Below are 56,037 nucleotides of genomic sequence, written 5' to 3'. Positions count from 1 at the left end.
TGGATTGGCGCGCGCGCCAGGCGTCGTTCAAAGGCAAGGTGTCGGCGCCTGTTCTCGTCGAGACGCAGGCCAAGCTAAAGGCCTTATTGGGATTGGGCGTGTAGCTGCCATCGCCGAGCGCGGCACCCATCACAGCCAACAGCTGTCCTTCACGCCCAGCGGCGGGGCCTCCGGCCTCCGGCAAGGGCATCGGCGGAGGGATCATAGTCCATCTCGGTCGGTTCGGGTTCGGCATTGCGGATGGCTCGGCGGCGCCGGGCAAAAAGGGCGGCGGCGATCGCGACGGTGCCGGGGGCGATGGCCAGCAGCAGGCCGGTGATGGCCTTGTTCTGGCCTTGTGCAATGAAGCCCCGGTTGATCATGGTCTTGCTCTCCGCGCTGCGATTGTCGCCATCTTGCCCACGCTATGTCCCGCGACTGTGACGAAGCGCACGCCATGGGAAAATACCGTGCGGCGAGTCTAACCGCGAGATCATTACGAAGGCGTTATCAGCGCCCGATCTTTCGGGCGGCACGACGAGGAAATGGTTGATCTGGTACGCAAAGCTACTCGTCACCGGGCCGGAAGGGCGATATGCAACCTGCCCACAGCCAGTGAATATACGGTGACAAGTCGCATCCGGTTGCGCCGAACCGGCAGAAAACTGCGCCGATCGCGATTTTTCGGTGACTATTCCGCCGAGCGCAGCGCATCCGCGAGCAGACGGAATTCCTTGTCGCGCGGGCTGCCCCGTCGCCACGCCAGCGCGATCCGGCGTGACGGGTGTTCGGCGTCGAGCGGCCGGGCGATGATATCGGTGTTGTTCAATATGCCCGCGTCGAGCGCCATCTGCGGCAACAGGGTGACGCCGAGGCCATTGTCGACCATCTGCACCAATGTGTGCAGCGAAGTGCCGAGCATGGCCGCTTCAGCGCGCAGCTCGGGCCGGTTGCAGGCGGAAAGGACATGATCCTTCAGGCAATGTCCGTCCTCGAGCAGCAGCAGCCGGCGCTCGTCGATCCCGTCGGCCGCGATTACCGCAGGAGGATCGACGAGGTCATCGCCGGGAAAGGCGACGAACAGCCGGTCGAGAAACAGATCGACCGATTCGATATCGCCGCAGTGATACGGCAAGGCCAGCAGCACGCAGTCGACATGGCCGCGGTGGAGCGAGTCGCAGGCCGCGCTGGTCGTTTCCTCGCGCAGATACAGTTTCAGATCGGGCCATGCGGTGCGTAGTTTCGGCAATATGCGCGGCAGCAGGAAGGGCGCGATCGTCGGAATCACGCCCATGCGCAGATCGCCAGACAGCGGCTTGCCGGCGGCGCGGGCCAGATCGCCAAGCTCCTCTGCCTCGCGCAGCACGCGCTGGGCCTTCTCGGCGATTCGCATGCCCAATGGCGTGAAGCGAACGACACGGCGGGTGCGTTCGACCAATGTGATCCCGATCAATGATTCGAGCTCGCGCAATCCGGCAGACAGGGTCGATTGGGTGACGAAGCAGGCCTCCGCCGCCCGGCCGAAATGCCCATGGTCCTTGAGCGCGACCAGATATTGTAACTGTTTCAGGGTAGGGAGATACGTCGCCATTCATTGCCTCGATCGATCAATCATCGTGGAATAATCAATTTGCGCACTTATATCCACCCTGCCAGAAGGCCGGCACCGATTTCTATAACCACCCCAAAGGAGATTCCTCATGGCGCTTACCGTAGGCGATAAATTCCCGGCTCTGGTCCTGCCCGTTCAGCAGGGCGTGGCCGCGCTTCCCGGCGGCGAGACGATCGATACCGGCAATACCGGTGGCAAGTGGAAGGTCGTCTTCTTCTGGCCGAAGGATTTCACCTTCATCTGCCCAACCGAAATCATCGGCTATGGCGAACTTAAGAAGGACCTTGAGGATCGCGACGCCGTGCTGATCGGCGCATCGACCGACACCGATTTCGTCCATTTCGCCTGGCGTAAGTCCGACGAGCGTCTGGCGGCGTGCGATTTCCCGTGGATTGCGGACAACAAGAAGGAACTGGCGAACGCGCTGGGCATCGTCCATGCGGATGCTGGCGTCGCGCTGCGCGCCACCTTCATCGTCGATCCGCACAACGTGATCCAGCATGTCACCGTGAACGGCCTGAACCAGGGCCGCAATCCGGCCGAAGCGATCCGCGTTCTCGACGCGCTGCAGACCGACGAACTGTGCCCGTGCAACTGGCATGCGGGCGAAGAAGTGCTGAAGCCGGCGGCCTGAGCCACCGCTTCAAGCATATCATCGCGCTGTCTCCCCCCGGTAGCGCGATAGATGCGGGGCGCGGAGGTCCCCCCCTTCGCGCCCCTTTTCTTGTCCACTCGAATTTCAGACCATAGGAGCCGATCATGTCGCTCAAGAGCTTTTCCGATGCGCTGCCCGACTATGCCAAGGACATCAGGCTCAACGTCGGATCGCTGCTGAACGATCAGACGCTTGGCGATCAGCGCAAATATGGTCTGCTGCTCGCCTGCGCCCATGGCACCGGCTACAAGCCGATTGTCGATGCGGCCGAGGCGGAGGCCGAAGGAAAATTGTCGCCGGAGGCCGCGAATGCGGCGCGCGCATCGGCGGCGGTGATGGCGATGAACAATGTCTATTATCGTTTCGTCCATCTCGCCTCGAACAAGGAATATGGGCAGTTGCCGGCAAAGCTGCGCATGAACGTGATTGGATCGCCTGGCATCGACAAGGTCGATTTCGAACTGTTCAGCCTGGCCGTATCGGCGATGAACGGCTGCGGCATGTGCATCGACAGTCATGAAAAGGTCTTGCGCCAACACGGTGTTGCCACCGAAATCATCCAGACTGCGGCGCGGGTCGCCGCCGTTATCAAGGCCGCCGCGACGGTGCATGCAACGGCGGTGTGAAGCCCGATCTACCCGGCCGTTCCGTACCGAAACATGTGCAATGACGGTCGGGAAAGGCGGACATCTTTAAACCGGCGGCTTTCCCATCTATATGATGGTCTCGGCACTGTGCTTTCGAAGGTCTCCCGATGCTGGACGGATTGATCGCTTATCTCGATTCGATCAAGGCGCGCGATCCGGCGCCGCGGTCGCGCTGGGAGATTCTGCTCTATCCCGGCGTGCTGGCGCTTGGCCTGCATCGGATCGCGCATTGGCTGTTTCAGGCCGAACTCTATTTCTGCGCGCGCTTCGTCAATCATCTGTCGCGGGCGCTGACCGCGATCGATATCCATCCTGGCGCGCAGATCGGGCGTAACTTCTTCATCGATCATGGCTTCGTCGTGATCGGCGAGACCGCGGTCATCGGCGATGACGTGACGATCTATCAGGGGGCGACCCTGGGTGGCACCAACCCGACCAACGGCCATGGCGGCAAGCGCCACCCGACAATCGGCGATGGCGCCATCATCAGCCTGGGCGCTGCCGTGCTCGGCCCGATCACCGTCGGCGCGCGCGCGCGCGTTGGCGCCAACGCCGTTGTGACCAAGGATGTCGCCGAAGGCCAGGTGGTGGTCGGGATTCCGGCCAAGCCGATGCTCGTCGATGCGCGCGAATATCAGCGCGGCTTCGTGCCTTATGGTACCCAATGCAGCGAGCGGTTCGATCCTCAGACGCAGCAGCTCGAAATATTGAAATGCGAACTCGAATCGATGCGGGGCCGTCTTGCCAGCCTGATTGAGGAGCGAGACGCCGAGAAGGCGAAAGTGCGGGCAGCAGGGGAGCGTGACTGCGCCTGATGGGCGTCGTTACCCATTTCCCGGGCGCGCGGCCGCTTCAGATCGGTTTCGATCGCCCGGAATTGTCCCGCATTCTCGATCTCTATGGTCGCATGGTGGCTGCAGGGCTGTGGCGCGACTATGCGATCGATCTTGGCCGGGATGCAGCCTGCTTTGCGGCGTTTCGCCGGACCGCCGAGCGCCCCGAATATCGGATCGAGAAAAGGCCGGCGCTGCGGCTCAAGCAAGGCATGTGGGCGCTGATCGGCGAGAACGGTATCGTGTTGAAGCGCGGGCACGATCTGGGCCCGGTGCTGGCGCCGGTCGAGCGGCGGCTGATGAAGCTCGTCGACGAATAAGATCGTTCAGGCCGACGCAGTTTCGGACGCAGCATTGGCCTGAATGTGAGCAATGGCTTGGCACATCTCGCTTAATGTCCCGGGAAGATAATGTCCGGTTGGAAGCGAGTCCGCCGCACCCTCAATCTCGTCGTCGAGAGTGCGCCGGACGCCCATGATCAGTTTGACCCTGGGCCAGGCCGCCTCGAGTTGCTGCCGGAGAGGCATGAACCGCTGCAGCATGCGTTCGTCGAGCAGCCCTGCGATGCAGAGAACATCGAACCCCGTCAAATCGAGATTGGCCAGATCGGGGCGACGCAGACCATCGCGATCGGCCTCGCGCACGTTGGCGCCGCGCTGTGTGAGCATTTGCACCAGCATCGCCGATATCGCGCGATCGAGCGGTCCGCGTGTCGGGATGCACAGGATGGAAAGCGGAATCGGGTCGGGGTGATGGGGATCTTTGGCCGTCGGCCCCGGCAAGGGACCAAGATCGGTGTCGCCGGCCAGGCTGTCCTTGTGATCGGCAAAGGCCGCAACCACTTCGATGGCGGTATCGCACACCGCGACCATCGCCGATCGGGATACGGCGCCACGATCGAGATCCTTCGCCGCCAGGCGGAGCGCCCCGAGCACCACCTCGTCGAAATAGCGCGTCAGCGAAATTTCTTCGAGCAGATCCTCACCCTGGTCGATCGCCTCCTCGGGATGTCCGGCAGTGGCGCGCTGGTAGAAGGTTTCGGTCGGCGATAAGGCCGGCCGATCGCCGAGCAGGACATCGAAGACGGAAAAGGCCGGCAGGTGGCGGCCCAGCACCACGAGCATCAGCGTGAGCGGCATCGCGAGGATCAGGCCAACCGGCCCCCATAACCATGTCCAGAAGATCGCCGCGACCACGACCGACACAGGCGAGAGCCCGGTCGAACGGCCGTACAAAAACGGTTCGACAACATAGCCGACCAGCGGCTCGACGATGATGAACAGCATGGCGACGCTAATTGTCATCGTCCAGGCGGGATCGATCGCGGTCGACAGCACCAAAGGTACCAGCGCACCGATCAGCGTCCCGACATAGGGCACGAAGCGCAGCAAGCCGGCCAGGATTCCCCACAGACCCGGAGAGGGGACGCCGATCAGGAACAGCCCCCCCCAGATGACGGCACCGAAGGCGCAGTTGACGGCGAATTGCGAAAGAAAATAGCGGCTCAGCCGCTTGCCGCCTTCATCGAGCGCGATTGTGGTGCGATGAAGATCGGCCGCGCCCATCAGCCGGATCAGGCGGTCACGCAGATCCTCTTTCTGCAGCAGAATGAAGACTGTCACGACCAGAACGATCAGCGCGGTTTCGATCGGCCCGAGCACGGGCACGACCACCGCCATGATCTCCTGGATCGCGGTTGGCGGCGGATTGTGGACCTCGACCGGAATTGCAACCGCGCGCGTGCTGGCGCGGGCGCCCTGCAGGCGGGAGCGCTGGGCCCGGCGATGTTCGCTGCCGCCGCTCTCCCGCGTCAGGAAAGCGAAGCGCCGCTCGAGCGAGTCGCGGACGCTGTTGGCCCGTTCCACGATCTTGACCACATAGCCCGGGGCATCATCGGCGATCGTCTGCGCCTGCGACGCGATCACCGTGCCGGTCACCGCGATCGCGCCGAGCGCAAGCGCGACTGCAAACAATACCGATGGCACCCGACCGAACCTGATCCTGCGAAGCCCCGCGACGATCGGGGCCAGCAGGAAGGACAGGAATATCGATAGCGTGATCGGAATCAGCACGCCGCGGGCAAACCATAATCCGGCCACGACGATCGCGGCCGTGGCCCAGTTGGTCAGTCGGCCGGGGGTGGCAGGGATCCCCGCCGCCAGCGGTGCCGGCGCTATTCGTAACCCGAGATCGTCCGGCCGTTGCAGCACATTCTATCTCCGGCGCGGAAAGGGCGTTGCCCGCGCAGCATCCAAATGATTGCGCGCGGCAATCGCTCCGCCGCTCGTATTTGATTCCGCGCAAAGGGTAAATGACACGCCGCGCTTATCAAGGCGTGATGCAGGATGGACAGGGTAAGGGCATGGGCGACGGGTATCGATATACTGACCGCAATCTGCAGTTTGCGGCATGAACAGGTTGGCATCCGATGGCATTGCCCCGGCCCTGGAACGACACCTTGAGGACTTGTTGGTGAGACTCGCCGGGATCGAGGAGGAGCGGCGGATGCCGGTCGATGACGATTCAGGCGAGCGCGCCACCGAGCTTGAAGGTGCGGAGGCGCTGGATGCGGTTGATACGGCCCTCGTGATCGAGATCGCGGATGTCAGGCGCGCGCTGGCGCGGCTGGAGGCGGGCACTTATGGTCTGTGTGTCGGCTGCGGCCAGCCGATCGGGGCCCGGCGGCTGGCGGCATCGCCTACGGCCGCGAAATGCATTGACTGCCAACGCGCCCTGATCTGACGATCGGCCACGATCAATCTGCAGGTTGGAGGCGGAACGACATTTTTGTGCGGCAAAGCGAGGTGTGTTCGCCGAGCGCCAAATATCCTTAAGATCACGCCTGTGGTTATGTATCCATTATGGACCATTTTCCATTGGGGGAACCATCAATTTCGGCTCAGCGTTGTGATCGGGGGCACACCCCGCATGCCGAATCGGCGTATGGCGCCTAAGGAATATGTAAGTTTATATGCTTAATGCTGAATCGTGTCGCTTTTACGACTGGGCGGCGTGAAGGTCGCGGTTGCTCCTTCCGGGAGCGAGTTTCGGGGCGGTGAGGTTGAGGATGAGTAGTGTGAAATTGGCGCGTCAGACGTCCTCAACGTGGCTGGAAGTGCCGAGAATGGCACCTCGCCTTTCCGTGCACCGTCGCTCCACGTCGGGAGGGCACATTTTCGGTGCGTAGTTCAGATCCGAATGCTGCGGAAATTATCGTAAGTAGCTCGGTAAACGATAGCGACCAGATCATTTCGTTCGAAGCCGGTGTCGATCGGCTTCCCGACATTATTTCCGGCGCGAAATTGACGTTCGCGATCGGCGACAGGCCATTTTTGCAGATTCCGGCGCTGCGGCCGGCAGGATTGATCCTTAGGGCCTCGCTATCGATCGAGGAATTGCGGCAACTCGACCGGTTCGATATCACGATCCGCGATGATAGCGGCACCGAGGTGTCAGACGGTCTGGAACATATGTTCACGGGCGCTTTCTTCGACGCGGTCAGCATCGATACGCCGCAGGACTTCTTTGCCAAGGTGCAGCTCAACCATTCCCGCTTTTCGTCCCCGGTCGTCCTGGAGATCGCAGCCCGAGCCGCGTTCGCCCGCTTTGCCGGCAATTATTGCGTAGAGGCCGCGGCGCTGACGATCGTTGCGCACCGGTTTCTGGAACGTCCGGTGGCATCGCTCAAGGGGCAGGATCAGCATATCAACTGGTTGCTCGATCGCAGTGCCGCGCTCCTCGAACGCGGCGAGGCTCGGCTCAACGGTGTCAAGACGCCCGACTGGGAGGTCGCCCGCTGGACGATCTCGCTGGCAACCGTTGCTGGTTATCTTGCGCTCATCGGCGATCGTTATGTTCGCGCGGAAGGTTTCTTTGCGATCCCAGTTCGATATGTGGATCTCGTGCGGCTCGCGCGGGTCAGCGCGCTCAACATCGTTACGGGTTGCTTCGTCCATGGATTGTTGTCGCACATCCAGGGACGGAACGATGCCGCAACGGCGAGTTTTACAACGGGCGTACAGTCCCTTCCGGCGCTTGTGGCCGCACAGGATCTGATGGAAAATGTCTGGGTGATCGGCGATCTGATGAACGTTATGCGGGCGGCCCGCCAATGTTATATCGCTCTGGTCAGACTGAAGTTGATCCCCGCCACCGGGACAGGGGGAGCAGCCTTGATGGACGCGAATACGCAAATATTGGTCTCGGATGTCACCGGCCCACTGCACGCCATTCTGCTCGCGGGACGATCGCCGCTTATGGCACGGGCGGTGGCCGCATCCGGCGGAAATATCTAGACGGACGATCCGCATTGCATCGGCGGATTGCCGGTTCGAGCAATACCGCTCGATTCGTTGCCGCGCGTCACGAGGCGTGATAGCTCCCGTGGCGGCTATTCCTGCGATGACCGGAACGATATTGCCCGATGGTGTCGAAACCGAATTGAAGCTTGCGTTGGATGCCAAGGCCTTGGCGGCTCTGCTCGCCGACGACGCGTTCTTCCCGCCCGATGCAAAGGTGCAGAAGCAGGTTTCCACATATTTCGACACACCGGGCGCCGCCCTGAAAAAGGCCGGGCTGACGCTGCGGGTGCGCCGGATCGGCGAGCGGCGGGTACAGACGCTCAAGGCCGCGTCTGGAAAGGCGGCCAGCCTGTTCGTCCGGACGGAATGGGAACACGAGATTTTGGGCGATGTGCCGGAGGTCGATGGGCTGGTCCGCATGTTCGGCAGTGCGCTGGACGGCACCGACATGGAGAGTTTGCACCCTGTCTTCGCAACGCATGTGAACCGGGTGCGCGCGGAGCACGTGCATGATGGTAGCAGGATCGAACTCGTTGCCGACAAGGGCATGATTCGCGCCGGAAGCCGACGGACGACGATTTGCGAGGTCGAACTCGAACTGCTCGAAGGCGATCGGCGCGCCTTGTTTGCCCTGGCCCGGACGATATCGGCGCGTGTTCCCGTCCGGCTCGGCGTGTCCAGCAAATCCGATCGCGGCCAGGCGCTGCTCGCGGAAGATGCGGAACGGATGTCCAAGGCGGATCCGATCTGGCTGAGCCGGGATATGTCGGCCGCCGATACCTTCGCGGCGATCGTTGCAGCGTGCATCCATCATTACCGGGTAAATGAGGATCTTCTGCTGGCCTCGGCCGATGTGGAGGCCGTCCATCAGTGTCGCGTCGCCTTGCGCCGGCTGCGATCGGCACTATCGATTTTTCAGCACTGCCTCGATCCGGCAAGCGATCATTTCCGGCGCGAGCTCGAGTGGATATCGGGGCAGCTGGGCGCGGTGCGCAATGTCGATGTCATGATCCCCCGCATCGACGGACAGCAGGCGCTCCGTACGTTGCGGCGCGCGCGCAAGCATCGTCAGGCGGCGTTGGTCGCCGCGCTCGATTCGGCCCGCATGCGCAACCTGCTGCTCGATCTCGTCGAATATAGCGTCGAGGGCGAGTGGCGCCGGGGCGAGATCGCGATGGAGCCGGCCGGGGATTTTGCCCGGCAGGCGCTCGACCGGCTGCGGCGACGCATGAAGCGCCGGGGACGGCATTTTCGCAAGATGGCCGAACAGGACCGCCACCGCCTGCGCATCGCCGGCAAGAAGCTGCGTTATGCAGCCGAGTTCTTCACCGCGCTATTTCGTGGGCGGAAGGCCGGTCGACGGCGCGAGGATCTGCTGTCCGCGCTCGAAGAGCTGCAGACCGGGCTCGGCGAGCTCAACGATATGGCGGTGGGCCGGGCGCTGCTCGTCGAACTGGGGATTGCCGATGCCGACACGCTGTTACCGTCGGCATCGTCCCGGCATGTCAAAAAATTGCTCGATCGGGCCGCAGATTGTCACGAAAGCCTAATCGACGCCAAACGCTTCTGGCGATAGACCGTTGATATCCGGGTGCGCCGGGCAGCGGGAGACGAGCGTGGCAACCATTGCGGTGTACAGTATGAAGGGGGGCGTCGGCAAAACCTCGCTGGCGGTCAATCTGGCCTGGGCGGCGGCCGCCCTGTCGAAGCGGCGCACCCTGTTATGGGATCTCGACGGGCAGGCCGCCGCCAGCTTCATCCTGGCCGACGGCCGTAAGGCCGGCGACGAGGCGCGCGCCGTGATCGAAAAGGATCTGGCGCCCGAACGGCTGATCGTGAAGACGCATATTCCGCTGCTCGACCTGCTGCCGGCGGACGCATCGCTGCACCAGCTCGATGCGCTGTTCAGCGAGCTAGACCGCAAGAAGCGCATCCTGCGGCTGACTGAGGGCCTGCAGCGCAGCTATGATCATATCATCCTCGATTGCCCGCCCGGGCTCGGCTCGACCAGCGAGCAGGTGATGCGCGGCGCCGCGTTGATCCTGATGCCGATGATCCCGTCGACCTTGTCGCAGCGCGCCTTCGCCGAGGTGCGTGATCATCTGACCCGGCATCATAAGGGCGGCCCGCCGATCATACCGGTGTTCAGCATGGTCGATCGGCGCCGGCTCGCGCACCGCAAGGCGATGGCGGAGGCGCCCGATTGTCCGGTGATCCCGATGGCCAGCGCCGTCGAGCAGATGGCGGACCGCCATGCCGCCCTTGGCGAATATGCGCCGAAATCGCCGGCAGCGATTGCTGTCGCAACCTTATGGCGGGCTATCGAGGAGCGGCTGGCGCGATAGCGCGATTGTCATGCGACGTGGCTATGAGCCCGGCATCGTTTGGAGGGACGGGCTACGATCGACAGAGCTGATTCATCGGCGGGCGCGGCGCCTCGGTTCACGATCGCCCGCCCCGGCTTGATCTGGGCGCTGGACTTTGGCCAGGAAAGCCCGCGTGCGATCGAGGATTGTGACCAAGGCGAGGGGTTCCGCTGGCTGCACCTCAGCCTGGCGCATCAGGGTACGATCGGCTGGATCGCGCGATCGGAAGAGTTGCCGCCGACCGTCAGGGAATTGCTGCTCGCCACCGACAATCACCAGCGCGCATTGGTCGATGATGGCGTTGTCGGCTGCGTGCTGCACGATTTCGAGCGCGATTTTGAAACGCTGGATGGAACGCGGGTCGGCGCGATGCGGTTTGCGCTGACGCCGACGATGATGATCACGGCGCGGCTCCATCCGATCCAATCGGGAGACATCGTGCGCCAGAAGCTGGAGCGCGGGCAAAGCGGGATGACAGCGGCGACCGCGCTCGACATGTTGGTCGGCACGATCAGCGAGACGCTGGCGGAGGTGGCCCGCGAGATGAGCGGCGCCGTGCAACGGGCCGAGGATGCATTTCTTGACGGCCATCACCCGCCGACTGCGCGCGACCTGATCGGCATCCGGCGGCGGCTCGCGCAGATCCATCGGATGCTGGACGGGATGCGGGCGGTTTTTCGCCGGCTGGAGGATGACGAAGATCTGCCTGCGACGTTGCTGGCGACGGTCGAGAAATTGTCGCAACGGCTGCAGGCGATCGATGCCGACAGCCAGAGCGTGCTCGGCCAGTTGCGGCTGCTGCGCGACGAGATCGATATCCAGGCGGCGCAGCGCACCAACCAGAATCTCTATCTGCTGTCGATCATGACCGCACTGATGCTGCCGGCAACGCTCGTCACCGGGATTTTCGGGATGAACACCGGCGGGCTGCTCTGGACGGCGAGCCCGGCGGGGTCGCTCTGGGCGACGGGGCTCGCGATCGGCACCGCCGGCGCGACCTATGTGCTGCTGCGATGGCTGGGTTTCATGCGGCGATAGGCGTGCTGCCTCTGAGCCATCTTAATCTTGTTACAAAAGAGTGATTCATAAGATATTGATAATATGATATTATCACGAATTTTGCTGCAAAAAATTATTCGCTACCGTCCCTCATCCGCGCCGGGCGGAAGGAGCTCTCGCATATACCCGGTTTGTTCTTCTTTTGATAGCCCCTATCGATCGGGATGGAGATCAGGCGAGGGTCAGGTAGATCTCAGCCTCGATCACCCAGTCCGCGCCGATCATGCGCCATTTGGCGGTGTAGCTGCCGGAGGCCAGTAGCTGGCCGGTGCCGGCGGTGACGCCGTGCCACTGCCCATGTTCGAGCGCGATCGGCTCGACGGGCGAGGTCAGAATGGTTTCGGACGTGCGGGTGTAGATCGTGCGCGCGGGCCCCGCGAATTCGCGTTTCCAGGCGATGAGCTGGGCCTTGCGGCCCGAGATGATCGCGCTGTCCGTGCCGGCGACGAGAATGACATTTGGCGCCAGCAACGGGCCGATGGCGTTGAGATCGGCTTCGGCCAGTGCGCGGTTGAAGGCGGCGCGGCGTAGCCGGATGGCGAGGTCGGGGGAAGCGGGCATGTTCGGGCTCTTCGGTGGACGGGGCGTGAAGGGCATAGCCTATGCGGCGCAGACATGGAGGGGAACAGGGTGGCTGGCAATGCTGGCCTCAGGCGTCTGCTACCGCCGTGATAAAGTCCGAAACATGGTGCTGCAAATCCTGCGCGCGTGCCGACAATGACGTTGCCAGATCGTGCATTTCGCTGGCGCCATCGGCCGCTGCCATGGCGTTCTGGCCGATCTTGCCGGCGCTGCCATGAATGCGATCGGTTGCGCCGGCAGCCTCCTCGATATGCCGGGCGACCGACAGGGTGAAAGCGGATTGGCGTTCGATGGCCTCCATGATCGATGCGGACATGTCTTCGACAGCGGCGACCGCGGCCTCCATGCTCTGATGGCCTCTGCCAACCTGGCTTATCGCCGATCGGATATTGGCAATTCTCAGCGCGATGTCGGCGGCGGCGCTGCGCGTCTGCCCGGCCAGCAGCTTGATTTCGGACGCGACGACCGCGAACCCGCGCCCCGCATCGCCGGCTCGCGCGGCCTCGACCGCCGCGTTGATCGAAAGCATATGCGTTGCGCGGGCAATGCCATCGATCAGCGCAGTTACGCCTTCGATCTCATCGGCGGCTTTGGTGAGCGTCCCTGTCTGCAGGCCTGATTTTGTGACGAGTTCGATGGCATTGTCCGTCGCCGATCTGACCTTGCCGCTCGTCTCGCTGGCCTGTTCCAGCGTGCCGGCCAGGTCGCGGCTGCGCTGGGCGACCTCGCCCATATTGGCCGCGACCTGGCGCGTCGTGTTGACCACGATCGCCGCCTCCCCGCCGTTCAGGGCGGCGCGCTCGGCCATGGCGGCGGCGGTGCCCGATAAATGATCGGCGGCGGTCTTCAGCTCCAGAATCAGGGCGACGGCAACCGCGTTGAAGTCCCTGCTCGCGCTGTCCACGCGTTCGAACCGGGCGGTGCGCCTCAGCACGGCCTGGGTTTCCCGCCGGGCCGCCAGCCGCAGGATGATGCGGTTGGGAATCATACCTTGGAATTGCCCGGCGCTCGTGACGATCAACCCTTCGCACCCTTCGCCTTCGGCGGCGTGTCGCTCGATCAGATCGTTCACCGAGATCCTCCTGTCCACGGCGGGGCAGGGACGGACATGGCGATCGAGACTGGCGCCGAAGCTGGGATTCTTGAGCAGCGCGTGCCCGAACGGATTGAACAATATGGCCCGGATATCGCGCTCGAACACCACGCCGACCGGGCGATTGCCATCATCGAGCACGGGCAGGATGCGAAGATCGGGGCTCTGCTGAAATATCTCGATCGCATCGACCAACTGGGCGTTCCGGTGGATGGTGACATGGCGGGAAATAATCCCGATCTCCAACGGGCGATCACAATCGTTGGCGGATATCGCAGGCGTTCTCACATCGTGAAACATGGACAAAGTCTCCCTCGCCGCGTGCGGTAAGGCGGAGGGGTAAACCGAAGGTAAGAATATCAAGACAGTTCAATGACAAAGCGAAAATATGGCGAAGTGGCGGGGGCGATGCCATTCTAGCCGCGCGGTTCTAAGCTTCCTCCGGTTCCGGCCCGACATAGCGTGCGCGGGGGCGGATCAACTGGCCGCTTTGGTTTTGCTCTATCGCATGCGCGATCCAGCCGGCGCAGCGCGCGTGGATGGTTGCACAGGCCGCGCTGACCGCGCATTCGTCGCTTGTCGTATCGATGCTCGCGCATGAGCCGCAGACGAACGAGGTACGGCGATCGGCTTGTCTGCTCGGGGGTTTCCTGACGATCGCAGAAGAGACCGGGCTTCCGCTGCGCCGCTTCGAACTGGGGGCGAGTGCGGGGCTGAACAGCCAGTGGGACAGGTTCCGCTATCAGATCGGCGACGAGAGTTGGGGGAATGGTAGCAGTCCGGTGGTTCTCCCTTGCCGATGGGAAGGGCCGGCGCCGCGGCTGGATCTCGACGCGGTCGTCGTGGAGCGCCGTGCGTGCGACCGCCGGCCCGTCGATATCCGCCGATCGGCTGACGCGACCCGCCTGCTTTCCTATTGCTGGGCCGAACAAGGCGAGCGGATGGCGCGGTTGCGTGCAGCCATGACGATGGCCCAGATCTCGCCGGTCGCGGTCGACGCCGAGGATGCATCGCGGTGGATCGGACGGGCCGGTCCGAAGGCGGGCGCGGCGACGGTCGTTTTCCATTCTGTCGTCTGGCAATATATGCCGCCCGCCGAGCAGACGGCCGTTCTCACGGCCTTACGGAGTCACGCGGCAAATGCGACCCGCGACGCACCGTTCTACTGGCTCAGGATGGAACTCAACGAGGCCGCCCGGCAATTCAAGCTGAGGCTTACGTCGTGGCAAGGTTGGGCCGACCGGTTGCTGGCCGTCGTTCACCCGCACGGAGAATTCGCATTGTGGCGTTAGGCGAAGGGGCAGTTTCGACGGTTCTGTAAGCGCGCGCTCAAAGTGGCTTCAATATAAATCCGGCACATACATCTCCGCCGGCACCGGATGGCGGATATAATCCTCATGCCGGACGCGATCGGGGAGGGTAACGGGGGCTTTGGGCACGTCCTGATAAGGGATTTGCGCCAGAAGGTGCGCGATGCAGTTGAGCCGGGCCTTCTTCTTGTCGACGGCCTCAACCACCCACCACGGCGCCTCGGCGATATGGGTGCGTTCGAGCATCGTTTCCTTGGCGCGCGTATAATCTTCCCAGCGGCGGCGGGATTCGACGTCCATCGGGCTGAGCTTCCACTGTTTCAGCGGATCATGGATCCGCATGTTGAAACGGAACTGCTGTTCCTCGTCGGTGATCGAGAACCAATATTTGAGCAGGATGATACCCGATCGCACCAGCATGCGTTCGAATTCGGGGACCGAGCGGAAGAATTCCTCGACATCGTCCTCGCCGCAGAAGCCCATCACCCGTTCGACCCCGGCGCGATTATACCAGCTGCGATCGAACAGGACGATTTCGCCGGCGGCCGGCAGGTGCGCGGCGTAGCGCTGGAAATACCATTGGCTGCGCTCGCGCTCATTCGGGGCTGGCAGGGCGGCTACCCGGCAGACGCGCGGATTGAGCCGCTGGGTGATGCGCTTGATCGCGCCGCCCTTGCCGGCGGAATCGCGTCCTTCGAAGATCACGACGACCTTCAATCCCTGATGCTGGACCCAGTCCTGCAGCCGGACGAGTTCGTGCTGGAGACGAAACAGCTCGCGGAAATAGGCGCGGCGATCGATCTGCTCGCGTTCGGGATGTTCACTGAGATCGGCGAACATGGCTTCGAGCCGGTTCTCGTCCATCTCCATCTCCAGCTCCTCATCGAAGCTGTCGGCGAGCTCGCGCTTGATCCGTTCGAGTTCGAAGGCGGAATCGGAAGATGTCTGCATGTGCGCTCCTGATCCAAAACGCTGCTGTGCCGATGCCGGATTACAGTGTCGTGACGGGACGGCTGGCCGCGGCTTGCGGCCAAGGGAAAAGAGGGCGATCGGGGATCGGGGCCCGCCCCGCGGCGGCGCCCCGCAGCGCGGCGATGAAGGCGGCGAGCCAGGCCGCGTCGCCGCCGGCGCGATGCCGCGCAAACGGGCGTTGGTCCGCCCGATTTCGGGCTCTGATGATCTCATCGTCGGTGCTCCCGAGCTCCACGATGATCTGTTCGATATGCGCGATCTGCGTGGGCGGTGCAGTGCGGGCGGCTTTGGCCAGTTCATACAGCCAATATTCGTCTAGCTCGCTGTCGGCCACCACCCGCCGCCCACGCAGCGCCGTCCCGAGCTCGGCCAGGACGGTGGGGGCGGGCAAGCCCTCGCGCCAGAGACGATCGAGCGACAGACCGTGGAGCTGCTGCGCCTCATCGGTCCAGCCCCAGCCGTTCCAGTCAGGATGCGGACGGATCAGCCAGGAACGCGCAGATTGTGCCCCTTCGCAAATGCCCACCTCGATCGGGTAGGACCGGCCGTGGCACGGCAGGCACGACGCTTCGAAATCGATGGCTATGATGTGCATGGAATACCTTGCCCGTTCATTCTGGTCGTCTCCTTCGAGTCTTCCGCCATACGATTTGTCTGACGTGGTTGAGCGACAATAAGGTGTCGGTCTCGCGACGATCGGGCATGCGCGTCGATTTACCGGTGAGGCGAGCGCGGCTGCGGTCCGGGTCGGCGCGATGGTCGATGGCATTTCGACCGATCCAGCTTCCCAAACCATGTGCCGTCGATATACAGCCATATATAGCGCGACCCCAAGCGGGGTGGGATTGGTAGCGTGCCGACGATCGAGGGGCCATGGTAGAACGAATATTGCCGCCGCATCGGGCCGACCCGAGCGTGAATCGCATCGACACGCGTTTCGCCTGATGGAGCTCGTGATCGCGACGACGATCGAGCTGGCTGTCGTTACGACCGTGTTGCTGCTGCTGATCGCGACGCCGCTCGCCTGGTGGCTCGCGCGTTCGAAGCGTTGGTGGCGCGAAATGGTCGGCGCCATATCGGCCCTGCCGCTGGTGCTGCCGCCGACGGTGATCGGCTTTTATGTGTTGATCGCTTTGGGGCCGGACAGCCCGCTAATGGCCCTGCTACATCCATTTGGCGTGCGCACGCTGGCCTTCACCTTCGAAGGGCTGGTGATCGGATCGATCTTCTATTCGCTGCCGTTCGCGGTGCAGCCGCTGCGGACGGCGTTCGAGGCGGTTGGGGACCGTCCGCTCGAGTTGGCGGCGACAATGGGGGCGGGGCCGATGGATCGATTTCTGACGGTGGCGCTCCCGCTGTCGCGGCGGGGGTTCCTTTCCGCCGGGATACTGGTGTTCGCGCACACCGTGGGAGAATTCGGCGTGGTGCTGATGATCGGCGGCGGCATTCCGGGCAAGACCGAGGTGCTCTCGACCCGGATCTACCAGCTCGTCGAGAGCCTGCAGTTCGAAGCGGCGCACAGGATCGCGGCAGGCCTGGTCCTGTTCGGCTTTCTGGCGCTGCTCGCCCTGCTGATGGTCGATCGGCGGATCGGTGCGATGCGGCCATGACGATCACGGTAGCACTGGCCGGCCGCATAAGCCCGGACTTCGCGGTCGACATTGCCTGCGACCTTCCTGCGCAGGGGGTAACGGCAGTGCTGGGGCCTTCCGGTTCGGGCAAGACCAGCCTGCTGCGTGCCTTGGCCGGCCTCGATCATGTTCCCGGCATGGTCCGCTTTGGGGATGAAATCTGGCAGGACGCGACCCGGTTCGTGCCCGCACACAAAAGGCGGATCGGCTATGTGTTCCAGGGGACGGGATTGCTGCCGCATCTGAGCGTGGGCGGCAATCTGGCTTTTGCGACGCGTAGGGCAGCCAGCGGTCGTTCCGGCTTCGATGACATCGTCGATCGCATCGGCATCGCCGGCCTGCTCGATCGGATGCCCGATCGCTTGTCGGGCGGCGAGGCGCAGCGCGCGGCGATCGCACGGGCTCTGGCGAGCCGACCGCGACTGCTGTTGATGGACGAACCCCTGTCCGCGCTCGATACCGACGCCCGAGCGGCGTTGGCGGAGGAGCTTGCAGGCATATTGGGCGCGATCGACGTGCCGGTTTTCTACGTCACCCATGATCTTGGCGAGGCGCGGCGCCTGGCCTCGCGCATGCTCAGGATGCGTGGAGGATCGGTTGAAAAGGTGGAGGAGGTGACGCTTTGAACCGTTCAGGCGATCATGCGTCGCTGCGCTGGAAGAGCTGATCGACTTCAGAACGTTGCAGCGGCCGCGAGAACAGGAAGCCCTGCTGCGAATCGCAGCCGATGCTGGTGAGGAAATGGCTTTGCTCCTCGGCCTCAACACCTTCCGCCGTCGTTCGCAGGCCGCGAGCGCGGGCGAGATCCACGATCGCCCGAATGACGGCACTACCGCCGGTGGTCAAATCGATTGCGTTGACGAAGCTGTGATCGATCTTGATGCGATCGATATCGAAGTCGTTAAGGTGTCGGAACGACGAATAGCCGGTCCCGAAATCGTCGAGCGCGAGCTTGACGCCGATGTCGCGCAGCCGCCCGAGATTGAAGCGGATCTGCTCGGTACTTTCGATGAAACTCGTTTCGGTGATTTCCAGCTCGAGCCGGGTCGCATCGAGATGGGTGCGCTTGAGGATTGGAAACACCCGTTGTGCGAAAGCCGGATTACGGAGCTGCACGGCCGAGACGTTGACCGAAACGGTTATTCCGGGCCAGTTGCCGACGGCGATGCACGCCTGTTCGAGAACCCATTCGCCAAGCTGTTCGATCAGGCCCGACTCTTCCGCGATCGGAATGAAGATGGTCGGGAGCAGCAAGCCATGGCGGGGATGGTTCCATCGAACCAGCGCCTCGATCCCGGCAATCTGCATCGTGGCGGACGCGAAGAATGGCTGGTACCAGACTTCGAGCTGTCCTTCCGCCACGGCAATCCGCAGATCGGTTTCGATGGCGTGGCGCTCGCGCAGCTGATCGTCCATTTTTTCGTCGAACAGGAGATATCGGCGTCGGCCGGCCTGCTTGGCGGCGTGAAGCGCGATATCGGCTTTGCGGAACAGCTCGATGCGTTCGACCGCGTGGTGCGGAGCAATCGCGATACCGATGCTCGCGCTGCTCGATATGGTCCGTCCTTCAATGTCGAAGGGATCATCGATCGCGGCCAGGATGCGGTCTGCCAGTCGCTCGGCGCCCGCGGCTGCATCGGGCCCGACATGGATGATGGCGAATTCGTCGCCACCGATGCGGGCCACAATGTCATCGGCGTCGACGGTGCGGACCAGCATCGTGCCGAAGGCCGCGATCAAGGCGTCGCCGGCGGGATGGCCGAGATTGTCGTTGGTCCGCTTGAAATGATCGAGGTCGAGCAGCAGGAGGGCCAGCGGCTGCTGTTCGCGACGCGTCCGGGCCAGATCGCGCGACAGGCGATCGTCGAACAGCGCGCGATTGGCAAGACCGGTCAACGTATCGTGAAAGGCCAGATGTTGCGCCCTGACATTGGCCGCGAACAATTGCAGCGCGCTCTTGTGGACCTTTCGCAACAACAACCCCACGCCGAGGAGTACCGCCAGCAGGGCGATCGCGAGCGCCGGCGCAATGCGCCACACCAGCAGCGTCCCCGGCTGAAAGGGCGTCCAGATGAAATAACCGACGGCGCGGCCCGCATGTGTGCGCAGGACAATGGCCTGTTGGTGAGAGAAGTCGGGTGCCTTGAGGGAAAAATGGGCATCGGCCACTTCGAAGCGCCGGGCAATCTCGCTGATAAAGGTGCCGTCGAGGTAGCGCACGCTGATATGCAGGAAGATCTGATCCGGCGTCTGGTGGATGCGGCCGGTGTCCGTCACGATCGGCTTGATGCTGATCACAGCCAGATGGCCATGGACATATGCAAGATCGACCGAACCCGGTGACATGGCATGGCGCGGAATATCGGCTTTGGAGGGATGCATGAGTTCGCGCCGCAATTCCTGGATCAGGGGCTTGGCGACGGGTTCGATGCCCTGGTCGTAAGAGCTTAGCTGTGTTCGGATCCCGCCCTGCATGGCATAGACCGGCCGATCGGTGGGATTGAGGATATAGGCCTCGTCATGGCCGTGATAGCTGGTCATCCATGTCCCGAGATTGGCGTCAAGCCAGACCATGTCCAGCACCGGCGCATGGATCTTTTCGACGGCGACGTCCCACACGGTCCCCGCTTCCTGCTGATGCGGGATGTTGACGATATTATAGTCTAGCATCGTCGTGAGAACCTGGCGTTGCCGCTCGATCGCAACCTTGTCGCCCTGGCTTCCGGTAAAGACCATGAAGGCGGTCAGCAGGCCGACCATCGCAACGATGACGACGACGCTGGGCACGATAATTTGCGCGACGAAATTGCGCTCCACGGCATCAGACGCCTGGCGCCTGCGAGGTGTCCTCCTGTTCAGCATGCGCGGCGCCGCTGCCCCGGATAGGGGGGCAGGGCCAGATCAGAGGATGTGCCGTTCACACTTTGCAAGCCTGCCCCCAGTTGCGACATCAATCCGGATCTTGTCTTTCAATGGCCTTCGGCCACCGGACGGATCGTGGCGGTATAGTCGGTCCACCGGTCCCCGATGATATCCTCATCGCTATCGCTTCCCAAGCGCCTGAGCCAGGGCTGGAAAGCCTGCCTGTCGGTCCACTGGCCGAGCGCGCTATCATTTCGGGTGGACATGTTCGCTCGCCCGCTTCGATCGATACCGATACGCGGATAAGTCGCGATCAGTATCGGTCGAGCGTGTCGCGCTGCCTAAGGCATAAGCGAACGGTAGCGCCGGAACGATGGTCCGGCGACAAGACAGGTCTAGCGGTTGCACACGCACACATTGGCGACGAACTGTGCATTGGTAAACAGAAAAAATGTCGTTAACTGCGATACTTGAGCCTGTTGCAGTGCGTCATCGTACAAACACTTATTGTCACGGGGGCGGGTGACGGGGGACCAGATGGCATGAAAAACTGGTTCCTAATCCTCGCCGTCGGATTTCTGGTCGCCGCGGCGGACGGCGAGACGCCGATACCGCATTGGCGCCCCGCGCAAGTCCAACGGTTGATCGACTGGCTCAATGATGCGCGCTTCGATGGCCTTGAGAAGTTGGCCAGCGAAGCGCCGGTGCTGGAGGCCGCGATCGCCACGCATGATTCCGCGACGATCGACACCGCTGCGACGGGCGCTGCGCTGCGCCTGCTGGAGGCGCACAGGATTGGCTGCTGCGGGGCATCGCTACGCACCGGATGGCATATCCAGGAGAATGTCGCCGTGCAGAATCCGATGCCAGCGCTTCGCGCCGCGATCGAGCAGGATCGGATCGACGCCCTGTTCATCGCCGCCCGGCCGGAGCACCCATTCTATCTGGCGCTGCGCCAGGCCTATACGACCGAAACGGACCGGGCGAAGCGGGCGACGCTCGCGGCCAATCTCGATCGCTGGCGCTGGATGCCGCGCAACCTTGGCGCGCGCTATCTGCTGGTCAACACGGCATCCTTCGAGGCGACCTTGTGGGACAACGGCCGCCAGACCGGCCGCTGGCAGGTGATCGTCGGCAAGACCAAATCACCGACGCCAATCTTTGCCGCGCGCGTGACCGGCGTGATCTTCAATCCCTGGTGGGAAATCCCGTCGAGCATCGTCACCGAGAGCGTCGGCGCGCTGATGCGCCGGCATCCCGGCGAGGCGGCGAAGAAGGGCTATGTCACCGACGGCACGCGCTATCGCCAGAAGCCCGGCCCCGACAATGCGCTGGGCCGGATGAAGCTGGTGATGCCCAATCCCTACAACATCTACCTGCACGATACGCCGGCGCAATCGCTGTTCGGCCGCGATGTCCGAGCGTTCAGCCATGGCTGCGTGCGGGTGGGCGACGCGTTGGGGCTGGCCACGGCCTTGCTGGCATCGTTGCCGGGTTGGGACCGCGAGCGGGTCGAGGCCGAGATCGCGACCGGGGAGACCAAGACGATCACGCTGGCCGCTTCGATTCCGGTCTATGTTGCGTATTTCACAGCGGAGTCGGACGGGCAGGGCGGTATTCGCTATCTGCCGGACATCTACAAACGCGACCAGGCGGCGACAGCACCGGGCGGCGACGGGGCGCAATGTGGGCGCTGAGGCGGACGCCATCGCTATCGTGAAGGGGCTTGGCTTCACCGATTTCGCAGCGCCTCTATGGATGCTCGGATTTGCGCTGGCACAGGGGCTGTTGATCGGCCTCGAGCGGGGCTGGACCGCGCGCGAAGATTCTCCCGGCACGCGCGTGGCCGGGCTCAGGACGTTCGGCATCATCGGGTTGTCCGGCGGCGTTGCCGGTCTGCTTCCGGTTTTGACCGGAGCCATGATGATGGCGGCCGTCTCGGCGCTGCTGATCGCGGGCTATATCCGGCAGAGCGCCAACCCCGCCACATTGAGCGCTACCAGCATGGCCGTCGGACTGCTCGTGCTGATGCTGGGCATGATGGCCACGACCGGCCATGGCCAGGCGGCGCTGGGGGCATCGGCGGTGGTGACGTTGATCCTGTCGATGCGCAAGAATTTGCATGGTTGGCTGCGCGGCATGAACGAGCCCGAAATGCGATCGGCGGCGCGGTTCGCGCTGATCAGCCTCGTCATCCTGCCGCTGTTGCCCGACCGCGCGATGGGGCCGTTCGATGCCTGGAATCCGCATCAATTGTGGTTGGTGGTGGTGATCGTCTGTGGCCTGTCCTTCGCCGGTTATGTCGCGGGCCGGCGGGTCGGTGCAGAGCGCGGATTGCTGGCGACGGCGTTGTTCGGCGCGATGGTGTCCTCGACGGCGGTGACGGCCAATTACGCGCGGCGCCTCCGGTCCGGCGACGGCCCGCCCGACATATTGACGGCCGGCATTGCGTTGGCGTCAGCGGTGATGTTCGCCCGCGTGCTGGTGCTGACCGGGCTGCTTGCCCCTTTCGCTTTGCCGATGTTGGCGAAATTGATGGTGCCGGCATTGCTCACCGCGACGGTTCTGGCTTTGATCGCAACCCGCGGCCGGGTGATGCCAAGCGGCATGGGCGCGGTGGAACTGGGCAATCCGCTGGAAATCAAGGCGGCACTCGGCCTGGCATTGCTGGTCGCCGTGCTGGGGGTGATCAGCCACTGGGCGATGCAGGCATTTGGCCATATCGGCGTCGCCGGGCTGCTCGCGCTGACCGGCCTGGCGGACGTGGATGCCGCGATCGTGACGATGGGCAATATCGCGCCTGGTACCCTCGATCCGGATCTGGCCGGTTTCATGCTGGCGCTGCCGGTGCTGCTCAACAGCCTGTTCAAAGCCGCAATAGCTATCGCCTTCGCGCCCGGCCGCCCCGGGCGGCAGGCGGCGCTGCCGATCCTGGCGAGCGTCGCGGTGTCGGCGATCGTGATGGTGGCGTTGTGGCGATATTAGCGCCGCTGCGATGATCGTCAGTCCCAGGCGGGCATTCCGCCGAATGCGTCGGCCAGGAAATCGACCATCAGCCGCACTTTGGCGCCCAGGTGCCGGCGGCTGGGATAGACCGCCAAAATGTCGATATCGGGCAGGCTGTAACCGGGCAGTAGCCGTATCAGCCGGCCGGCCCGCAGATCGTCGCCGATCAGGAAGGTCGGCTGCCAGATGATCGCCTGGCCGGCGAGCGCCGCCTCCCGTGCGGTATCGCCATTGTTGACCTGCATCGCCGCGCGTACGCGGGTGCTGTGCAGCTTGCCGGCATCGTCGGTGAAAGACCATTCCTCGGCCATCGCCGCATAGCTATAGACCACGCAGCGATGGTGCGAGAGGCCGGCGGGAACAGTGGGCGCGCCGTTGCGGGCGATATAATCGGGCGACGCGCAGACGATATTGTGCGAGACCGCCAGCTTGCGCGCGACATGCGTTTGCGATCCGCCGCGCGAGATGCGGATCGCCAGATCGAAACCCTCCTCGACGATATCGACCACACGGTCTCCGAGCACGATATCGAGTTCGATATCGGGCCAGGCGGTCATGAATCTTGGCCATAAGGGCGCGAGGTGGTGGATGCCGAAGCTGACCGGAGCGTTGATCCGCAGCCGTCCGCGCGGCCGCGCGGCGGTGGCGGTCGCCAGCGCTTCGGCTTCGGTGACATCCTCGATGATGGCGCGCGCGCGATCGTAAAGGGCCTCGCCTGCCTCGGTCAGCGAAAAGCGGCGCGACGTACGGTTGAGCAACCGCGTGCCGAGATGCGCCTCGAGTTCCGTGATATAGCGGGTGACGTTGGCCGGCGAGGTATCCAGCGCATCGGCGGCCCGCGCAAAGCCGCCGCGCGCGACGACGGCCGTGAAAACCTCATATGCCCGCAAGCGGTCCATAGCCAATCCTTCAGGAAAGCTGAATGAATAGATCATCTTTAGCCCATCGATCAAGAAATACTGCGGGCGTAGATCCTCTTCATCAGCCGGCGCACAGGGCGCCGGCCTTCGAAAAAGGAATAGTCCGATGCTCCGCCTCGCCAACAAAATCGCCCTCGTCACCGGTGCCACCAGTGGAATCGGCCTCGCCACCGCCCACCGCTTCGTCGAGGAAGGCGCGAAAGTCGTCATCACCGGCACCGACGCGGGCCGCCTCGAAGCCGCAAGCAAGGAACTGGGCGACGTGCTCGCGATCCGCGCCGACGCCGGCGACGTCGCAGACCAGCGCCGGATCGCCGATACGATCCGCGATACGTTCGGCCGCCTCGATGTGCTGTTCGTCAATGCCGGCGTCGCCGATTTCCGGCCGCTCGACGGTTGGGACGAGGCCGGGTTCGACCGCTCGATGGCGGTCAACGTGAAGGGGCCATTGTTCCTCGTGCAGGCTTTGCTGCCGATTCTGTCGAACCCCGCATCGATCATCCTCAACGGATCGGTCAATGCGCATCTCGGCAAGCCCGGTTCGATCGTCTATGCCGCGACCAAGGCAGCGTTGATCTCGTTGGCCCGCACCTTGTCCGGCGAACTGATCGGCCGCGGCATTCGCGCCAATGTCGTCAGCCCCGGCCCGGTGACGACGCCGCTCTACGGCAAGCTGGGCTTCGGCGACAGCGATCTGGCCGGCTTCAAGGATTATCTGATCGGCGTGCTGCCGATTGGCCGGTTCGGCGAAGCGAAGGAGATTGCCGATGCGATTGTCTATTTCGCGTCCGACGAGAGTCGCTTCACGGTGGGCAGCGAACTGGTGGTCGATGGCGGGATGATCAATATCTGAAGGTGAAGAAGCAGCCGGCGCTTGAACAGGGGCGCCGGCCGTGCTTCGGCGTCTTCATGGCTATCAAAACTCTTTTCGTCACCCGTCTCTATCAGGACGCGATCGACGATCCCGCGCTCGTCACCGAACTCGAACGATCCTGCCGCGCGCTGGCGCAGGATGACAAAGCGGGCCGGGCATGGTCGAAGGCGAATGGCTATCCGGGCTATACGTCCTACGCTTCGCTCAACGACCTGCCGATGCGCGACCCGGTGATCGCGGAGCTCAAGCGCATCCTCGATCGCCACGCGCAGCGCTTTGCCACGGAGTCCTTTCTGGACCTTGGCCGCCGCAAGCCGAAGCTCGACAGCCTGTGGGTCAATATCTTGAAGCCGGGTGGCGGCCATTCGGGGCATCTCCATCCGCACAGTATGATATCGGGGACTTTTTATGTCTGCGTGCCGCCGGGGGCCGGGACGCTCAAGCTCGAAGATCCCAGGCTGCCTATGATGATGGCGGCTCCGGGCCGAACCGCCGATGCGCCCGAGGATAGCCGACCCTTCGTCTATGCCGAGCCGGCGACCGGCACGATCCTGCTGTGGGAAAGCTGGTTGCGCCACGAGGTGATGGCCGGCGCGGCGAAAAGCGAGCGGATCAGCATCAGCTTCAATTACAGCTGAGCCTGTGCAACTATCGTCCCTGCACATATCCGGGAGCCGACATGCCGCATATGCCCGATTTCGAGGCGTGGGCGATTTTCGCGAAGGTGGTCGACAGGGGCTCGTTCGCGCAGGCCGCCGAAGATCTCGGCATTGCCAAGACGACGGTTTCGAAGGCCGTGACGCGGCTCGAGGAGCGGCTTCGCACGACGCTGCTGCACCGCACGACCCGCAAATTATCGCTCACCGAGAGCGGGCGGCTCGCGCTCGATCGGGCGCGGCGGATCCTGGCGGACGGCGCGACGATAGAAGCGGACATTCTCGATGAGGCGGCGGTGCCGCGCGGGCTTATCCGGCTGGCGGTGACGACGGCGTTCGGCGTCGTCGTGCTGTCGCCGATCCTGCCGGCCTTCCTGAAAGCATATCCGGATATACAGATAGATCTGTGCCTGATCGACAATCCGGTCGACGTCGTGATGGACGGGTTCGATTTCGTCCTGCAGATCGGTGCGGCCAGCGATTCCTCGCTGCGTATCAGCCGGCTATTGTCGTTCCGCCGGATATTGGTCGCATCGCCCGATTTTATCGCGATCCACGGATTGCCCGAGCATCCGCGCGATCTCGAACATATGCCGGCGGTGGTGCCGACCCATGTCGCGTGGGGCAGCCAGTGGAAGCTCGATCGGGCCGGCGAAAGCTGCACGATCCAGGTGCAAGGGGCGCTCAGGATCAATAATGCCAGCGCGATGGTGCCAGCTTTGGTAGCCGGGTTGGGCATGACGCTGATGCCCGAATATTTCGTGTGGCAGGAGGTGGCCGACGGCCGGCTGGTCGAATTGCTGCCCGATTGGAGCGCGCTGCCCGGCCCGCTTTATGTCGTGTCGCCACCGGGGCGGGCGCGGCCGGCACGGGTGCGGGTGCTGCTTGATTTCCTGCGGCAGCATTTTGCGGCGCATGCTTCGGGCTATGCGATCAATGGCTGAGCATCGGCTCGACCGGCCGGTGTGGAGCGCGCTGACCTCGCGACAATCCTGTCTGGCACAGGGCGACGGGCGGGCGCTGCGCTTCGTGGCCGATCATGGGGTGTTCGCGGCGAGCGCGGATGCGACACCGGAGAGTCTGGCCGCGCTGACGGCGTTGATTCCGGCGGATGGCGTCGTCTGGACGGTCGAGGGGGGCGAAATGCCGCAGCCTCCGGAGACGATTTTGCTCAAGGCAGCCTTATGTTGCCAGATGGTCTGCCCGACATTGCGCGGCGGCGAGCCGCCGGGATTTGCGGTCGAGGAACTGGGCGATGGGGACGCAGCCGAGATGCTCGCGCTGGCGACGCTGACCGAACCGGGCCCCTTTTTCGCGCGGACTCACCGCCTGGGCGGTTTCGTCGGCGTGAAGCAGGACGGGCGGCTCGTGGCGATGGCGGGCGAGCGGATGAAACCGGAGGGGTTTACCGAGGTGAGCGGGGTCTGCACGCATCCCGATTTTCGGGGACAGGGCTATGCGGCCGGGCTGATGCGAATTGTGATCGAGCGGATATTGGAGCGGGGCGAGATGCCGTTTCTGCATGTCTATGCGACGAATGCCGGGGCGATTGCACTGTACGAGACGCTGGGCTTTGCCGCGCGGACGACGGTTGGGGTGCGGGTGCTGGGGCGGATATGAATTCCTCCCCGGAACGGGGAGGGGGACCGCCCGCGTAGCGGGTGGTGGAGGGGCATGCGGAACCGTTCGTAGACCCCTCCGTCAGCGCTTTGCGCTGCCACCTCCCCGAGCCAAGCTCGGGGAGGAATTCAGAATTACGCCGCCGCCGCTGGTGTTGCGCGAAACGCGATCGCGAGGCGGTTGTAGCTGTTCATCAGGCCGATCGCGATCGTCAGGTCGGTGAGGGCCTTGTCGTTGAATATGGCGGACGCCGCCTGATAATCGGCGCCAGGGATGCCGGTCGAGGCCACCAAAGTCACCGTTTCGGCCCAGGCGAGTGCCGCGCGTTCGGTCGGGTCGAACAGTTCGCCGGCCTCGCGCCAGACGGGGACGAGCACCAGCCGGGATATGTCCATGCCGCGTTTGATCAAGTCGCGGCTGTGCATGTCGATGCAATAGGCGCAGCCATTGACCTGCGACACGCGCAGGAAGACGAGATCGATCAGCTGCGGATCGAGGCCGGACTGCATGACATAGCCATAAAGTTGGCCAAGCGCCTTCATGCCCGCCGGGCTGGAGACGTTATGATCAAGGCGTTTTGCCATTGGAGAGCTCCATAAAAGGGATCGGTAGCCGCCCGTCCGGCGGCGTCGAACAGCCGATTACGCCATAATCGCCGCTCCGATTAGGCCCGGATCGGCATCAGTCAGATGCCGTATTGGGTATTAATGTAACAGATCGGTACGCCCTATTAGGTTGTCATGCCAAAGACAGGGAAGAATGAAATGATCAAGTCCAGCTTCACGGTCGCAGTGATGGCGAGCCTGCTCGCCGGATGCGCCGCCGTTCCGCACGACAAACCCGCTTTCATGCCGCTCGCAGCGCCCACGATGGGGCTGGAGGGGCCGTCGGCATCGGTGGCATCCGACTGGTGGACCGAGATGAACGACCCGCAGCTCGATCGGATCATGGCCGACGCGCTGGCCGGTAATCCGTCGCTCGATGCGGCGATCGCCCGGCTGCGGGTAGCGACCGCGACGATCGATGCCGATCGCGCCGGATTGCAGCCGCAGATCGGCGCCGACGTCCAGGAGACAAGGACGCGGCTCAGTGAAAAATATATCATTCCGCCGCCTTATGGAGGGTCCACCCAATGGGTCGGTACGGCGCAGGCCAATCTGTCCTGGTCGCTCGACCTTGCCGGCAAGCAGAAGGCGTTGGTGGCCCAAGCGCGTGCCAATGCCGATGCCGCCGGCCTTGATGTCGCCGCCGCGCGGATCGCCTTGTCGAGCGCGGTCGCCTCCACCTATGTCAATCTGGCGCGGGCCGAGGCGCAGGCGAAGATCGCGGCCGATTTTGTCGCGTCGCGGCAGGAACAGCTCGGCATTGCCCACAGCCGGGTCCGCAACCAGCTTGCCAGCGATTTCGATCTGCGCGCGTCTGAAACGCTGCTCGCCGAGGCGCAGCAGGCAAAGGTGCGCGCGGATGGCGACCGGCTGCTGATGATCCACGCGCTGGCCGCGCTCGCCGGACGTGGCGCCGATTATTATGCGACGATCACGCCGGTCGCGCTGGCTTATGACCGGGCGCTGCCGCTGCCGGCGAAACTGCCCGCGGATCTGCTCGGCCGCCGCCCCGATATCCTCGCCGCCCGCGCGCGGATCGAAGGAGCCGAAGCGGGCCGCAAGATGGCCAAGGCCGAATTCTACCCCGACATCGACATCAAGGCGTTCGTCGGATCGTCGGCGCTCGGGCTCGGCGCGCTGTTTACCGGCGGGGCGCTGACCTATGGCGCCGGGCCGGCGTTGCATTTGCCGATCTTCGAGGGCGGCAGGCTCAAGGCGGATTATAAGGGCGCGGTCGCCGGCATCGACGTCGCGATTGCCGATTATAATGCGAAGGTCGTCCAGGCGGTGCGCGAAGCCGCCGATGCGCTGTCGGCGGTGCATACCAATGCCGCCGATGCCGCGCAACAGCGCCAGATCGTTGCGGGGCTCGGCGAGACCGTCCGGCTCGACGAGGTCCGGATCCGTACCGGGCTGGGCGCGCGGCTCGATGTGCTCGACGCCGGCGATCGGCTGCTCGCTGCCAAGCAGCACCAGGCCGATATCGAAGCCGACGGCGCCGTCCGCCGCATCCAGTTGCTGACCGCGATGGGCGGCGGCTTCACCCCCCTTTCCCATATCACTGCGTCGGTCGATGCCGTCGCCCACCAGAGGTAACAGCCATGCTCACCGAAAATCAGGATCCCGTCTCCGAAGATCGTTCGGAGGACATCCTTGCCAGCACGCCGGCCGCCGCGCCGGGAGAGGTCGCAGAACCGGAAGGCGCGCCCCGCGCTCGCAAGCGCGGGTTGTTCCTGCTCGGCGGAGCGCTGCTGATCGCCGCGGCGGGCTATGGCGGCTATGCCGAATTCCTGGCGCCCGCCGTCCAGACCACCGACGACGCCTATGTCGCCGGCGACGTCGTCGCGATAACCAGCCGCGAGGCTGGGACGATCCTTTCGCTTCACGCCGATAATACCGAAAGCGTGAAGCGCGGTCAGCCTTTGCTCGAACTCGATCCCGCCACCGCGGACGCCGCGATGGCATCGGCCGAGGCCGATCTGGCGCGGGCGGTGCGCGGAGTCCGCGCCAATTTCGCGAAGGTCGACGAGAGTCGCGCCGAGATCGTGCAGGCGCAGGCCGATCTCGCCAAGGCACGCAACGATCTGACCCGCCGCCAGGGTGCGGCCAAGGAAGGCGCGGTTTCGGGCGAGGAGGTGTCGCACGCCGCCGATGCGGTGCGCACCGCGCAGGCCGCGCTCGATCTCGCGCGCAGCCGGCAGGCACAGAGCCAGTCGACCGTGCAGGGCACCAATGTCGAAAATAATCCTGACGTGCTGGCGGCGATTGCCGGGGTGCGCCGCGCGGCGATCGTCCAGGGGCATATGCGCCTGACCGCGCCCGTTGATGGTGTGATTGCGCAGCGGACCGTCCAGCTCGGTCAGCAGGTGACGCCGGGCACGCCGCTGATGGCGGTGGTGCCGCTCGATCGCGTGTGGATCGACGCCAATTTCCGCGAGACACAGCTCGCCGATATCCGCGTCGGCCAGCCGGTGACGATCAGGAGCGATGCTTATGGCAGTGGCGTGACCTTCCATGGTCATGTCCTCGGGCTTGGCGCGGGCAGCGGCAGCGCGTTCGCCTTGCTGCCGCCGCAGAACGCATCGGGCAACTGGATCAAGATCGTCCAGCGCGTGCCGGTCCGGATTGGTGTCGATCCGACGGAGTTGAACAGCAATCCGCTGCGCATCGGCATGTCGGTGACGGTGAAGGTCGATACCAGCAAGCATGATGGGGCACCTGTCGCGCGCGCCGCAACCGGCACGCTCGACGCCCAGGCGAGCCAGAATGGCGGGCCGAACGTCGACAGCCTGATCAACCGCATCATTGCCGCCAATCGCGGCGGCGCGAGCGCACGGTGAGCGCGGCCGCGGGGGAGGGGCAGCCGGCCCCGCTTGCCGGTGTCGTGCTCGGCGCGGTGGCGCTCGCACTCGCGCTCGGCACCTTCATGCAGGTGCTCGACACCACGATCGCCAACGTCTCGCTGACGACGATCGCCGGCAATCTGGGCGTGAGTTCGGATAGCAGCACCTGGGTGATCACCGCCTTTGCGGTCGCCAACGGGATCTCGGTGCCGCTGACCGGCTGGCTGATGGGCCGGTTCGGCGTGGTCCGGACGTTCGTGGTTTCGGTGATCCTGTTCACGATCGCATCGCTGATGTGCGGCATCGCGTGGAGTCTGCCGTCGCTGATCGGCTTCCGTATCCTGCAGGGCGCGGTATCGGGGCCGATGATCCCCGGCAGCCAGGCCTTGCTGATCGCGATCTTCCCGTCGCACAAGCGCGCGACGGCGCTCGGCATCTGGTCGATGACGACGATGGTCGGGCCGGTCGCCGGGCCGATCCTCGGCGGCTATATTTCGGATAATTTCCACTGGGGCTGGATCTTCCTGATCAACGTGCCGGTGGGGCTGGCCGCCGCGTTCGTGAGCTGGCGCTTCCTGAAAAGCCGCGAGACACCGACGCGCAAAATCGCGATCGACACGGTCGGTCTCGCGCTGCTCGCCTTTTGGGTGGGATCGCTGCAGGTCGTGCTCGATCTCGGCAAGAATGCCGACTGGTTCCACTCGACGATGATCGTGGTGATGGCCTTGTGCGCGGCAGTCGGCTTTGTCGCATGGCTGATCTGGGAACTGACCGAAAAAAGACCGATCGTCGATCTCAGCCTGTTCAGAAGCCGCAATTTCGCCTTCGGGACGGCGGCGCTGGCGCTGGGTTATGCGCTGTTCTTCGGCAATTCGCTGCTGCTGCCTCTGTGGCTTCAGCAACAACTCGGCTATACCGCGACCTGGGCCGGGCTGGTGTCGGCGCCGAGCGGGATCGTCGCGGTTATCGCGACGCCGTTCCTCGCGCGCTTTTCGGGCAAGATCGATCCTCGGTGGCTGGCAACGGCGTCGTTCAGCCTGTTTGGCCTGTCCTACTTCATGCGTTCGGGCTACACGACCTATGCCGATTACTGGCACCTGATGGCGCCGATGGCGGTGCAGGGGCTGGCGATGAGCATCTTCTTCATGGCGCTGCTCAACATCTCGCTCGATGGCATTCCGGCCGAACGGCTGCCTTCAGCGGCGGGCCTCCAGAATTTCGTGCGGATCACCGCGGGTAGCTTCGCGGCGTCTCTGGTCACCACCATCTGGGATCGCCGCGAGGCGCTGCACCAGAGCCGGTTGGCCGAGAGCAGTTCGTCGTTCGCGACACCTTATGCAAATTCGATTTCGCAACTTCGCGAATTTGGTGCGACCGATCATCAGGCGGCGGGCATGATCTCGCGGCAGATGGTGGGCCAGGCCTATCTGCTGGGGGCGATCGACATCTTCTGGATCTGTGGCTGGATCGCGTTCGGGCTGATCCTGTTCGTGTGGATGGCACGGCGGCCGAAGGCGCTGGCGGGACCGGTGGCGGCGGATTGAGGCGCCCTCCTGAAGCCCTCTCCCGCTTGCGGGAGAGGGTTGGGTGAGGGTCTTCTTTCTTCTTACCTTCTCGGTATCGCACTGTAGAAGAAGAAAGAAGAAGACCCTCACCCAGCCTCTCCCGCAAGCGGGAGAGGGGCTTGAACAAGGGATGTGCGATGAACCGACGGACCTTTCTCGCCAGTAGTGCGGCCGGCCTCGCTCTTGCTGCGACCCGGCCCGCATGGAGCGCTGGCGGGCTGACCTCGATGACCACCGGCATCGTCCCGATCACCCCGGCCGAACGGCTCGCGCGGATCGCGAAGGTGCAGGGGCTGATGCGGGCGCAGGGATTGACTGCGCTGCTGATCGAGCCCGGCGCGTCGCTGGCTTACTTCACCGGTATCCAATGGCATCGCAGCGAGCGGCTGACCGCGGCGATTATCCCGGCCGAGGGCCGGATCGGTGTGGTGACGCCGTTCTTCGAGGAGCCCTCGGTGCGCGAGACGCTGAACGTATCGGCCGAGGTGCGGACCTGGCAGGAGGATGAGGATCCGCTGGCTTTGGTCGCGGGCTGGCTTACCGATCATAAGGCGGGCGCCATCGTCGCGATCGAGGAGACGTTGCGTTATTTCGCGGTCGACGGGCTGGCCAGGGCGTTGCCGCACGCCGCGATACGATCGGGCGCGGCGGTGGTGCGGGCGTGCCGGATGGTGAAATCCCCCGCCGAGATCGCGCTGATGCAGGCGGCGACCGACGTCACCATCGCCGCCTATCGTTATACCGCGCCGAAGATCGAACGTGGCATGACCTCCGCCGATATCGCGACGATCATGAACAAGGCGACGTCGGCCTTGGGCGGCGATCCCGAATTCGAACTGATCCTGCTCGGCGAGGCGAGCGCCTATCCGCACGGATCGCATCAGCCGCAGATCGTGCGCGAGGGCGCGGTGGTGTTGATGGATTGCGGCTGCACGGTGCAGGGCTATCAATCCGACGTGTCGCGGACATTCGTGTTCGGAGGGGCCGACAAGCATCAGCGCACCGTCTGGGATCAGGTCCATCGCGGCCAGCAGATCGCGTTCGAAGCCGCGCGGATCGGCGCGCCGGCGGGGGCGGTCGACGATGCGGTCCGGCTTTATTATGAGAGCCTGGGCTATGGGCCGCGCTACAAGTTGCCAGGACTATCGCACCGCACGGGGCATGGCATCGGCCTCGACGGCCATGAACCGGTTAATCTGGTGCATGGCGAAGCGATGAAGCTGAGCCCGGGCATGTGCTTCTCGGATGAGCCGGGCATCTATATTCCCGGCGCGTTCGGCGTTCGGCTGGAGGATTGCTTCCACATGACCGAGTCCGGCCCGCGTTGGTTTTCTTCGCCGCCACCGTCGATCGACCGAGCGTTCGATTGACGGGCGGCATCACCATTTCGATGTCGCGTTGCAAGAAAGGGCGCGCCTCTTCACCGTAACGCTCGACGGCGCGGTCGAGTGCAAGGCGAAACGATCAAAATTCGATCGTGAGGGGGGATTACGTACAGGCAGCACGAAACAATAGTGGTAAACACTCGCCATCGTCGGGCGCGTATCAGGTATTCCGACGGCTGAGAGACTCATTGCGCTCCCACTGTTCAGGGAACGTCCGATGATCGAAATCCATGATACTGAGTATTTCGCGCGCCGCGAGATTTGCGAACGATCGGCCGCTAATCTTGCGACAAACATGGTCGCGCGGAAAATCCACCTCGACCTTGCCGACCGATATGCCGAGAAGGCTGCGCGTTCCGTGGCGCATTCGACATGGCATGCGGGTTGAGCGCAGAGGCGCACAAGCCGCATGCCCTTTCGGGGGATCAGCCTCGCGGCAGGCCCAGTCCGCGTTCGGCGATCAGGTTGCGCTGGATCTCGTTGGAGCCGCCTGAAATGGTCATGCCGAAGGTATCGAGATACTCGTACATCGGTGCACGCCAAGTGCCGGGTGCGGGGAACTGGCTGGCCAGCCCCTGAGCCCGGACCCGGAAGGCGCCGAGGCGGTTGTTCAGCGATGTACGCGCCATTTTCACCAGCGACGGCGTCATGGAATAAGCGGTTCCCCCGTGCGGTTCGCGCAAGAGCGCGCGGATCTGCTGGCGCACCGACTGCATTTCGGAAAACAGCGTGATGAACTCGCGCCGCATCTCGGCATCGTCGAGCCATGCGGCATTTTCGGCGCGGGCCTGATTGTACACGTCGACCAGGAACATCATGTCGCGCTCGGCGCCATCGAAGCTCAAAACACCGCGCTCCGAGGTCAGCGTCGACTGCGACACCATCCAGCCGTTATTTTCCGCACCGATCAGATTTTCGACCGGAATGCGCACGTCGGTCATGAAAATCTCGCCGAAGTTCGAGCCGCCATTCGACTTGCGGATCGGCCGTACCTCGACGCCCGGCGCGTTCATGTCCATGATCAGGTAGCTGATGCCCTGATGCTTCTTCGCCGTCGGATCGGTCCGCACCAGCAGCAGGCACTGGCTCGCATACATCGAATTGGTCGACCAGATCTTCTGCCCGTTGACGATATAATGATCGCCGTCGCGGACGGCACGCGTCTTGAGACTCGCCAGATCGGATCCTGCGCCGGGCTCGGAGAAGCCCTGGCACCAAAGTTCTCCTTCCGCCACCGCAGGCAGATACCGCTTCTTCTGGGCTTCGGTTCCATGCGGAATCAGCGTTCCCGGCACGTGATTGAGGCTGATAACGAACATGTCGCTCCCCGGCGAGCGCGCGCGCGCAAACTCGTCGGCGATGATGATCTGGTGCGCCAGGCCCAGACCCGCTCCGCCATATTCTACCGGCCAGTGCGGAATGGCCAGGCCGACCTTGTGGAGCTCGGCCATCCACCAGCGCTGGATTTCGACCAGTTCGGGGCCTTTGGAACGGTGCCATTCATGTGCGCGCTCTATTGGCGCCGCTTCGCGCACCCAATTCCGCACCGCCTCGCGAAAGGCTTTCAGATCGTCCTTGTGTTCAAGAATCACGCGTCGATCTCCGTTGTCGTGCGGCCATGAAAATGTGGTCCGAAGCGTTCATTCGCGCCACGATTGTAGCTGCTATCGTTGGTGTTCGTCAGCGCCGCAATACCCATGCAGGTATTCGGCTTAAACATCGGGATGCCGTTAACCATCTGTGGATGCAAATGTCTTTTTGCCTGCCTAGGCATGGGAATAGGCCGAAAGCCGGATGCTGACCGCATTCCTCCGGTTGTAAACTTCACCTGAAAAACCGCGGGTGGGGCGATCGCTATTTTACGCGTCTGGCGGCGATAATCTTTACCGGTGCCGCCAGCATTTGCCCTTTCATGGCTCCGACTCCTTCGGTGGCCGAGACCGGCGCCGCGAGAATCTTGCGGACAACGTCCATGCCCTCGACGACATGGCCGAAGGCGGCATAGCCCGCGCCCTCTGCGCCGGGCTTGGCGGGATCGGCATCCATATAGGCCATCGCACCGATGGTGATGAAGAAATCCCCGGTCGCGCTGCCGGGCGCGTTGCGCGCCATCGAGATCGTGCCATCGCTGTGCAGCACGCCTGTCTTGCTAGTGGGTTCATGCGCGATCGGGGGGAACATCTTCTTCGGATCGAAGTGGACGCCGCCCTGTATCAGCCCGAAATCAGGCGCGCCTGGCACCTTGACCGCGCGATAGAAGCTCATTCCATCGAACCGCTTCAGATCAAGATAATGGAGGAAGTTCGCGGTCGTGATCGGCGCGCGATCCTTTTCCAGATCGAGAACGATCATGCCTTCGCTGGTCTGCAGGCTGATACGAACGAGCGCCGGCTGCGGAGCGACGGCGGGCGATGGGGACGCGACCGGCTGCGAAAAAGCGGGGCCGGCAAGCAATATGGCTAGCGTCATGCCGGCAAGCAAAGCGGAACGCCGCATGATGATCAGCAAACATCCTCTTCGGCAACGACCGGACGGCTTTCGCGGGTCGCACGCATCCGGCTGGTCAGATCTTCGGGATTCGAGGTCAGCACGACATGATCGTCATGCACTTCGAGCAGAATACCCATGAACGGAAAGCCGGTGAGCGAACCGGTTACCCGATAGCTCACCGAATCGCCGACCTTGAAGGTCTCCGGGTCAAAATTGAACTCGATCGGGCAAGTTTCGGGGTTCATCGGGCAATCCTCCTGCCACCTATGTAGGTGGCGGGCGGGGCCGGAATCAAGCCCGGTCGCGGATTAGTGCCGTCCGTCGCTGACCACGGCCCAGCCGGCGGCCACGGCCAGGAACACCAGATCCGCCGCGATCAGGCCGATCGCCAGCGATTCCATCGCCTCGGTTACTTCATAGCCGATCATGAACAGCGCGAGCGCGCCGATCGCGATGCTAGTGAACAAGCTTGCATAGCCATTGCTGGCGGGGGCCACCGGGGCGGCAGTTCGGGCCGCGGCGGTAGCCGCACGGGCCGGGACGCTGACTGGTGCCATCGACGGAACATGATCGAATTGCTGGAACGCCATGACCTTCACTCCTCTGCTGGGAGGTCGGCGCGGGTTGGATTGCGTCAGCCTCTGATGCTGTAATGCGTCAGGGCGGGTCGATCAGGTAGCTGAATAATATCGATCTAACTATTCTATATTTCTGTATAGTTGGCTTGCGCGGCGAAATGCGCGAGAAGCCAGGTCGCGGCCGGTCCGGGCGGGCTGTCGCTGCGATAGATGCCGTCGAACGCATATACCGCCACCGCCTGATCGGGCACGTCTAGCATGACAAGCCGGCCGGACGCGAGATCGTCCGCCACCATCGGCTTGGGCATATTGCCCCATCCGATCCCGTCGCGGAGCAGCGCATGCTTCACGCTGAGATCGGCGAGCCGCCACGTGCGCGGGCTCAACACCCTGAAATCGCGGCCCGCCGTTAGCGGCGATCGATCGGTGAGCACGAGCTGGAGATGATCGCGGGCCACGCCGGGCGTAATCGGGTGCAGACGGGCGAGCGGATGATCGGGCGCCGCCACCGGCACCATCGTGACGCGGCCCAGCGCGATCCGTTCGAGCCCCGCAACCTCGGCCGCGAGCGGCCCGGCCACGCCGACCGCCGCGCGCCCCTCGAGCACCATCCACGGCACGCCGCCGATTGCTTCGGCATGCAGCCGCAAGGTTACCGTGGGAAAAGCGGCCTGGAATGCTTTCAGCGCGCCCGAAAGCCGCGAGGAGGGCAACATGACGTCGACGGCCAGATGCACTTCGGCTTCCAGCCCCTGAAGCAGCCCCTTTACCTTGGAGCGCAGCCCGTCGATGCCGTGCGACACCGCGCGTGCCTCCGCCAGTACCGCTTGACCCGCGACGCTGAGCCGTGGCTTGCGGGTCGCCTGCCGATCGAAGAGCTGGACGCCGAGTTGCGCTTCGAGATTGGCGATCCCGTAGCTGATGACGGAGGTCGCGCGGTTCAGCCGGCGGCCGGCGGCGGCGAAACTGCCGGTTTCGACGATCGCCAAGAATACGCGCAATTGATCGAAGGTCGGCGTGCCGGGATCGGACATTGCAGCTGGCTCGAACAGTTGGAGGGAAGGCTGTTCAGATTAGCTGTTCGTACGCAGACGGCAACGCGGCATAAAAATTCCCCCCCGAGACGAACTCGGGGAGGAATTCCTGTTTACATCGCGGGGAGCAGGCGCTTTTCGCCGGCGATCCGCATCATCGCCTTTTGCAATTTATCGAACGCGCGGACCTCGATCTGGCGGACGCGCTCGCGGCTCACGCCATAGACCTGGCTGAGTTCCTCGAGCGTCTTGGGTTCGTCGACCAGCCGGCGCTCGACCAGAATATGCTTTTCGCGATCGTTGAGCGCGTTCATCGCCTCTTCGAGCATATTGTGGCGAACGCTGCGCTCCTCGATATCGGCGATCCGTTCGTCCTGCAGCGGATCGGTGTCGACCAGCCAATCCTGCCACTGGCCCTCGCCATCCTCGCGGACGGCGACGTTGAGCGACGTATCGCCGCCCATCGACATGCGGCGGTTCATGCTGGTCACCTCGGCCTCGGTGACGCCGAGGTCGGTCGCGATCTTGTGAAGATCCTCTGGGCGCAGATCGCCGTCCTCGAACGCATCGAGCTTCGACTTCATCCGTCGCAGATTGAAGAACAATTTCTTCTGGGCCGCGGTGGTGCCCATCTTAACCAGGCTCCATGACCGCAGGATATATTCCTGGATCGAAGCCTTGATCCACCACATCGCATAGGTTGCGAGACGGAATCCGCGATCGGGCTCGAACTTCTTCACGCCCTGCATCAGCCCGATATTTCCTTCGGAAATCAGCTCGTTGGTCGGCAGGCCATAGCCACGATAGCCCATCGCGATCTTGGCGACGAGCCGAAGGTGCGAGGTTACCAGCCGGGCGGCGGCTTCGGGATCGCCATGTTCGTGGAAGCGCTTCGCCAGCATATATTCTTCCTCTGCGGTGAGCAGAGGAAATTTACGGATCTCGGCGAGGTAACGGTTCAGACCCTGCTCGCTGCCGAGCGCGGGGATCGTCGCGGGGACGTTCTTTCCGTTGGCCATGATCATCATACTCCCTGCGGTAAAAACCTATGAACGAGTCGGATGCTTCCAACCCTGTCATTCGTTGCATTTATATCACAAGCTCGCTGAACAATCGCTGCATATCGGGTGGAATTTCGCTACTGAAGTGTAAAGCCTTGCTTGTGATCGGGTGAATGAAACCCAGTTCCGCCGCGTGCAATGCCTGCCGTTCGAATGACAAACGGTTAAGCACTTCGCGATGTTCCGATTTTGGCCGGCCATAAACGGGATCGCCGATCAGGGCATGGCCAAGCGATGCCATATGCACCCGCACCTGATGCGTGCGCCCCGTTTCCAGGGCGCATTCGACCAGCGCCGCGCCGGAGAGCTTCTGAATCGTGCGGTAATGGGTGACGGCGCGTTTCCCGCGGCCATCGCTGACAATCGCGATCTTCTTCCGATTGGTCGACGACCGCGCCAGCGGCGCATCGACAGAGCCCGCGGCCGGATTGGGCCACCCGTTCACGATCGCCCGATAGCGTCGGTCGATATCGTGCCGGGCAAATAAGGCGGCCAGCCCGACATGCGCAGGATCGGTTTTCGCGGCAACCATCAGCCCCGAAGTGTCCTTGTCGATGCGGTGGACGATGCCCGGCCGCTCGACACCACCGATACCCGAAAGGCTGCCGCGGCAATGGTGAAGCAGGGCATTTACGAGGGTCCCATCGTAATTGCCGGCGGCAGGATGCACGACGAGCCCTGCGGGCTTGTCGATCACGATCAGATGCTCGTCCTCATAAGCGACGATGAGCGGAATATCCTGCGCTTCGTTATGAGCGGGGGTCGGATCGGGGACGATGACGTCGAACGCTGCGCCGCCACTCACCTTCTGCGCCGGATCGCGGGCGAGCTGGCCGTTTCCGCCGCTCACCTGACCGGATGAAATCAACGCCTTCAGCCGCTCGCGTGACAGGGTCGGCAGCGCGACCGCCAACGCGCGATCGAGCCGCCAGCCCAGCGCTTCGGCCGGAACGATTGCCCGCAATGTCGACTTACCCCCGGTCATCAGGCAAAGGATGTGGCAATGGAATTGGCGATATCAAGAGCGCTGCTCGACGAAATCCGGGCCCATGCCGCCGAAGAGCCCGATCGCGAGGTTTGCGGGCTACTGCTGGGGCATGGAGCGCAGGTCTCGCAGATTTGCCGGTGCCGCAATGTCGCCGCGGAGCCAGCGTGTAGATTCGAAATCGATCCCGCCGCACTCATCGCAGCCTATCGCGCGGCCCGATCGGGGGCTGCAGGCCCGATCGGGCATTATCACTCGCACCCAAATGGGCGGGCTATGCCATCGGCCTGCGATGCGGAAATGGCCGATCCGGGCAGCTTCTGGCTGATCGTCGCCGGCCGGGAGATACGCTGCTGGTGGTCGATTGACGGCGGCGAAGTCGAAAATATGTTCGCACCTGTAAGCATTCGTTAACCATTTCGGCGCGAGGAGGGCCGGATGCGCGGCGCGGCCGGGGTTGCGCAAGCGGCGGCCAGCCGTCAAGGAGTTCGGTCGACACGTTGGTTTCGGGGATGCGAGGTTTTATGGCGAGTCGATCGGCCGATTTTGCAAGTCTGCTCTGCTCACGCCTCTGCCATGATATGCTGTCGCCGATCGGTGCGCTGAACAATGGCCTCGAATTGCTTGCCGACGAAACCGATCCCGAAATGCGCGCGAAGTGCATGGAATTGCTCGCGGATAGTGCCAAAGCCTCGGCCAATAAGCTGAAATTCTTTCGCCTCGCTTTCGGCGCGGCGGGTGGCTTCGGTGAGCATGTCGCCACCGACGATGCACGAGCCGTGCTCGAGGGCCTGTATGAAAGCGGCAAGATCCAACTCGGCTGGATGGTCGCCGAGCCGACCTTGCCGAAGAATGCGATTAAGGTTTTGCTGAACCTCGCATTGATCGCAGGCGATGCGCTCGTCCGCGGCGGACGGCTCGATATCGGAGCCGAGGGATCGGAAATCGTAATTCGCGCCGAAGGGCCGCGGCTGATTCTCGATCCGGAGATTCGCAATGCCGCGCTCGGCGAAGCCGACGCCGATCTGATCAGTCCGCGGGCTGCGGCGGCTTGGCTGGTGCACTTGCTGATCGCAGAAGCAGGTGGAAAAGTGCAGATTTCCGAGCCGGAGCCCGGCATGCTCATGATCGGCGTCAACCTGCCACAAGGTTAAATTTCCACCCGACCACTTTCGGTAAACCTGTTGTTTACCAATACCCTGCCATCACGCCCTGCAAGCTGACGCGGGATAGTCGATGATGGATGATCTGCTGGGCGATTTTATCGCGGAAACGCGGGAAACGCTCCAGGCTCTGGCGGGTGAAATCGTGGCGTGGGAAGCCGCCCCCGGCGATCGATTCCGGCTCGATGCGATTTTCCGTTTCGTTCATACCGTGAAGGGAAGTTGCGGATTTCTCGATCTACCGCGGCTTGAGCGGCTGAGCCACGCTGCCGAGGATGTGCTGGCCGATCTGCGCGCGGATCGGCGGCAGCCAGATGCGCAGGTCGTGACGGCGGTGCTCGCGATTATCGATCGCATCGCTGAACTCACCGATGCTATCGAAAGCGGGCGGCCGCTGCCCGATGGCGAGGATCAGACCCTGATCGCCGCGCTATACGCGCAATCCAGCGAAGATGCGCATGTCGAGGCCGCCGCGATCAACGTGCAGGCCAGTGTGCCGCGTTCGGTGGCGCGCAGCATTCGTCTGCCGGTTGACCTGCTCGATCGCATGATGGCGGGTGTCTCGGACATGGTGCTGGCCCGTAACGAGGTCGCGCGCAAATTGCGCGATTCGGGGGCCTCATCGCCGGTCGAACTCGCGTTCGAGCGCTTGTCCTTGTGCATTGGCGAAATGCGCGATTCGATCACGCGGACGCGGATGGCCCGGATCGAACATCTGTTCACGGCGCTGCCGCGCATGGTGCGCGACATCTCGGCCGATCTTGGCAAGCATGTCGTCCTTGAAATCGATGGCGGCGATGTCGAGCTCGATCGCGAAATGATCGAGATGATCCGCGATCCGCTGACCCATATCGTCCGCAACGCGATCGATCATGGCATCGAGATGCCCGAACAGCGCGCGCTGGTCGGCAAGCCGCTCGCCGGACGTCTGCACGTCAGTGCACGGCAGGTGGGCAATCATATTCTCATCGAGGTGATCGATGACGGGCGCGGCATTGATGGCGACCGGCTGGTGGAAAAGGCGCTCGCCGTCGGCCTGCTGACGCCGCACGCCGCCGCGGCGCTGACCCATGACCGCAAGTTGCAACTGATCTTCGAACCGGGCCTGTCGACGGCCGACGCCGTTACCGCGATTTCGGGCCGTGGCGTCGGCATGGATGTCGTTCGCGCCAATGTCGACCGGATCGGTGGCCATGTCGATATCGATAGCCGGCCAGGGCAGGGGCTGCATTTGACGATGCGGGTTCCGCTGACGCTCACCATCATCCCCGCGCTCACAGTCAGCTGCGGTGGTCAGCAATTCGCGATCCCGCGCTCGGCGATCGACGAGATCGTCCGGACCGGGGGCGAGGCCGTCCGTACCGCATCGCTGGGCGGGGCGCCGATCGTCTTCATCCGCGACGTGCGGCTTGCGGTGGTTTCGCTGGCGACCATGATCGGCGCGACGCACCACGATGGCCCGTTGAATCTCGTCGTCCTCAAGCTGGCCGGCGGCAATCGCTATGCACTGGCGGTCGATGCCGTCCACGATCATGAGGAACTGGTGGTCAAGCCGGCGGCGCCGGTCGTGATGGCCTGTGGGATTTATGGGGGCACGACCTTGCCCGACAATAGTCGCCCGATGCTGCTGCTCGATGTCGCCGCGATCGCCGAGCGGGCGGGGATCGGCTGGAAGCAGGCGAATGGCGATGCGGTGGAGATCGTTTCCGGTGATATTGTCGCGGCGGGGGAGCCTGTGCTGCTGTTTGCCGACCTGGATGGCGTGGAACGCGCCGTGCCGCTGGCGCTGGTCGAACGGATCGAGGATTGCGACGGGACAGCGGTGTGCCAGAGTGCCGGGCGACTGCGGCTGTCGCATGAAGGACGCTTGCTGCCACTGATGAGCTGCGGCGTGCCGATCGAGGGTGATCGGGTACGCGTCCTGCGGATGCACGATGGCGAAACCGAATTGGCTTACGCGATCCGCAGCGTTATCGATATCCTTCCGCTCGAGATCCGGCTGCAACCGGCGTCGAGCGAGGGCCTTGTCGCGGGCGTGATGCTCGTCGACGATCATCCCGTCGAATTTCTCGACAGTTTCTGGATCTTCGCTCAGGCGTTGGATTGGCAGCCAGTCGAGCAGGGGCAGCCGGTTTGCCTGTTGGCCGATGATAGCGCCTGGGCGCGGCTTGTGCTGGCGCCGCTGGTGGAAAGCGCCGGTTATGCGGTTGCCTTTACCGGGGGCGGTTCGATCCGGCCCGATGTCACAATCATCTCCGAGGAAAGCCACGCCGCTGCCGTCGATGGCAAGGTATTGCGGCTGCGTCGCGACGTGGACGCTGCCGACGCAGCGCCCGACAGCTTGTGGCGTTATGATCGTGCGGCATTGCTCGCCGAACTGGGCCGGTGCCGCAGCAGAAGGAGCAATGGCTGATGGAAGGCCTGTATCTGCTGATCGAACTGGGCGGCGAACGCGCATTGCTGCCCGCGGAAATCGTCGAGTCGGTCGTCGAGATCGACGATGTTACGCCGGTCCCGTGCGCGGCGCCGCATGTCCTGGGCCTGTTTGCCCTGCGCAGCCGGGTGCTGACCGTGATCGACAGCGCTGTTGCGCTCGATCTCCGAGCGCGTGATCGATCGGGCCTGATGTATGCCGTGATCGTCACCCTTGACGGTCATCTGTACGGGCTGCTTGTGGATGAGGTCGAGGATGTGATCGCGGTTGTCGGCGAACCCGCACCGCCGCGCGCCCTGCTGTCGCCCGGCTGGATACGGATGATCGATGGCGTGCTCGAACATGAGGGCGAGCCGCTGCTCCTGATCAACGTGCCGGCGCTGATCGGCGGGGCGGTGCCCGTTGCGGCATAGCGGCAGCCTTACGCATCAGGGCCATTAACGTGGTTCTAACCGATGGTCGCTAAGCCGGTTGAAATCTGTTCCAGCGTAGTTGCGAGAATCTCATGAAAACCTGCCTTGTGGTCGATGATTCAAAGGTGATCCGCAAGGTTGCGCGACACATATTGGAGGGGCTCAAATTTGCGGTTGAGGAGGCCGGCGACGGCCGCGAAGCGCTCGATCGGTGTAACGCGGGAACTCCGCCCGATGTGATCCTGCTCGACTGGAACATGCCGGTGATGAGTGGGATGGAGTTTCTGCGCGCGCTGGGGCAATCGGCGATCCGCCAACGGCCGAAGGTCGTCTTCTGCACGACCGAAAATGGCGTTGCGCATATTCGGGCCGCGATCGATGCCGGTGCCGATGAATATGTGATGAAGCCGTTCGATCGCGAGACGCTGGAAAGCAAGCTGCAGATCGTCGGCGTCGCCTGATCCGATGCAAATGGAACGGGTGGTGAGCCCGAGGCGATCGACTGTCCGGGTACGTGAGGGGGAAGGACAATCTCCCATCCGCGTGCTCATTGTCGACGATTCGCTTGTCGCACGCACTGTGCTCACGCGGCTCCTGGAGGCGCGGGCGGAGCTGGAATGTGCCGGTGCTGTGGCAACGGTGGATCAGGCGCTGCAGTTTCTGGATGGGCGCCGTGTCGACATCATCGTTCTCGATGTCGAAATGCCGGGTAAAGACGGGCTGACGGCGCTTCCGGAGATATTGGCCGCCAGCCATGGTGCACGCGTCCTGATCGTCTCGTCGGCGGCGGAAGAAGGGGCCAGCGCGACGGTCCGGGCGCTGACGCTGGGCGCGGCGGACACGCTGTTCAAGCCGTCGGCCGGCAATTTCGCCGGCGAGTTCGCGGGCAAGTTCGTCGAATCGCTGCTGCGTATCGGGCATGCCGGCGTGGATATCGATCAGGCCGTTCAGGCTTGGACCGCCTCTCCCCGCAGCAGCGGAGAGAGGGCGGTTGCGCTGCGCCCGGCGGTCAGCGGCGCGATAGCATGCCTCGCTATCGGCGCGTCGACGGGCGGGCTGCATGCGCTGGCGGCGTTTTTGCGCGGGCTCAAGTCGGAATTTACGGCCCCGATCCTGATCACCCAGCATCTGCCCGCCACATTCATGCGATATTTTGCATCGCAATTGGAGGATCTTACTGGTCGACCGGCCGCTGTCGCCGAAAATGGGGAGGTGTTGGTCGCCGGGCGCATGCTGATCGCGCCGGGAAATGCCCACATCAGCCTCGAACGTGATGCATCCTTGGTGCGAATCAAGCTCGATTCAACGCCGGCCGCCAGTCGATGCCTGCCGTCAGTCGATCCGATGTTCGAAGCGGTTGCCCGCATTTTTGGCTCGGCGGGCGTGGGCGTGGTTCTGACGGGTATGGGACGCGACGGCACTTTGGGGGCGGAGACTCTCGTTGCCGCCGGCGGCGAAATCGTGGCGCAGGATGCGATGACCTCAGTCGTGTGGGGCATGCCGGGATCGGTTGCGCGCGCCGGTTTCGCTTCGGCGGTGCTGCCGCCCGAAAGGCTCGCGGCCAAAATCTGCGCGCGGGTGGGCCTATGCTGATTCCTCCCAGCGCGCCGGAGGTTCGCTTCATGGCGGGGCTGTTTGAGGAGGCGACCGGCCAACGCCTCGGTGAAGATCGGGTGTGGCGTATCGAAATGACGCTTACGCCCTTGTGCCGATCCCGCAACATCGATTCGCTGACATCGCTCGCGAGCCTGCTCGACCAGAGTGGGGAGGATGTCCTCCGGGGCGAAGTAATCGACGCATTGCTTAACAACGAGACCTCCTTCTTCCGCGATCCATCGGCATTTCATCACCTGACTGCGATGGTGCTGCCGCAACTGCGCGAGCGGCGCGGGCAGGCGCGGAAACTGCGGATCTGGTCGGCCGCCTGTTCGACGGGGCAAGAGGCTTATTCGCTGGCCATGCTGTTCGCCGAAGATCGCGCAAGCTGGCAGGGCTGGACGATCGATATCCTCGGAACGGATATCTCCCGTACGGCCATCAACCGCGCGCGAAGCGGGCTATACTCGCAGTTCGAGGTGCAGCGCGGCCTGCCGATCCGGCGGCTCGTCGACTGGTTCGATCCAGTGCTTGATCAAGGGTGGCGGGTTCGTCCCGATCTTGCCAGCCTGGTGACGTTTGGCCGTCAAAATCTTCTCGGGCCGCCGCCCGCCGGTGCGCAGTTCGACCTGATCCTGTGCCGCAATGCCTTGCTCTATTTCTCCGCTGATCGGCGCAACGAAGTCCTCGACCGGTTGGCAGCCGCGATCGCCCCGGACGGCGCGCTCGTGCTGGGAGCCGGGGAGACGCCAAGCAATGGCGATCGCTTCCGGGCCGATCCCGACCTGTTGACAGTCTATCGCCCGGGCGCCGCCGCAAGCCGGTCCAACTGATCGCCAAATCCCGTTTGCACCATCGATCGAACGCGCGGTAGGGTGATGGGATGAGCGAGATCATCGACTGTCCATCGCCCAATCATGACGAACGGACGCTCCCCATTTCGATGGTCGTGCTGCACTATACCGGCATGCAGGATGCATCCTCGGCGATCGAAAGGCTCACCGATCCGGCGGCCAAGGTGTCGAGCCATTATGTCGTCGCAGAAGACGGCCAGGTGCTCCGGCTCGTGCCCGAGCCATTGCGCGCCTGGCATGCCGGCAAATCCTTCTGGCGCGGGATAACCGACGTCAATTCGGCGAGCGTCGGTATCGAGATCGTCAATCCGGGCCACGAATTTGGCTATCGCCCGTTTCCGCGCGCGCAGATGGATTCGGTGGTGCCGCTGGTGGCGGATATCGTCCGGCGTTACAGTATTGCGCCGATCAACGTCGTCGGCCATTCGGACATCGCGCCACAGCGCAAAGACGATCCCGGCGAACTGTTCGATTGGGAGATGCTGGCGAAGGTCGGGCTGGCGCTTGCGCGGCCGCGCAAGGGTCTGGCCGATCCGCACTGGACGCCGGGCGGCTTCCTGCTCGCGCTCGAACGCTTCGGTTATGACGTGAGTGACGGCCAGGCCGCGGTCCGCGCGTTCCAGCGGCGGTTCCGGCCAGGTACGATCGACGGAATCGCCGATGGCGAGTGCCGTGCGATCCTGCTGCGACTGTTGCTCGATATTTGATTTTGCCTCGGGCGAAAAATCCTCTACCGCGCCCGTCGGCCAGAGGGTCGGGCGATCGCTGCGCATCGTTTATGCGGTGCGGGGAGGAAAGTCCGGGCTCCAAGGAGTGAAGGTGCCGGGTAACGCCCGGCGGGGGGCGTAAGCCCTTCAGGGATAGTGCCACAGAAAACATACCGCCCGGCGGGCCGGCTTGCCGGTTCCGGGTAAGGTCGAAACGGTGCGGCAAGAGCGCACCGCGGGCCCGGCAACGGGAACGGCATGGCAAACCCCACCTGGAGCAAGATCGAATAGGGACGGCGCATGGGCTACTCCGCCCAGTCGTCCGGGTTGATTGCTGGAGGCCGTGCGCAAGCCCGGTCCTAGAGGAATGATCGCCCATCCGGTGGCAACACCGGTGGACAGAACCCGGCTTACAGACCCTCTGGCCATTCCGATTGCATATGCCTCTTTCCGCCCTATTTATCCCTCGACAGTTTCGAAAGGACGATGATGGCGGAAGAGATCGCAACCCTGGCCGGCGGATGCTTCTGGTGCGTCGAGGCCGTGTTCGACGATGTGATCGGGGTCGGCTCGGTCGAGAGCGGCTATATTGGTGGCAAGGTGGTGAACCCGACCTACAAGCAGGTCTGCGGCGGCGATACCGGCCATGCCGAGGCGATCCGCATCGCCTTCGATCCCGAGGTCATCGGCTATGGCGACCTGCTCGATATCTTCTTCCACGTTCACGATCCGAGCCAGCTCAACCGGCAGGGCAATGACGTCGGCACCCAATATCGATCGGCGATCTTCCCGCATTCGCCCGAGCAGGAGGCGGAGGCCCGCGCCGCGATCGTGCGCGCGCAACCCGATTGGCCGGGGCCGATCGTGACGACGATCGAGCCCGATGCGCCCTGGTATCCGGCCGAGGACTATCACCAGGAATATTTCGCGCGCGAGGGGATGGGGAACGGCTATTGCGTCGCGGTGGTCGCGCCGAAGCTGGCGAAGTTTCGCAAGAGCTATGCGAACCGGCTGAAGGCGAATGCGGGGGCGTGAAAATTCCTCCCCGAGCTTAATCGGGGAGGTGGCGGCGCGAAGCGCTGACGGAGGGGTATTCCCGACGGTTCCGCAGACCCCACCACCACCCGCTATGCGGGCGGGCCCCCTCTCCGAGACGAGCTCGGGGAGGAGTTTTATTGCTTCTGCGCACGATACCGGTCGAACCATGCGATGATCGCGGAGGTTTTCGCCGCCGATTGTGACGGCCGGCCGGCCAGCCAGTGGTGCGAGGCCTCGGGTACTTTCACCAACGCTGTCGGGACGCCACGCAACTGGAGCGCGGCATAATATTGTTCCGCCTCGCTGTCGGGTGTCCGATAGTCCTCGCTGCCGACGACCACCAAAGTTGGCGTCTTCACATTGCCGACCAGTGACAAGGGCGAGCGTGCCCAATAGCCCTGCGGATCTTCCCACGGGAATTTGGCGAACCAATATTTCGACGTGAACGGGGTCATGTCCATCGTCAGCGCCTCGCTGGTCCAGTTGATCACCGGTTTCTGGGTGGCGGCGGCGCGGAAGCGGTCGGTTTTGCCGACGATCCAGGCGGTAAGCAGCCCGCCGCCCGATCCACCGGTCACGAACAGATTGGCCGGATCGACATGGCCGTCGGCGATCGCGGCATCGACCGCGGCCATCAGGTCGTCATAATCCTGGCCCGGATAGGCGTGGTGGATGAGGTTGGCGAACGCGTCGCCATAGGATGTCGATCCGCGCGGATTGGCATAGAGCACGATATAGCCCGCCGCGGCATAAAGCTGGTCGTCGGTCGAAAAGGACGGGCCATAGGCCGCGAACGGGCCGCCATGGATTTCGAGGATCAGCGGATATTTCTTCGCCGGGTCCATATCCGGCGGCGTGATCATCCACGCGTCGATCGCGCGTTTGTCCGGTGCGGAGACCGGCAGCTTGTAGACATTGCCGAGCGCCTTCGCCGACAGAAGATCCTCGTTGAGGCGGGTAAGCCGTCGCGCGGCGCCAGCGGTCGTCAGCGAGATATCGGCCGGCCGGAGTGCGGTGCCGCTGGTGAAGGCCACGGCGCCTGTGTCCGATACCGAGAAGTCGCCACCGGTATAGGGCCGATCGAGTTCGGACTGGACGAGCCCTTCGGCGACGGTGGCGATCCTGCCATCGAGCGTGACGCGTGCGACGCGGGTGGCGCCATGATCGTCATATTGGACGTAGATCGATTTTCCGTCATGGCTCCAGACAGGGCTCTGCAGCGATCGATCGAACGATGCGGTGATCGGGCGGGGATTGCGGCCGTCAATGTCCATCACCGACAGGACGGCATTCTGATAGCCCATATATTTGTCGTCATAGCCGACGAAGGCGATGCGCTTGCCGTCGGGCGAAACGGCCGGTGCTTCGTCGGGACCCATCCGCGTCGTCAACTGCGTGAGCGCACCGCCGCCCGCGTCGACCGCGTAGATATCGTCATTGGCGGGATTGCGTTCCCAATCTGCGGCGCGGCTGGCGCTGAAGATCAGCGCGCGGCCGTCGTGGCTCCAGCTCAAAGGGCCGCTGTCGTTATACGAGCCGAAGGTGAGCTGGCGCGGTGCACCGCCATCGGCCGGCACGACGAAGACGTGATCGAAACCGGGCTTCAAATAGCCTTCGGAATCGGCGCGATAGGTCACCGCTGTGATCACTTCGAGCGGGGGCGCCCATTTCGCGCCTTCGGGCTTGGCCGGGGCGGTGCCGAGTTTGGCGCCTTCGTCGGGCACGGTCATCACATAGCCGATCCGGGTGCCGTCGGGCGACCAGCTTATCGCCGACGGCGTGTTCGGCAGGCCGGTGATGCGCGCTGTCGTATCGCTGCCGATCCAGCGCACGAACAGCTGCGCCGAGCCCTCGGCGCTCGAGATATAGGCGATGCGCGTACCGTCGGGCGACCAGCGCGGGCTGCTGTGCGATCCGGTGCCGGCAACCAGCGGCACCTGCCTGCCGGTCTTGACGTCGATCAGCCAGATCGTCGATCGCATACGATCGATCATCACGTCGCCCGATCGACGGACATAAGCGATCATCTGCCCGTTGGGACTGATCTGCGGATCGGCCGCCGCCTCGAGCGAGAACAGGTCGCTGCCTTCGAGAAGCCGCGACGGGCCGGCGGGAGCGGCAGGCACCGCCGCGGCGGAAAGCAGAAGCAAGGCAGCGAGGCCGGATCGGAACATGAGCGCACCTATAGGAAATCGATGCCGTTACTCTGTCCTTTTTCCGGCCCGTGGCAATCCCCGCCCAGTCAGTCCAGCAGCTTGTCGAGGCTACCCACAACCACGGGATGGTAGGTCGGCCGCGCTTTGGCGTAGAGCCGTTTGGCGATCGGCATGCCCCAGTCGCCCTGCGCCTTCAGCCCCTTGTAGAGCGGGCTGATCAGGATGCCGCGGCCCACGCTCGTCACGAACTGTTCAAGCGAGGGCAGGGCAGGTTCGTAGCGGTTGGCGATCGCCAGTTCGAGCCAGGCCGATCGGACATAGGCGTTGGTCGACGCCGACAGGCCGTAGGCACGATCGAGATCCGCCAGCCGCTCCGTCTGCTGACTGCGCGGCAGACCCCGCAGGAAGCGCTGCCATTCCTGGGTGGTCCAGCCCTTCGCTTCGAGCGTCCTGGCCGCCGCGCCCGCGGCGAACGCTGTGACCTGCGCGTCGATCCGTTCGAGTTCGGGTGAGCGAATATGGACGGCATTGTCGGGCAGGCCCGGCTGATAGGCCCAGCGATCGAGCTGCAATTTCGCCTCGAGCGCGGCGTCACCTTTGACGAGATTGGCGCGCAGGTCGGCGAGGAAGCCGGCGGTGGTTTGCGGCTGGAAGGCATGGCGATCGAAATAGGAGGTGAGATAGGCATCCCAGCGCGCGCGGCCGACCGTCTTTTCGATCGTCCGCAGGAAGGTCGATCCCTTGAAATAATCGAGCTGGCCAAACGTACCCTCGGGATCACCGTGCAGCCGCGTCGACGGCGCGGCCGGTCCGCCGGCATCCTTTAAGTCTTTCTGCAGCCCATCCCACACCAGATCGGCCTCGGTCGCGGCGCGCGCCGGGCTGTAGAGGCGTTCCATAATCCGGTTTTCGAAGTAAGTGGTGAAGCCCTCGTTGAGCCAGGCATCGGACCATGTCGCGTTGGTGACGAGATTCCCCGACCAGCTATGCGCGAGTTCGTGCGCGATCAGGCTGACATTGGCGCGATCGCCGGTCAGGAAGGTGGGTGTCGCGAAGGTGAGGGTGGGATTCTCCATGCCCCCGTAGGGGAAGGACGGCGGCAGCACGAGGACGTCGTAGCGACCCCAGCGATAGGGGCCATAGAGGCTCTCGGCGGTCGTCACCATCTTCTCGGTGTCGACCAGTTCGGCGGCGGCACGGTCGATCGTCGCGGGCTCGGCATAGACGCCGGTGCGTGGGCCCAGCGGTCGGAAAGCGATATCGCCGATCGCGATCGCGATCAGATAGGGCGGCACCGCATGGGGCATCGCGAAGCGATAGGCGTGGGTGCCGTCGGGCAGATCTTCGCCCTTCGGGGTCAGCCGCTCGCCGCTCATCACCGCGGTGAGATTGCCCGGAACGACGATCCGCGCCGTCCAGCTCTGGCGGATGCCAGGGCTGTCCTGGGTAGGTATCCAGCTGCGATTGTTGATCGATTCGCCCTGGCTCAGCAGGAAGGGCAGCTTCTTGCCGGCGGTGAGTTCGGGCGGCAGCCATTGCAGCGCGCTCGCCTCCGGGCTCGACGCATAATGGATGACGATCCGTTTCGCGCCGCCCAGATCGATGGTGAGTGGCGCGCCGATATAGTCCTTATAGGCGCCGATGCTCCAGTTCAGCGGCCTGCCGGCGGCATCGGTGATCTTCGCGATCGTCAGATGGTTGGTGTCGAGGATGATCTGTTTGGCGCCGGGGGCGGCGAGGATGTCGAGCGCGGCCGTGCCCTGCATCGTCCTGGTCGCGAAATCGGCGACAAGATCGAGATCGACATGGGTGACGCGGGCGATCTGCGGTTCGGCAAAGGATAGCAGATCCTTCGCCTCCGGCGTCGTCAGGATCGGGGCAGGACCGGCGGGCGGTGCGACGGCGGCGATCATCGGCGCGGCTCCTGCGAGCAGGACTGCGCAGGCGGTACGAAGCATGACATGCATAGGGACTTCTTCGGTAAAATGGATGGTTGCCGAAGGTGCTAGACCAGATCGTGGGCGGGGGGGAAGTGGGATGTGGCGCCGATCGCCTCGGCCGCAGCATGCCGGAGTGGCACCACCAGATTAAGCACCACGGCGATGATGGCGGCCGGCAGCACTCCCGACGTCAGCATGACGCGCAGCGTTTCCGGCAGGTGCGAAACGGCGGCGGGTTCGAGTTCCAGCCCGACGCTGACCGACAGGGCCGCGCCGAAGATCAGCATGTTGCGCTGCGTCCAGTCCACGCCGGAGAGGATCGAGACCGCGGCCGAAGCGACCATGCCGAACATCACGATGACGCCGCCACCGAGTACCTCGATGGGGATCGTCGTGATCAGGGCGCCGATCTTGGGCGCCAGGCCGCATAATATCAGGAACACTGCGCCGATCGTGACGATATGACGGCTCATGATCCCGGTAATCGCGATCAGCCCGACATTCTGGCTGAACGAAGTGTTGGGCATCGCGCCGAACATGGCCGCGAGTGCGGTGCCCAGGCCGTCGGCGCAGGTTGCGCCGATCAGCTCGCGGTCGGTCGCCCGGCGCCCGGCGCTGCCCTCGCAAATGGCCGAGACGCCGCCGATCGATTCGATATCGGAGATGAAGCCCATCAGGCAGAAGCCCAGGATGGCCGCGGCCGATATCGCGAAACCGAAATGGAACGGCGACGGCATCATGATCCATCCCGCCGTTGCGACCGGGGCGAGCGAAACCCTGCCCATAGCGGCGGCAACCACATAGCCTGCGAGCAGACCGAGCAGGACCGCGGCGGTCGACCAGATGCCGCGCGCGAAGAAGCTGAGGCCCAGCGTGGTGACCACCACGATGCCCGCCAGCAGCCAGCTCTCGCCCGCGCCATAAGCCGGCGTCCCCTGCGCTGGCACGCCGCCGGCGGCATATTGGATCCCGACGCGCATCAGCGACAGGCCGATCATCAGCACCACCAGCCCGGTGACCATCGGCGGAAGGGCGAAGCGTATGCGCCCGACGAAGAAACTCAGCCCGGTGTGGAGCAACCCGCCGATCATCGCGGCGGTCATCAGTTCGGCCATCGCGGCGACCCCGCGCCCCGCGACGATCGGCACCATCACCGGCAAATAGGCAAAGCTCGTCCCCTGCACGATCGGCAGGCGGGCCCCCGCCGGGCCGAGCCCGATCGTCTGCAGCAGGGTTGCGATGCCGGCGAAGATCATCGACATCTGGATCATGTAGATCAATTCGGCCGGATTCTCCGATCCGAAACCGAGACCGGCGGCTCCCGCGACGATGATCGGCGGGGTGAGATTGCTCACGAACATCGCCAGCACATGCTGGATCCCGAGCGGGATCGCGACCGCGAAGCCGGGGAAATAGTCGGGATCGCGCGCCTGTTCCGGCGTCATGATGTCGGCGTGGCGAGCCGAAGGCGCGGCGGCGGTGGTCATCGGCCGCTCCACGATCGAAGGGTGCGGCGAGAGCATCCTGATCCTCCCCCGCCAGGGGGAGGTGTCAGCCGCAGGCTGACGGAGGGGGTGGAGAGGAATACGCCGGAAAGGCGGCAAGCCGGCAGAAGGCCGGTCGCTTCGCGCCCCCTCCGTCGCCTTCGGCGCCACCTCCCCCTGGCGGGGGAGGATGAACGAGGGCGGTCTATTTCCTGATGGGCGCCGTTGCGGGGGCTACGGGCAAGGAGAGGCGCGATCCACATCACAGGTTTTTCAGCCGCGTCAGCGAACGATCCGCGGCCCGCAGGATGTCGCTGCGCCGCGCTTGTACGAGGTCGCCGTCGCGAACGACAGCGCGGCCCTCGACGAACAGGTCACGCACGCCGGCGGGGGGGCTCAGGATCAGTGCGGCGACCTTGTCCCACGCACCGAGCGAAGCGATATCCGACATCTGCCAGATCGCGATGTCCGCCCTTTTGCCCACTTCGATAGACCCGCAATCGCGCCGCCCGAGCATCTCCGCGCCACCGCGCGTGGCGAGGAACAGGGCGTCGCGCGGATCGAACGCCGAAGCGCCGCCGATCGCGCGCTGGAGGAGGAGCGCCTGCCGTGCTTCGAGCAACAGATGGCCGCTGTCATTGGATGCCGATCCATCGACGCCGAGCCCGAGCGGAACGCCCTTCGCGAACATCGTCCGCAGCGGCGCGATGCCCGATCCCAGCCGGCAGTTCGAGCAGGGGCAGTGCGCGACGCCGGTTCGCGTGCGCGCGAACATGTCGATCTCCCGGGCATCGAGCTGCACGCAATGGGCATGCCACACGTCCGGCCCGGTCCAGCCCAGCCGTTCGGCATATTCGCCCGGCCGGCAGCCGAACCGTTCGAGCGAGAAGGCGACGTCGTCCGCGTCTTCCGCCAAATGGGTATGCAGCATGACGCCCTTGCCCCGCGCCAGCAGCGCCGAATCGCGCATCAATCCCTCGCTCACCGAGAAAGGGGAGCAGGGCGCCACGGCGATCCGGACCATCGCGCCGGGCGCGGCATCGTGGAAGCGGTCGATCACGCGGATCGTGTCGGCAAGGATTGCGGGCTCCGCTTCGACGAGACTGTCGGGTGGCAGGCCCCCGTTGCTTTCGCCGACGCTCATCGCGCCGCGCGTGGCGTGGAACCGCATGCCGACGCCCTGCGCGGCCGCGATCGAATCGTCGAGCGTGACGCCGTCGGCGAACAAATAGAGGTGATCCGAACTCAGGCTGCAGCCCGACAAAGCGAGCTCCGCCAGCCCGAGCTGGGTCGCGGCAAAGATGTCCTCGGGCCGATATTGTCCCCAGATTGGATAGAGGCATTTGAGCCAGCCGAACAGCGATGCGTTGATCGCGCCGGGCAGGGTGCGGGTCAGCGACTGAAACAGGTGATGGTGGGTGTTGACGAGGCCGGGCGTTACCACGCAGCCGCGCGCATCGATGATGGTGTCGGCGTCGTCGATCAACGCAGCGAATTGGTCGACCGGGCCGACTTTCTCGATCACGCCGTTCCGGAACGCGATTGCGCCACCGGCGAGTTCGCGCCGGGGATCGTCCATGCAGACGATGATGTCGGCGTTTTGGATGACGGTGAGGCTCATGCGCGCTCGCCGGCGCTCGCGAACGTTTTCGCGCGTGTCAGGAGGCGCATGGCCGGGTTCTTTCGGTAATCACATTTCAGGAAGGAGCGCTGGCCGGACCAACGCCCCTCATGACATCAGAACTTGTATTCGAGCGTCGCCTGGAAGCTGCGCGGCTTTTCGGGAAGCACGATGGTGCTGCCGAACAGTTCGGTGAAGTTGGCGCGGTAATATGTCGCATCCGTCGCGTTCTTCACGACAACGCGGAGCAGCCAGGGGCCCGTGGTGAAGGATGCGCTGAGATCGACCAGCGTGTAGGCGGGCAGGCGCACCACCTGTGACTGGCCGGAGAAAACCGACTGGACGTGCGTGGCGCTGGCCGCAAATGCGAGGCCATTGTCAAATGCGTAAGTTGCGGTTCCCGCAAAGGTGTTTTCCGGGATACCCGCGCGGCGGGACGCATTCTTGTTGGGGATCGGCACCAGACCACCGGGCTGCCCGCCAAGGAACAGCGTCGGATTGGTGACGTTCTTCAGATCTGCTATGCCGAAGAAGCTGAACGTCGAGCCGGCGTCGAGGAACGTCAGGTTGTAGACATTGGTCTTGGTATAGGCACCGGTGATGAGCAGATGCTTGTTGACCGACCAGCGCATCTCAGCCTCGATCCCCTTGGTCTGAACCGACTGGTTGACCGTGGACGACTGAATATTGTGATCGGTTCGTTCCTGCTTATAGACCGAAACTGCGGCGTATAATTTGTTGTCGAGGAACGTACCCTTGATGCCGCCTTCATAGAGCTTGGACGCGGTGACAAATGTCCCGGCCAGTACGTCACCCGGAGCGATTTCTGCGCCCTGCCCGGCAATGACGGTCGATTGCCGCGACGCCGTTACATAGGGAATAAGGCCGAACGGCAGTTTGTACGAGGCGCTTGCCGTCCAGGATGTCGCGCCCTTGCTGCCAGATGCCGTCAGCAGCGTCGGAACCACCCTGACCTTGGTCGGATCAGTCGTCGATTTGGCGTCGATGCTATCGTAACGCGCACCGAGAACCACATCGAGCCCGAAGTTGAAGTCCAGATCCGCCAGGCCTGCGATGCCATAATCCGTATAATGGCCCTTCACGTAA

The 56,037-nt window shown here is 63.8% G+C and carries 56 protein-coding genes and 1 other RNA gene (2 of these 57 cut by a window edge); 33 read left to right on the top strand and 24 right to left on the bottom strand.

The annotated features are described in order from the left end of the window. Positions 1-104, top strand: partial view of an endoribonuclease MazF gene (gene mazF / locus BLS13_RS09330; RefSeq protein WP_093451579.1) — the 3' end only. 238 nt of this gene lie to the left of the window's left edge; the window shows 104 of its 342 coding nt (coding positions 239-342); its start codon lies off the left edge, out of view; its stop codon occupies positions 102-104. A 45-nt stretch (positions 105-149) separates the two neighbouring features. Here the strand turns inward: mazF and BLS13_RS09325 are convergent, their stop codons facing one another. After that, positions 150-362: a hypothetical protein gene (locus tag BLS13_RS09325; RefSeq protein ID WP_093451578.1), complete on the bottom strand. Its 213-nt coding sequence runs from the start codon at positions 360-362 to the stop codon at positions 150-152. Between the two features lie 308 nt (positions 363-670). Further along, positions 671-1,570 (bottom strand): hydrogen peroxide-inducible genes activator, encoded by a 900-nt coding sequence (locus tag BLS13_RS09320; RefSeq protein ID WP_093451576.1) that lies wholly within the window; start codon positions 1,568-1,570, stop codon positions 671-673. A 109-nt stretch (positions 1,571-1,679) separates the two neighbouring features. Here BLS13_RS09320 and BLS13_RS09315 point away from each other — a divergent pair, with 109 nt between their 5' ends. The 4 genes from BLS13_RS09315 to BLS13_RS09300 all read left to right on the top strand — a co-directional run bounded on the left by BLS13_RS09315 (position 1,680) and on the right by BLS13_RS09300 (position 4,046). After that, on the top strand, positions 1,680-2,225 hold the full coding sequence (locus BLS13_RS09315; RefSeq protein WP_093451575.1) for a peroxiredoxin: 546 nt from the start codon (positions 1,680-1,682) through the stop codon (positions 2,223-2,225). 125 nt (positions 2,226-2,350) lie between these two features. Then, positions 2,351-2,872, top strand: a complete 522-nt coding sequence (locus BLS13_RS09310) for an alkylhydroperoxidase, AhpD family (protein ID WP_093451573.1) — start codon at positions 2,351-2,353, stop codon at positions 2,870-2,872. 128 nt (positions 2,873-3,000) lie between these two features. Beyond that, positions 3,001-3,708 (top strand): serine O-acetyltransferase EpsC, encoded by a 708-nt coding sequence (gene epsC, locus BLS13_RS09305; RefSeq protein WP_093451571.1) that lies wholly within the window; start codon positions 3,001-3,003, stop codon positions 3,706-3,708. After that, positions 3,708-4,046: a DUF2794 domain-containing protein gene (locus tag BLS13_RS09300; RefSeq protein WP_093451570.1), complete on the top strand. Its 339-nt coding sequence runs from the start codon at positions 3,708-3,710 to the stop codon at positions 4,044-4,046. Before epsC ends, BLS13_RS09300 begins: the two co-directional genes overlap by 1 nt. 6 nt (positions 4,047-4,052) lie before the next feature. Here BLS13_RS09300 and BLS13_RS09295 read toward each other — a convergent pair whose 3' ends face one another. Beyond that, positions 4,053-5,936 (bottom strand): AI-2E family transporter, encoded by a 1,884-nt coding sequence (locus BLS13_RS09295; RefSeq protein WP_093451568.1) that lies wholly within the window; start codon positions 5,934-5,936, stop codon positions 4,053-4,055. 262 nt (positions 5,937-6,198) lie between these two features. Between BLS13_RS09295 and BLS13_RS09290 the strand changes: the two genes are divergently transcribed. The 5 genes from BLS13_RS09290 to BLS13_RS09270 all read left to right on the top strand — a co-directional run bounded on the left by BLS13_RS09290 (position 6,199) and on the right by BLS13_RS09270 (position 11,431). Further along, complete coding sequence (locus tag BLS13_RS09290) at positions 6,199-6,468, top strand: TraR/DksA family transcriptional regulator (RefSeq protein ID WP_256325786.1); 270 nt, start codon at positions 6,199-6,201, stop codon at positions 6,466-6,468. Positions 6,469-6,905: 437 nt separating this feature from the next. Then, positions 6,906-8,021 (top strand): hypothetical protein, encoded by a 1,116-nt coding sequence (locus BLS13_RS09285; RefSeq protein ID WP_093451565.1) that lies wholly within the window; start codon positions 6,906-6,908, stop codon positions 8,019-8,021. 88 nt (positions 8,022-8,109) lie between these two features. Beyond that, positions 8,110-9,603 (top strand): CYTH and CHAD domain-containing protein, encoded by a 1,494-nt coding sequence (locus tag BLS13_RS09280; RefSeq protein WP_176943516.1) that lies wholly within the window; start codon positions 8,110-8,112, stop codon positions 9,601-9,603. 40 nt (positions 9,604-9,643) lie between these two features. After that, on the top strand, positions 9,644-10,372 hold the full coding sequence (locus BLS13_RS09275; protein WP_093451717.1) for a ParA family protein: 729 nt from the start codon (positions 9,644-9,646) through the stop codon (positions 10,370-10,372). Between the two features lie 39 nt (positions 10,373-10,411). Beyond that, the gene (locus BLS13_RS09270) at positions 10,412-11,431 is read left to right on the top strand and encodes a transporter (protein ID WP_256325785.1); all 1,020 of its coding nucleotides are present in this window, start codon (positions 10,412-10,414) and stop codon (positions 11,429-11,431) included. Between the two features lie 192 nt (positions 11,432-11,623). Here BLS13_RS09270 and BLS13_RS09265 read toward each other — a convergent pair whose 3' ends face one another. Both BLS13_RS09265 and BLS13_RS09260 read right to left on the bottom strand, forming a co-directional pair. Continuing rightward, the gene (locus tag BLS13_RS09265; protein ID WP_093451562.1) at positions 11,624-12,013 is read right to left on the bottom strand and encodes a nuclear transport factor 2 family protein; all 390 of its coding nucleotides are present in this window, start codon (positions 12,011-12,013) and stop codon (positions 11,624-11,626) included. Positions 12,014-12,101: 88 nt separating this feature from the next. Continuing rightward, on the bottom strand, positions 12,102-13,373 hold the full coding sequence (locus BLS13_RS09260) for a methyl-accepting chemotaxis protein (protein ID WP_176943515.1): 1,272 nt from the start codon (positions 13,371-13,373) through the stop codon (positions 12,102-12,104). Positions 13,374-13,603: 230 nt separating this feature from the next. Here BLS13_RS09260 and BLS13_RS21010 point away from each other — a divergent pair, with 230 nt between their 5' ends. Next, positions 13,604-14,419, top strand: a complete 816-nt coding sequence (locus BLS13_RS21010; protein ID WP_371128199.1) for a DUF2332 domain-containing protein — start codon at positions 13,604-13,606, stop codon at positions 14,417-14,419. A gap of 48 nt (positions 14,420-14,467) precedes the next feature. Here BLS13_RS21010 and ppk2 read toward each other — a convergent pair whose 3' ends face one another. Beyond that, on the bottom strand, positions 14,468-15,388 hold the full coding sequence (gene ppk2 / locus BLS13_RS09250; protein WP_093451557.1) for a polyphosphate kinase 2: 921 nt from the start codon (positions 15,386-15,388) through the stop codon (positions 14,468-14,470). A 40-nt stretch (positions 15,389-15,428) separates the two neighbouring features. Further along, complete coding sequence (locus tag BLS13_RS09245) at positions 15,429-16,004, bottom strand: hypothetical protein (RefSeq protein WP_256325784.1); 576 nt, start codon at positions 16,002-16,004, stop codon at positions 15,429-15,431. A 349-nt stretch (positions 16,005-16,353) separates the two neighbouring features. Here BLS13_RS09245 and modB point away from each other — a divergent pair, with 349 nt between their 5' ends. Together modB and BLS13_RS09235 are read left to right on the top strand one after the other, a co-directional pair. After that, positions 16,354-17,019, top strand: coding sequence for a molybdate ABC transporter permease subunit (gene modB, locus BLS13_RS09240; RefSeq protein ID WP_093451555.1), 666 nt, complete (start codon positions 16,354-16,356; stop codon positions 17,017-17,019). Then, positions 17,016-17,666: an ATP-binding cassette domain-containing protein gene (locus BLS13_RS09235; RefSeq protein ID WP_093451553.1), complete on the top strand. Its 651-nt coding sequence runs from the start codon at positions 17,016-17,018 to the stop codon at positions 17,664-17,666. The genes modB and BLS13_RS09235 overlap by 4 nt, the downstream gene beginning before the upstream one ends. A gap of 13 nt (positions 17,667-17,679) precedes the next feature. Here BLS13_RS09235 and BLS13_RS09230 read toward each other — a convergent pair whose 3' ends face one another. After that, on the bottom strand, positions 17,680-19,857 hold the full coding sequence (locus tag BLS13_RS09230) for a bifunctional diguanylate cyclase/phosphodiesterase (RefSeq protein WP_256325783.1): 2,178 nt from the start codon (positions 19,855-19,857) through the stop codon (positions 17,680-17,682). Positions 19,858-20,009: 152 nt separating this feature from the next. After that, positions 20,010-20,168: a hypothetical protein gene (locus tag BLS13_RS20675; RefSeq protein ID WP_176943514.1), complete on the bottom strand. Its 159-nt coding sequence runs from the start codon at positions 20,166-20,168 to the stop codon at positions 20,010-20,012. A gap of 276 nt (positions 20,169-20,444) precedes the next feature. Between BLS13_RS20675 and BLS13_RS09225 the strand changes: the two genes are divergently transcribed. Both BLS13_RS09225 and BLS13_RS09220 read left to right on the top strand, forming a co-directional pair. Continuing rightward, positions 20,445-21,599 (top strand): L,D-transpeptidase family protein, encoded by a 1,155-nt coding sequence (locus tag BLS13_RS09225; RefSeq protein ID WP_093451550.1) that lies wholly within the window; start codon positions 20,445-20,447, stop codon positions 21,597-21,599. Next, the gene (locus BLS13_RS09220) at positions 21,589-22,887 is read left to right on the top strand and encodes an MgtC/SapB family protein (RefSeq protein WP_256325782.1); all 1,299 of its coding nucleotides are present in this window, start codon (positions 21,589-21,591) and stop codon (positions 22,885-22,887) included. Before BLS13_RS09225 ends, BLS13_RS09220 begins: the two co-directional genes overlap by 11 nt. A gap of 17 nt (positions 22,888-22,904) precedes the next feature. On the opposite strand, the gene BLS13_RS09215 is transcribed toward BLS13_RS09220, so the two are convergent. Next, a complete protein-coding gene (locus tag BLS13_RS09215) occupies positions 22,905-23,807 on the bottom strand; it encodes a LysR family transcriptional regulator (protein WP_093451712.1) in 903 nt (300 codons plus the stop codon). Positions 23,808-23,934: 127 nt separating this feature from the next. Between BLS13_RS09215 and BLS13_RS09210 the strand changes: the two genes are divergently transcribed. Genes BLS13_RS09210 through BLS13_RS09195 form a run of 4 tightly spaced genes read left to right on the top strand, consistent with a single transcriptional unit; the run spans position 23,935 to position 26,978 of the window. Continuing rightward, positions 23,935-24,681, top strand: coding sequence for an SDR family oxidoreductase (locus BLS13_RS09210; protein WP_093451549.1), 747 nt, complete (start codon positions 23,935-23,937; stop codon positions 24,679-24,681). A gap of 56 nt (positions 24,682-24,737) precedes the next feature. Next, positions 24,738-25,340: a TIGR02466 family protein gene (locus BLS13_RS09205; RefSeq protein WP_093451711.1), complete on the top strand. Its 603-nt coding sequence runs from the start codon at positions 24,738-24,740 to the stop codon at positions 25,338-25,340. A 41-nt stretch (positions 25,341-25,381) separates the two neighbouring features. Beyond that, positions 25,382-26,302: a LysR family transcriptional regulator gene (locus BLS13_RS09200; RefSeq protein ID WP_093451547.1), complete on the top strand. Its 921-nt coding sequence runs from the start codon at positions 25,382-25,384 to the stop codon at positions 26,300-26,302. Next, positions 26,295-26,978: a GNAT family N-acetyltransferase gene (locus BLS13_RS09195; RefSeq protein WP_093451546.1), complete on the top strand. Its 684-nt coding sequence runs from the start codon at positions 26,295-26,297 to the stop codon at positions 26,976-26,978. The genes BLS13_RS09200 and BLS13_RS09195 overlap by 8 nt, the downstream gene beginning before the upstream one ends. 134 nt (positions 26,979-27,112) lie before the next feature. Here the strand turns inward: BLS13_RS09195 and BLS13_RS09190 are convergent, their stop codons facing one another. Then, positions 27,113-27,562, bottom strand: coding sequence for a carboxymuconolactone decarboxylase family protein (locus BLS13_RS09190; protein ID WP_093451544.1), 450 nt, complete (start codon positions 27,560-27,562; stop codon positions 27,113-27,115). 180 nt (positions 27,563-27,742) lie between these two features. Between BLS13_RS09190 and BLS13_RS09185 the strand changes: the two genes are divergently transcribed. From BLS13_RS09185 to BLS13_RS09170, 4 genes are all read left to right on the top strand, one after another. Beyond that, positions 27,743-29,179, top strand: a complete 1,437-nt coding sequence (locus BLS13_RS09185; protein WP_093451543.1) for an efflux transporter outer membrane subunit — start codon at positions 27,743-27,745, stop codon at positions 29,177-29,179. Between the two features lie 5 nt (positions 29,180-29,184). Further along, complete coding sequence (locus BLS13_RS09180; RefSeq protein WP_093451541.1) at positions 29,185-30,423, top strand: HlyD/EmrA/EmrK family protein; 1,239 nt, start codon at positions 29,185-29,187, stop codon at positions 30,421-30,423. Next, positions 30,420-31,970, top strand: a complete 1,551-nt coding sequence (locus tag BLS13_RS09175) for a DHA2 family efflux MFS transporter permease subunit (protein ID WP_093451540.1) — start codon at positions 30,420-30,422, stop codon at positions 31,968-31,970. Before BLS13_RS09180 ends, BLS13_RS09175 begins: the two co-directional genes overlap by 4 nt. 158 nt (positions 31,971-32,128) lie before the next feature. Then, positions 32,129-33,361, top strand: a complete 1,233-nt coding sequence (locus tag BLS13_RS09170; protein WP_093451538.1) for a M24 family metallopeptidase — start codon at positions 32,129-32,131, stop codon at positions 33,359-33,361. Between the two features lie 440 nt (positions 33,362-33,801). On the opposite strand, the gene BLS13_RS09165 is transcribed toward BLS13_RS09170, so the two are convergent. The 8 genes from BLS13_RS09165 to BLS13_RS09135 form a co-directional block, all read right to left on the bottom strand. Further along, entirely contained in the window at positions 33,802-34,968 is a 1,167-nt protein-coding gene (locus BLS13_RS09165) for an acyl-CoA dehydrogenase family protein (protein ID WP_093451537.1), read from the bottom strand. Then, the gene (locus BLS13_RS20670) at positions 34,965-35,114 is read right to left on the bottom strand and encodes a hypothetical protein (RefSeq protein WP_176943513.1); all 150 of its coding nucleotides are present in this window, start codon (positions 35,112-35,114) and stop codon (positions 34,965-34,967) included. The genes BLS13_RS09165 and BLS13_RS20670 overlap by 4 nt, the downstream gene beginning before the upstream one ends. 116 nt (positions 35,115-35,230) lie before the next feature. Next, positions 35,231-35,872 carry a peptidylprolyl isomerase gene (locus BLS13_RS09160; RefSeq protein WP_093451709.1) on the bottom strand — a complete coding sequence of 214 codons (642 nt, stop codon included), beginning with the start codon at positions 35,870-35,872 and terminating at the stop codon, positions 35,231-35,233. Positions 35,873-35,877: 5 nt separating this feature from the next. Further along, complete coding sequence (locus BLS13_RS09155; protein WP_093451535.1) at positions 35,878-36,111, bottom strand: hypothetical protein; 234 nt, start codon at positions 36,109-36,111, stop codon at positions 35,878-35,880. Positions 36,112-36,174: 63 nt separating this feature from the next. Continuing rightward, positions 36,175-36,456, bottom strand: a complete 282-nt coding sequence (locus BLS13_RS09150; protein WP_143011920.1) for a hypothetical protein — start codon at positions 36,454-36,456, stop codon at positions 36,175-36,177. 113 nt (positions 36,457-36,569) lie between these two features. Continuing rightward, the gene (locus BLS13_RS09145; protein ID WP_093451532.1) at positions 36,570-37,478 is read right to left on the bottom strand and encodes a LysR family transcriptional regulator; all 909 of its coding nucleotides are present in this window, start codon (positions 37,476-37,478) and stop codon (positions 36,570-36,572) included. Between the two features lie 113 nt (positions 37,479-37,591). Beyond that, positions 37,592-38,497 carry an RNA polymerase sigma factor RpoH gene (rpoH, locus tag BLS13_RS09140; protein WP_037524283.1) on the bottom strand — a complete coding sequence of 302 codons (906 nt, stop codon included), beginning with the start codon at positions 38,495-38,497 and terminating at the stop codon, positions 37,592-37,594. Positions 38,498-38,567: 70 nt separating this feature from the next. Further along, a complete protein-coding gene (locus tag BLS13_RS09135; protein WP_093451530.1) occupies positions 38,568-39,524 on the bottom strand; it encodes an RluA family pseudouridine synthase in 957 nt (318 codons plus the stop codon). Between the two features lie 18 nt (positions 39,525-39,542). On the opposite strand from BLS13_RS09135, the gene BLS13_RS09130 reads away from it, so the two are divergent. The 10 genes from BLS13_RS09130 to msrA all read left to right on the top strand — a co-directional run bounded on the left by BLS13_RS09130 (position 39,543) and on the right by msrA (position 47,726). Continuing rightward, complete coding sequence (locus BLS13_RS09130) at positions 39,543-39,938, top strand: M67 family metallopeptidase (protein ID WP_093451529.1); 396 nt, start codon at positions 39,543-39,545, stop codon at positions 39,936-39,938. A gap of 110 nt (positions 39,939-40,048) precedes the next feature. Continuing rightward, the gene (locus BLS13_RS09125) at positions 40,049-40,678 is read left to right on the top strand and encodes a histidine phosphotransferase family protein (RefSeq protein ID WP_093451527.1); all 630 of its coding nucleotides are present in this window, start codon (positions 40,049-40,051) and stop codon (positions 40,676-40,678) included. A gap of 85 nt (positions 40,679-40,763) precedes the next feature. Continuing rightward, complete coding sequence (locus BLS13_RS09120) at positions 40,764-43,100, top strand: chemotaxis protein CheA (RefSeq protein WP_093451708.1); 2,337 nt, start codon at positions 40,764-40,766, stop codon at positions 43,098-43,100. Further along, positions 43,100-43,534, top strand: a complete 435-nt coding sequence (locus BLS13_RS09115) for a chemotaxis protein CheW (protein ID WP_093451526.1) — start codon at positions 43,100-43,102, stop codon at positions 43,532-43,534. The genes BLS13_RS09120 and BLS13_RS09115 overlap by 1 nt, the downstream gene beginning before the upstream one ends. A 92-nt stretch (positions 43,535-43,626) precedes the next feature. Further along, complete coding sequence (locus tag BLS13_RS09110; RefSeq protein ID WP_093451524.1) at positions 43,627-43,995, top strand: response regulator; 369 nt, start codon at positions 43,627-43,629, stop codon at positions 43,993-43,995. A gap of 82 nt (positions 43,996-44,077) precedes the next feature. Next, positions 44,078-45,127 (top strand): chemotaxis-specific protein-glutamate methyltransferase CheB, encoded by a 1,050-nt coding sequence (gene cheB, locus BLS13_RS09105; protein ID WP_256325781.1) that lies wholly within the window; start codon positions 44,078-44,080, stop codon positions 45,125-45,127. Continuing rightward, positions 45,121-45,963, top strand: a complete 843-nt coding sequence (locus tag BLS13_RS09100; RefSeq protein ID WP_256325780.1) for a CheR family methyltransferase — start codon at positions 45,121-45,123, stop codon at positions 45,961-45,963. Before cheB ends, BLS13_RS09100 begins: the two co-directional genes overlap by 7 nt. A gap of 50 nt (positions 45,964-46,013) precedes the next feature. Continuing rightward, positions 46,014-46,691: an N-acetylmuramoyl-L-alanine amidase gene (locus BLS13_RS09095; protein WP_093451521.1), complete on the top strand. Its 678-nt coding sequence runs from the start codon at positions 46,014-46,016 to the stop codon at positions 46,689-46,691. A gap of 39 nt (positions 46,692-46,730) precedes the next feature. Then, an RNA gene (rnpB, locus tag BLS13_RS09090) (RNase P RNA component class A) lies at positions 46,731-47,120 on the top strand. A gap of 60 nt (positions 47,121-47,180) precedes the next feature. Next, positions 47,181-47,726, top strand: a complete 546-nt coding sequence (gene msrA / locus BLS13_RS09085) for a peptide-methionine (S)-S-oxide reductase MsrA (RefSeq protein WP_093451519.1) — start codon at positions 47,181-47,183, stop codon at positions 47,724-47,726. A gap of 137 nt (positions 47,727-47,863) precedes the next feature. Here the strand turns inward: msrA and BLS13_RS09080 are convergent, their stop codons facing one another. The 5 genes from BLS13_RS09080 to BLS13_RS09060 form a co-directional block, all read right to left on the bottom strand. After that, entirely contained in the window at positions 47,864-49,903 is a 2,040-nt protein-coding gene (locus BLS13_RS09080; protein WP_093451517.1) for an alpha/beta hydrolase family protein, read from the bottom strand. Positions 49,904-49,971: 68 nt separating this feature from the next. Next, entirely contained in the window at positions 49,972-51,852 is a 1,881-nt protein-coding gene (locus tag BLS13_RS09075) for a M1 family metallopeptidase (protein WP_093451516.1), read from the bottom strand. A 38-nt stretch (positions 51,853-51,890) separates the two neighbouring features. Then, positions 51,891-53,312: a uracil-xanthine permease family protein gene (locus BLS13_RS09070; protein ID WP_093451705.1), complete on the bottom strand. Its 1,422-nt coding sequence runs from the start codon at positions 53,310-53,312 to the stop codon at positions 51,891-51,893. Positions 53,313-53,571: 259 nt separating this feature from the next. Continuing rightward, positions 53,572-54,930, bottom strand: a complete 1,359-nt coding sequence (locus BLS13_RS09065; RefSeq protein WP_093451514.1) for an 8-oxoguanine deaminase — start codon at positions 54,928-54,930, stop codon at positions 53,572-53,574. A 116-nt stretch (positions 54,931-55,046) separates the two neighbouring features. Next, a protein-coding gene (locus BLS13_RS09060; RefSeq protein ID WP_093451512.1) for a TonB-dependent siderophore receptor crosses the window boundary here: on the bottom strand, positions 55,047-56,037 show its final stretch. The gene runs 1,463 nt beyond the window's last position; the window shows 991 of its 2,454 coding nt (coding positions 1,464-2,454); its start codon lies off the right edge, out of view; it ends in the stop codon at positions 55,047-55,049.

The organism is Sphingomonas sp. YR710, from assembly GCF_900101455.1.
Lineage (GTDB): Bacteria > Pseudomonadota > Alphaproteobacteria > Sphingomonadales > Sphingomonadaceae > Rhizorhabdus.
This window is presented reverse-complemented; position numbering and strand designations above follow the sequence as displayed.

What these genes read in the sequence shown, in the direction of transcription:
- BLS13_RS09215 (WP_093451712.1), bottom strand. Translation starts at nt 23,807, where the DNA reads ATGGACCGCTTGCGGGCATATGAGGTTTTCACGGCCGTCGTCGCGCGC.
- BLS13_RS09225 (WP_093451550.1), top strand. Translation starts at nt 20,445, where the DNA reads ATGAAAAACTGGTTCCTAATCCTCGCCGTCGGATTTCTGGTCGCCGCG.
- BLS13_RS09315 (WP_093451575.1), top strand. Translation starts at nt 1,680, where the DNA reads ATGGCGCTTACCGTAGGCGATAAATTCCCGGCTCTGGTCCTGCCCGTT.
- BLS13_RS09210 (WP_093451549.1), top strand. Translation starts at nt 23,935, where the DNA reads ATGCTCCGCCTCGCCAACAAAATCGCCCTCGTCACCGGTGCCACCAGT.
- msrA (WP_093451519.1), top strand. Translation starts at nt 47,181, where the DNA reads ATGGCGGAAGAGATCGCAACCCTGGCCGGCGGATGCTTCTGGTGCGTC.
- BLS13_RS09200 (WP_093451547.1), top strand. Translation starts at nt 25,382, where the DNA reads ATGCCGCATATGCCCGATTTCGAGGCGTGGGCGATTTTCGCGAAGGTG.
- BLS13_RS09155 (WP_093451535.1), bottom strand. Translation starts at nt 36,111, where the DNA reads ATGAACCCCGAAACTTGCCCGATCGAGTTCAATTTTGACCCGGAGACC.
- BLS13_RS09135 (WP_093451530.1), bottom strand. Translation starts at nt 39,524, where the DNA reads ATGACCGGGGGTAAGTCGACATTGCGGGCAATCGTTCCGGCCGAAGCG.
- BLS13_RS09325 (WP_093451578.1), bottom strand. Translation starts at nt 362, where the DNA reads ATGATCAACCGGGGCTTCATTGCACAAGGCCAGAACAAGGCCATCACC.
- BLS13_RS09110 (WP_093451524.1), top strand. Translation starts at nt 43,627, where the DNA reads ATGAAAACCTGCCTTGTGGTCGATGATTCAAAGGTGATCCGCAAGGTT.
- BLS13_RS09170 (WP_093451538.1), top strand. Translation starts at nt 32,129, where the DNA reads ATGAACCGACGGACCTTTCTCGCCAGTAGTGCGGCCGGCCTCGCTCTT.
- BLS13_RS09145 (WP_093451532.1), bottom strand. Translation starts at nt 37,478, where the DNA reads ATGTCCGATCCCGGCACGCCGACCTTCGATCAATTGCGCGTATTCTTG.
- BLS13_RS09190 (WP_093451544.1), bottom strand. Translation starts at nt 27,562, where the DNA reads ATGGCAAAACGCCTTGATCATAACGTCTCCAGCCCGGCGGGCATGAAG.
- BLS13_RS09300 (WP_093451570.1), top strand. Translation starts at nt 3,708, where the DNA reads ATGGGCGTCGTTACCCATTTCCCGGGCGCGCGGCCGCTTCAGATCGGT.
- BLS13_RS09100 (WP_256325780.1), top strand. Translation starts at nt 45,121, where the DNA reads ATGCTGATTCCTCCCAGCGCGCCGGAGGTTCGCTTCATGGCGGGGCTG.
- BLS13_RS09150 (WP_143011920.1), bottom strand. Translation starts at nt 36,456, where the DNA reads ATGGCGTTCCAGCAATTCGATCATGTTCCGTCGATGGCACCAGTCAGC.
- BLS13_RS09070 (WP_093451705.1), bottom strand. Translation starts at nt 53,312, where the DNA reads ATGACCACCGCCGCCGCGCCTTCGGCTCGCCACGCCGACATCATGACG.
- BLS13_RS09320 (WP_093451576.1), bottom strand. Translation starts at nt 1,570, where the DNA reads ATGGCGACGTATCTCCCTACCCTGAAACAGTTACAATATCTGGTCGCG.
- BLS13_RS09125 (WP_093451527.1), top strand. Translation starts at nt 40,049, where the DNA reads ATGGCGAGTCGATCGGCCGATTTTGCAAGTCTGCTCTGCTCACGCCTC.
- BLS13_RS09185 (WP_093451543.1), top strand. Translation starts at nt 27,743, where the DNA reads ATGATCAAGTCCAGCTTCACGGTCGCAGTGATGGCGAGCCTGCTCGCC.
- BLS13_RS09265 (WP_093451562.1), bottom strand. Translation starts at nt 12,013, where the DNA reads ATGCCCGCTTCCCCCGACCTCGCCATCCGGCTACGCCGCGCCGCCTTC.
- modB (WP_093451555.1), top strand. Translation starts at nt 16,354, where the DNA reads ATGGAGCTCGTGATCGCGACGACGATCGAGCTGGCTGTCGTTACGACC.
- BLS13_RS09115 (WP_093451526.1), top strand. Translation starts at nt 43,100, where the DNA reads ATGGAAGGCCTGTATCTGCTGATCGAACTGGGCGGCGAACGCGCATTG.
- BLS13_RS09245 (WP_256325784.1), bottom strand. Translation starts at nt 16,004, where the DNA reads ATGCACATCATAGCCATCGATTTCGAAGCGTCGTGCCTGCCGTGCCAC.
- BLS13_RS09065 (WP_093451514.1), bottom strand. Translation starts at nt 54,930, where the DNA reads ATGAGCCTCACCGTCATCCAAAACGCCGACATCATCGTCTGCATGGAC.
- BLS13_RS09235 (WP_093451553.1), top strand. Translation starts at nt 17,016, where the DNA reads ATGACGATCACGGTAGCACTGGCCGGCCGCATAAGCCCGGACTTCGCG.
- BLS13_RS09080 (WP_093451517.1), bottom strand. Translation starts at nt 49,903, where the DNA reads ATGTTCCGATCCGGCCTCGCTGCCTTGCTTCTGCTTTCCGCCGCGGCG.
- BLS13_RS09130 (WP_093451529.1), top strand. Translation starts at nt 39,543, where the DNA reads ATGGAATTGGCGATATCAAGAGCGCTGCTCGACGAAATCCGGGCCCAT.
- BLS13_RS20670 (WP_176943513.1), bottom strand. Translation starts at nt 35,114, where the DNA reads ATGGTTAACGGCATCCCGATGTTTAAGCCGAATACCTGCATGGGTATT.
- BLS13_RS09205 (WP_093451711.1), top strand. Translation starts at nt 24,738, where the DNA reads ATGGCTATCAAAACTCTTTTCGTCACCCGTCTCTATCAGGACGCGATC.
- epsC (WP_093451571.1), top strand. Translation starts at nt 3,001, where the DNA reads ATGCTGGACGGATTGATCGCTTATCTCGATTCGATCAAGGCGCGCGAT.
- ppk2 (WP_093451557.1), bottom strand. Translation starts at nt 15,388, where the DNA reads ATGCAGACATCTTCCGATTCCGCCTTCGAACTCGAACGGATCAAGCGC.
- BLS13_RS09195 (WP_093451546.1), top strand. Translation starts at nt 26,295, where the DNA reads ATGGCTGAGCATCGGCTCGACCGGCCGGTGTGGAGCGCGCTGACCTCG.
- BLS13_RS09075 (WP_093451516.1), bottom strand. Translation starts at nt 51,852, where the DNA reads ATGCATGTCATGCTTCGTACCGCCTGCGCAGTCCTGCTCGCAGGAGCC.
- BLS13_RS09180 (WP_093451541.1), top strand. Translation starts at nt 29,185, where the DNA reads ATGCTCACCGAAAATCAGGATCCCGTCTCCGAAGATCGTTCGGAGGAC.
- BLS13_RS09310 (WP_093451573.1), top strand. Translation starts at nt 2,351, where the DNA reads ATGTCGCTCAAGAGCTTTTCCGATGCGCTGCCCGACTATGCCAAGGAC.
- BLS13_RS09120 (WP_093451708.1), top strand. Translation starts at nt 40,764, where the DNA reads ATGGATGATCTGCTGGGCGATTTTATCGCGGAAACGCGGGAAACGCTC.
- BLS13_RS20675 (WP_176943514.1), bottom strand. Translation starts at nt 20,168, where the DNA reads ATGTCCACCCGAAATGATAGCGCGCTCGGCCAGTGGACCGACAGGCAG.
- BLS13_RS09095 (WP_093451521.1), top strand. Translation starts at nt 46,014, where the DNA reads ATGAGCGAGATCATCGACTGTCCATCGCCCAATCATGACGAACGGACG.
- rpoH (WP_037524283.1), bottom strand. Translation starts at nt 38,497, where the DNA reads ATGGCCAACGGAAAGAACGTCCCCGCGACGATCCCCGCGCTCGGCAGC.
- BLS13_RS09160 (WP_093451709.1), bottom strand. Translation starts at nt 35,872, where the DNA reads ATGCGGCGTTCCGCTTTGCTTGCCGGCATGACGCTAGCCATATTGCTT.